Genomic DNA, 56651 nt, shown 5'->3' with positions numbered 1-56651 from the left:
GAGAGGCTCCTGTGAACGCTCACCGCACCCGGCTCGTCTCGCTCGCCCACCCCGTCTACTTCTCGCTCCTCGCTTCGGCCGCCTCCGGGGTCATCAACACCGTCTGGGTCTCCCGGCTCGGCGGCTCCGCCGTGGCCGCCGTGGCCGTGGCGACCAACACCGAGAACGTGCTGCTGGGCCTCGCGCTGGTCTTCGCGTCCGGTACGACCGTGCTGGTCGCGCACGCCCGGGGAGCCGGCGACCCCGGCGCCGTGCGGGCCGCGGTGCGCGCGGGCGGGGTGCTGTGCGGGCTGGTCACACCGGTGGTCGTGGCGGGCGGGCTGCTGCTGCGCGAGCCGCTGGCCCGGCTGGTCCTCGGCGGTGACGGGCAGGCCGCCCTGCACCTCGCGACCGCCTACTTCGCGATCTCCCTGCCGGGCATGACCGTCTTCTTCGCCCAGCAGCTCGTCGACGGCATCCTCAAGGGCACCGGCGACACCCGCACCCCCATGCGGCTCGCCCTGCTGGCCAACGGGCTGATCCTGCTCTGCGACCCCGTCCTGATCCACCGCTACGGCGTTCGGGGCGCCGCCGCCTCCACCGTGCTGTGCCGCTGCGCGGCCCTGGCCGTGGGCCTGCGCGCCCTCGGCCAGGGCGCCCTGCTGCGCTCGGCCGCGCGGGCCCGCCCCGCCGAGCCGATGCCCGCCGCGCTGCGCCGCACCCTGACCACCGGCCTGCCGATGTCCGCCGACTTCACCGTGCGCCAGGGCGGGGCGCTGGCGCTGGTGGCGATCGTGGCGCGGCTCGGTGTACCGGCGGTGGCCGGCTACGCGATCGCGTACAAGGTCCTGTACGTCGCCACGATGGCCTTCTACTCGGTACGGCAGGCCGCCGCGATCCACACCGCGCACACCCGGGGCACGGGGCAGGACGCGCGCCGGGCCATCGGGCGGCAAGCGGTGCTCGTCTCCGGTGCCCTCGGCCTGGGCGCCGCGGTCCTGTTCGCCGCCACCGCCCCCTGGACCATGGCCGCCTTCGGCGCCGGGCCCGAAGCCGCCCGCCAGGGCGTGCTGTTCCTGCGCTGCATCGGCCCCTACCTGCTGCTGACGGCCTGTTTCATCGCGCTCGGCGGGGTCTTCGAGGGCGGCGGCGGAGCACCGGCGCTGCTCCGGGTCACCTTGCTCGGCACCGCCGTCCAGCTCCCCCTGGCCCACGCCCTGTCCGGCCTCGGCCTGCCCGGTGTCTGCCTGGCGCTGGCGCTCGCGATGGCCCTGCAGTGCGCGGCCGTGGCGGTGCTGCTGCGGCGGGCGGCGCGTCAGGAGGCGAAGGGCTCCTTCGCGCGGGTCGCCTGAGGGGGCAGCGGGGACACGGTCGCCGCGGGGACCGTGGACCGCCACAGCCGCCGGGCCGCCAGGAGCGCGGCGGCGGCCAGCAGCCCGTTGCGGAGCAGCAGCAGCGTGACGCCGTACAGGTCGCTCGTGACCACGTGTACGAAGCCGATCGGGAACTCCATCACCGTCAGCAGGGTCGCGGCGAGCACCAGCACGGCGGGTGCACCCATCCGGCTCGCCCGGAAGCACAGGCAGACGGCGGCCGTGCCGACCAGCCACACCAGGTACTGGGGGCTGATCACCCGGCTGGTGACCGTGAACAGCAGCACCGCCGTGAAGGCCGCGTCGGCGAGCGTGTGCGGAGCGAACCGGACCGCCCGCACCCGCCACAGCACCAGCCAGCCGAAGGCCGCCCCGGTCAGCGCCATCGCGGCGCCGCTGACCAGCCCGACGTACGGGCCGAGGAACTCGATGGACCCGTAGTTCAGCAGTACCGCGCCGTGCCAGCCGAAGTGCCGGGCCACATGGAAGACCAGACCGCCCAGCGACTCCACCTCGGTGCCCCGGTCCCGCTGGAAGGTGAGGAAGGCGAACGCGCCGGGCATGGTCACCGCGAACAGCGCGGCGATCCCGCTCGCGGTCACCGCGGCCGCCGCCCACGCCCGCCGCCGCACGGCACCGACCAGGAGCAGCGCCGGCCACACCTTCAGCAGCGCCCCGAAGGCCGCCAGCGCACCCAGCACACGAGGGTGCCGCGTCCCGGCGAGCAGCGCCGCCACGGCCACGGCGGTCACCATCAGGTCGTAGCGGGCGTACGCCGTCGGGCCGAGCAGCGGTACGCCCGCGACCCAGGTCCAGGCCCCGCGCAGCGACCGGCCGGGCCGCACCCCCGTGTACAGCAGCAGGGACACCACGGCCAGGTCGGCGAGGCACGCCAGCACGAAGAAGGCGTGCGGATAGCTCAGGAACGGCAGGACGGCCGGGGAGAGGATCGCGAGGGCGGCGGCGGGCGGGTACTGCCAGGTCACGTCGCTCAGCGGAAACGTTCCGTGGCGCAGCACGTCGTACCAGCCCTGGTAGATCACCGACACGTCGCCGGTGACGTCCACACCGGGGAAGGCGAGCACCCTGAAGACGAGGAGGAGCAGCACCAGCCGGGTGGCACACCAGGAGGCCAGGAGCAGCGCCGGTTTCCCACTCGTCCTGTACACCCGCGCCCCTGTCCGTCCGGCTGCCCTGGCTCCGGGGGCCATGCTCCCCCACGGTCCTTCACCGATGCCATGGAACTGCCATGAAACACGGCCCCCGCCGCCCGCCGGAGTCGCCGGGCCGGGAAGTACCGCCGAGGCTACCGCTCCGCTGTTCGGCCGGCCCGGTCGGGTGGGAGGTGGACGAGGGTCCGGGCCGGTAGGGTCGGCGGCGATGCACAAGACGCTGATCGTGACCAACGACTTCCCGCCCCGGCCGGGCGGCATCCAGGCGTTCCTGCACAACATGGCCCTCCGGCTGGACCCCGGGCGGCTCGTCGTGTACGCGTCCACCTGGAAGCACAGCCGGGAAGGTATCGAGGCCACGGCCGCCTTCGACGCCGAGCAGCCCTTCACCGTCGTACGCGACCGTACGACCATGCTGCTGCCCACGCCGGCCGCGACCCGTCGCGCGGCCGGACTGCTGCGCGAGCACGGCTGCACCTCGGTCTGGTTCGGGGCGGCCGCGCCGCTCGGTCTGATGGCGCCCGCGCTGCGCCGGGCCGGCGCCCGGCGGCTGGTGGCGACCACCCACGGGCACGAGGCCGGCTGGGCCCAGCTGCCCGCGGCCCGGCAGCTGCTGCGCCGCATCGGGGAGTCCACGGACACGATCACCTATCTCGGCGAGTACACCCGCTCCCGGATCGCGACCGCGCTCACACCGGACGCGGCCGGGCGCATGGTGCAGCTGCCGCCGGGGGTGGACGAGAAGACCTTCCACCCCGGTTCGGGCGGCGACGAGGTGCGGGCGCGACTCGGGCTCACCGAGCGGCCGGTCGTCGTGTGCGTCTCGCGGCTGGTGCCGCGCAAGGGCCAGGACACGCTCATCCGGGCCATGCCCCGCATCCTGGCCGCCGAGCCGGACGCCGTCCTGCTCGTCGTCGGCGGCGGACCCTACGAGCAGGACCTGCGCCGGCTGGCCCGGGAGACCGGCGTCGAGGCCTCGGTCCGCTTCACCGGCGCCGTGCCCTGGTCCGAGCTGCCCGCGCACTACGGCGCCGGGGACGTCTTCGCCATGCCGTGCCGCACCCGCCGCGGCGGCCTCGACGTCGAGGGCCTCGGGATCGTCTACCTGGAGGCCTCCGCGACCGGGCTGCCGGTCGTCGCGGGGGACTCCGGCGGCGCCCCCGACGCGGTGCTCGACGGGGAGACCGGCTGGGTCGTCCGCGGCGGCGAGCCGGCGGAGGCGGCCGAGCGGATCGTGGCCCTGCTGGGCGATGCCGAGCTGCGCCGCCGCATGGGGGAGCGGGGACGGCAGTGGGTCGAGGAACGCTGGCGCTGGGACCTGCTCGCCGAACAACTCAAGAAGCTCCTCTAGCCCAGGCGTCCCAACGCGACCCACGGTGCCGGGTGCCGCTCAGGGGCAGGCGCTCCGACGCGCAGGGCGGGCGCTCCAGCGCGACCCACGGTGCCGCTCAGGGACAGGCGCCCCAGCGCGATTCACGGTGCCGCTCAGGGGCAGGCGCCGCAAAGGGGCGCGGGGAACTGCGCGACCGGTCGCGAACTACCCGCAGTCGCCCGACGACCGCACCCGTTCCCACAATTGGCGCCCTCCACCCGGCGCAGCCCCTTGGCGGAACCGCGGAATCCGCACATGCTGCGCACATGACAGCAAAACTGACGCAGCATCAGCTGACTAGACGTCACATCCTGGGCATGATCGCCCTCCAGACCGCCGCCACGGCCGGTCTCACCCGCATCGGCCTGCAGTCCGCCCAGGCAGCCGAACCGGCCCCCGTCGACAACTCCCCGGCCATCGTGGTCGGTTCCGGCTACGGCGGCGCCGTGGCCGCCCTCCGTCTCGGCCAGGCCGGCATCCGCACCCTCGTCGTGGAGATGGGCCGCCTGTGGAACACCGCAGGAAGCGACGGCAAGGTGTTCTGCTCCACCAGCGCCCCCGACCAGCGCTCCATGTGGTTCCGCACCCGCACGGAGGCCCCGCTCGCCACCTTCCTGTGGCTGGACCTCGTCAACAAGGACATCAGCCCCTACCCCGGAGTCCTCGACCGCGTCCACTACGACCACATGTCCGTGTACGTCGGCCGCGGCGTCGGCGGCGGCTCCCTGGTCAACGGCGGCATGGCGGTCACCCCGGTGAAGTCCTACTTCGCCGAGCAGTTCCCGACCGTGGACGCCGACGACATGTACGGCACCTACTTCCCGCGCGCCCGCGCCATGCTCGGCGTCAACTCCGTCGACCCGGCCTGGTTCGAGTCCACGGAGTGGTACCGGTTCGCCCGCACCTCCCGCAAGGCCGCCGCCAACGCCGGCCTGAAGACCACCTTCGTGCCGAACGTCTACGACTTCGGCTACATGCAGCGCGAGGCCGCCGGGACCGCCACCAGGTCCGCGCTCGCCGGCGAGGTCATCTACGGCAACAACTACGGCAAGCGCAGCCTCGACAAGACCTACCTGGCCGCCGCCCTCGGCACCGGCAACGTCACGATCCACACCCTGGAGAAGGTCAAGGCGGTCACCAGGGCGAGCGACGGGTCGTACATCCTGACCGCCGACCGCATCGACGCCACCGGCGCGGTCGTGGAGACCAAGCAGTACAGCTGCACATACCTCTTCCTCGGCGGCGGCAGCGTCGGCACCACCGAACTCCTCGTCCGCGCCCGGGACACCGGCACCCTGCCCGACCTGAACTCCGGTGTGGGCGCGGGCTGGGGCACCAACGGCAACACCATGCTCGGCCGCGCCAACCACGTCTGGGACACCGTCGGCGCCAACCAGGCGACCATGCCCGTCCTGGGCATCGACGACTGGGCCAACGCCGACAACCCGGTCTTCGCCGAGATCGCCCCGCTGCCCATGGGGTTCGAGCACTGGATCAGCCTCTACCTGGCGATCACCAAGAACCCCGAGCGGGCGTCGTTCTCGTACGACTCCTCCTCCGGCGCGGTGAAGCTCGACTGGAACCCCGCCCAGAGCGCCGTGTCGGTCGCCATGGCCAAGAAGCTCTTCGACCGGATCAACGCGGCCAACCTGACCATCTACCGGTACGACCTCTTCGGCTCGGCCAGCAAGGTCTTCGCGGACGACTTCACCTACCACCCCCTGGGCGGCTGCGTCCTGGGGAAGGCGACCGACGACTACGGCCGGGTGAAGGGCTATTCCAGGCTCTACATCACCGACGGCTCGCTGGTGCCCGGCTCGCTCGGCGTGAACCCGTTCGTCACCATCACCGCGCTCGCCGAACGCACGATGGCGCGGGTCCTCGCCGAGGACACCGCGCCATGACGCCCTGCCGGAACCATCGGCAGAAAGGTGACTACTTCGCGTAGATCGCCTCGATCTCGTCCGCGTAGTCCTTCGCCACCACGTTCCGCTTGAGCTTCAGCGACGGGGTGAGGTGGCCCGACTCCTCCGAGAACTGGGAGGACAGAATGCGGAACTTCCGCACCGATTCCGCCTTCGACACCGCGGCGTTGCCGTCGTCGACCGCCGCCTGGATCGCCGCCTGCAGATCCGGGTCCTCGCGCAGCGACGCCGCGGTGGAGCCCGCCGGCTTGCCGTGCTCCTCGGCCCAATGGCCCAGGAACTCCTCGTCGACGGTGACGAGCGCGCCCACGAACGGCCGCCCGTCGCCCACCACCATGCACTCCGCGACCAGCGCGTGCGCCCGGATCCGGTCCTCGATCACGGCCGGGGCCACGTTCTTGCCGCCCGCGGTGACGATGATCTCCTTCTTGCGGCCGGTGATCCTGAGGTAGCCGTCCTCGTCGAGGGTGCCGATGTCACCCGTGTGGAACCAGCCGTCGGCCAGCGCCTCCGCCGTCGCGCCCGGGTTGTTCCAGTACTCCTTGAACAGGTGCTCGCCGTGCAGCAGCACCTCGCCGTCGTCCGCTATCCGCACCACCGAACCCGGCAGCGGCTGCCCGACCGTGCCGATCTTCTGCCGGTCCCAGGGGTTGAACGCGGTCGCCGCGCAGGACTCGGTCAGGCCGTAGCCCTCCAGCACCGTGAAGCCGATGCCCCGGAAGAAGTGACCGAGCCGCTCGCCGAGGGGGGCACCGCCGGAGATCGCGTACTCGCCCCGGCCGCCGAGGACCGCGCGCAGCTTGCTGTAGACCAGCTTGTCGAACACCTTGTGCTTGATCTTCAGGCCCAGGGGCGCGCCCGACGGGGTGTCCAGTGCCCTGCTGTAGGCGATCGCGGTGTCCGCGGCCTTGTCGAAGATCGCGCCCTTGCCGTCCGCCTGCGCCTTGGCGCGCGCCGTGTTGTAGACCTTCTCGAAGACGCGCGGCACACCGAGGATCAGCGTCGGCCGGAAGGCGGCCAGCTCGTCCGTGAGGTTCTTGATGTCCGGGACGCAGCCGAGCTTGATCGGCGCCATCATCGGCGCGATCTGCACCAGCCGTCCGAAGACGTGCGCCAGCGGGAGGAAGAGGAGGACGGAGCACTCACCGGTGCGGAACAGCGGCCGCAGCCGCTCGACGATGTTCCCGCACTCCGCGAAGAAGCTGCGGTGCGTCAGGACGCAGCCCTTGGGGCGGCCGGTCGTACCGCTCGTGTAGACGATGGTCGCCGGGTCGTCGGCCCGGGCGAGCGAGGAGCGCTCCTCCACGGTCGCGTCCGCGACGTCCTGCCCGAGCCGGGCCAGTTCCTCCACGCCCCCGGCGTCGATCTGCCAGACGTGCTTCAGCGCGGGCAGCGTCTCGCGCACCGAGTCCACGGCGGCCGCGTGGGGAGCCTGCTCCACGATGCACGCCGTCGCGCCCGAGTCGGACAGGATCCACTGCACCTGCTCCGGCGAGCTGGTCTCGTACACCGGCACGGTGACCGCGCCCGCGCACCAGATCGCGAAGTCGAGGAGCGTCCACTCGTAGCGCGTCCGGGACATCAGGCCGACCCGGTCGCCCGGCTGCACCCCCGCGGCGATGAGGCCCTTGGCGGCGGTGTGCACCTCGGTCAGGAACGCCCTGGCCGTCACGTCCTGCCAGACGCCGGCCACCTTGCGGGCGATGACGGCGACGTCGGGATGCTGCGCGGCGTTTCTGCGGACGATGTCGGTCAGGTTGCCGTCCGCGGGGACCTCGTACAAAGCCGGAAGGCTGAACTCGCGCAAGACTGCTGCTCCTCATAGGGCGCCGGCGCCACGACACTGTGTGATGCGACGGTGCGGTCCAAGGCTCGGGCAAGTGCTCTGGAGGTTCACGCTTGGTTGAAACCCAGAGCACGACTGGACTGCCCGGACGTTACCCGCCGGTATGGCTTCTACGACAGGGGGTGCCGACGAGATGTTCGCTGCGTCACACGGGATGGCGTTCCTTCGCGCACAGTAGTCCACGGCCTAAGCGACCGGCGAGTAACCGCAGCCCGGGCTGCCACTGTTCACGCACACCCCACACGCCTACCCTTGATCACCATGGCACCCACACGCTCCGGTAACCGAAGGACACGTGTCCACGTGGTCAGCGACGTGCACGGCAACGCCCGTGACCTGGCCCGGGCCGGCGAAGGTGCGGACGCCCTGATCTGTCTGGGCGACCTCGTCCTCTTCCTCGACTACGCCGACCACTCGCGCGGGATCTTCCCCGACCTGTTCGGCGAGGAGAACGCCGACCGCATCGTCGAACTGCGCACCGCCCGCCGCTTCGAGGAGGCGCGTGCCTTCGGCGCCCGGCTGTGGGCCGGCATCGGCTCCGAGCGGGCCTCCGCGATCGAGAGGGCGGTGCGCAAACAGTACGCCGAGATGTTCGCCGCCTTCCCGACACCGACGTACGCCACCTACGGCAATGTCGACATGCCGCCCCTGTGGAGCGAGTACGCGGGACCCGGCACCACGGTGCTGGACGGGGAGCGGATCGAGATCGGCGGCTGGACCTTCGGCTTCGTGGGCGGCGGCCTGCGCACCCCGATGCGCACCCCGTACGAGATCGACGACGAGGAGTACGCCGCGAAGATCGAGGCGGTCGGCGAGGTCGACGTGCTGTGCACCCACATTCCGCCGGAGGTTCCGGAGCTGGTCTACGACACGGTCGCGCGCCGCTTCGAGCGGGGCAGCCGGGCGTTGCTGGACGCGATCCGCCGCACCAGACCGCGTTACTCCCTCTTCGGCCATGTCCACCAGCCGCTGGCGCGCCGGATGCGGATCGGGGCGACCGAGTGCGTGAACGTGGGGCACTTCGCCGGTACGGGCACGCCCTGGACGCTCGAATGGTGAGAACCCCGGGACGGGACGAGCGGAGGGACACAGCCATGCCGGGCCCGGAGGCCAGCGGTCCTCTTGCAGGACCGCGGAAAACATAACGGGGAAGGCCAGGGTGGGCGCGGTGAAGGCGCCAGGTCGGCGGCGCGGTAGCCTTCACGCTGCACAGACGTGCGCACCCGGCGCACGCAGACTCTCTTCGGTCCGTATCTGGAGGAGCCACGGCGATGGCGGAACACACCAGTTCGAGCATCACGATCGAGGCGGCTCCGGCCGATGTCATGGCGGTGATCGCCGACTTCGCCCGCTACCCGGACTGGACCGGCGAGGTCAAGGAGGCGGAGGTGCTGGCGACCGACCAGCGGGGCCGCGCCGAGCAGGTCCGGCTCGTCATGGACGCCGGCGCCATCAAGGACGACCAGACACTGGCGTACACCTGGGCCGGTGAGAACGAGGTCTCCTGGACCCTGGTGAAGTCCCAGATGCTGCGTTCCCTGGACGGCTCCTACCTCCTGAAGCCGGCCGGTGCGGGCGGCACCGAGGTCACCTACCAGCTGACCGTCGACGTGAAGATCCCCATGCTCGGCATGATCAAGCGCAAGGCGGAGAAGGTCATCATCGACCGGGCACTCGCGGGCCTGAAGAAGAGGGTGGAGTCGGGAAGCTGACCCCTTCCCCGCCCGCCCATCGGCTCCCCGCCCGACCGGCTGCCCGGCCCGACCGGTGGACCGACCGGCTCCCGCGGACTCGCGGCGGCGGGTGGTCGGTCCTGCGACCGTGGGCAGTGGGGGCGCCGTGATCCTCGCGTGGTCGGGTTCCGTGATCTGCGGGCCGTCGTTCTCGTGACGCACGGGCTGTCGTTCTCGTGACGCACGAGCAGTCCTTCTTGTGACGCACGGGCAATGGACCTCCCGACCCGCGGGCGGTCGTGCCGCCGGGGCGGCACGGGTGGGCGCGGGCGGCGACCTGACGGCACCGGGGTGCGCGGGCCGGCCCCCGGCCGGGCACCGGGTGCCACCCCGGCACTGCCGCACCCCGCGCCGCGGCGGACCCCCGGCCGGCTGCAGCGCCGCACCGCCGTACCCCGCCCTCCACTACCGTTCACCCTCATGCGCACCATCCTGATCACGGGCCCGGGCGGCAGCGGTCGTACGACCATCGCCGCCGCCACCGCACAGCGTGCCGCGGCCGAAGGCACCCGCACGCTCCTGCTCAGCGCCGATCACACCGACACCCTGGGCGTGGCACTGGGCACCGGAACAGGACCGACCCCGACCGAAGTCGCCCCGCGCCTCACCGCCTGGCGCCCCGACGCCACGGAACGCTTCCGGCAGGACCTCACCGCCTTCCAGACCCGCGCGGCCAACGTCCTGGACCTCCTCGGCGCCGCCCGCCTGGACGCCGAGGAAGTCACCCCGCTGCCCGGTGCCGAGGAACTGTCCTTCCTGCGCGCCCTGAGGGACGCCGCCCTCTCCGAGCGCTACGACCTCCTCGTCGCCGACCTCCCGCCGCTCCCGCAGGCCCTCGCCCTCCTCGCCCTCCCCGAGGAGATGCGCCGCTATCTGCGCCGCCTGCTCCCGCCCGAGCGGCAGGCGGCCCGCGCCCTGCGCCCGGTCCTCGGCCGCCTGGCCGGCATCCCCATGCCCGCCGACTGGCTCTACGAGACCGCGGGCCGCTGGGACGTCGAGCTGGCCGCCGTCGAGTCGGTCCTCACCGACCGGCACACCTCCGTGCGCCTGGTCGCCGAACCCGGCCCCGCCGGCGCCGACGCCGTCCGCACCGCGGCCCTCGGCCTCGCCCTGCGCGCCCTGCGCACCGAGGTTCTGATCGCCAACCGCGTCCTGCCCGAGACCGCCCCCGACGCCTGGCTCGCCGGACTCCTCGCCCAGCAGCGCAAGGCCCTGGCCGACTGGAGGGAGCAGTACGACGCCCGCCCCGTCCCGCACCTCGGCCATGACCCGCACGGCAGCGACGACCTCGCCGCGCTCGCCGTGCCCGCCGTCAACCCCGCGCCCGCCCCGGTCGAGTGGCCCGTGGCCGACCGGCTCGCCGAGGACGGCGTGCTGGTCTGGCACATCCCGCTGCCCGGCGCGATACGGGAGGACCTGGACCTGATCCGGCGCGGCGACGAACTCGTGATCACCGCGGGCCCGTTCCGTCGGATCGTTCCCCTGCCGTCCGCCCTGCGCCGCTGCACCGTCGCCGGCGCGGGGCTGCGGGAGGGCGAGCTGCGTGTCCGGTTCGCCCCCGACCCCGCCCTGTGGCCCGGTGGCGGACGATGAACGCCGTACGCCTATTCGGGTAACGTCGTAGGGGCGAACCGTAGTCAGGAGTCCGCCATGAGCGAAGAGCGCCCCGCATCCGACCCCGTCGAGGAGACCGAGCAGCGGGCGACCGACGCCGACGCCTGGGCCACGGCCTGTGCCGAGGACCTCGCCGCCGAGAAGGCCCGCCGCCGCGCCGAGCAGGGCCCGCCCCCGGGCTCCGCCGCCGAGGAACTGCGCAAATTCGTGGACACGGTGGCCGACAGACTGTCCGGCCTCCAGTCCCCGCTCCTCGGGGCCGTGGCCGGACCCGCCGCCCAGCAGGTGGTGCGCCAGGTCGTCCAGCAGGCGAAGGCCGCGGTCGAACCCGTCATGGAGCGCAACCCGGAGGTCTTCGACCACCTCGCCGCGGCCGGTACCGAGCTGCTGGCCGCCTACCGCTCCGCCGTCCAGGCCCAGGAGCGCCGCTGGACCACCGGCGCGACCGACCGGAAGGACGACTGGCCCGACCGTCCCGACCGGGACGAGGGCACCGGCCCGGGCGAACGCATCGACCTGGACTGAAGCCCTCGCCAGACGGGGCCTCGGGTACGGTTGGCCGTAGCGGGGCTCGACCGAAACTGAGGGATTCATGGGACTCACCATCGGCGTCGACATCGGCGGCACGAAGATCGCGGCCGGCGTGGTCGATGAGGAAGGCAACATCCTCTCGACCCACAAGGTGCCGACCCCGGGTACGCCCGAGGCGATCGTGGACGCCATCGCCTCCGCCGTCGAGGGCGCGCGCGCCGGGCACGAGATCGTCGGCGTGGGCATCGGTGCGGCCGGATACGTGAACCGGCAGCGCTCCACGGTGTACTTCGCGCCCAACATCGACTGGCGCCAGGAGCCGCTGAAGGAGAAGGTCCAGGCCCGCGTCGGCCTCCCGGTCGTGGTCGAGAACGACGCCAACGCCGCCGCCTGGGGCGAGTACAAATTCGGCGCGGGCAAGGGCCACCGCAACGTCATCTGCATCACCCTCGGCACCGGCCTCGGCGGCGGCATCATCATCGGCAACAAGCTGCGCCGCGGCCACTTCGGCGTGGCCGCCGAGTTCGGCCACATCCGGATGGTCCCGGACGGTCTGCTGTGCGGCTGCGGCTCGCAGGGCTGCTGGGAGCAGTACGCCTCAGGGCGCGCCCTGGTCCGCTACGCCAAGCAGCGCGCCAACGCCACCCCCGAGCACGCGGAGATCCTGCTCGGCCTGGGCGACGGCACCCCGGACGGCATCGAGGGCAAGCACATCTCCATGGCCGCCCGCCAGGGCGACCCGGTCGCCGTCGACTCCTACCGCGAGCTGGCCCGCTGGGCCGGCGCCGGCCTCGCCGACCTGGCCTCCCTCTTCGACCCCTCGGCCTTCATCGTCGGCGGCGGCCTCTCCGACGAGGGCGAACTGGTCCTGGACCCGATCCGCAAGTCCTACAAGCGCTGGCTGGTCGGCGGCAACTGGCGCCCGGTCGCCGATGTGATCGCAGCCCAGCTCGGCAACAAGGCGGGCCTGGTAGGGGCGGCGGACCTGGCGAGGGAGCCCGACCCGATCATGTGAGGGGCCACCTCGACCGCACAGGGGCGCGGGGTACTGGGCGACCGGCCACGATCGACCGGCTGTCGCGCACGTACCCCGCGCCCCGACGCATTGGGCGTACATTGATCCACATGGCGCCGCTCCCCAACTCCCGCACAGAGCCGGATGGTTCAGCTGTCATCCGCGTCCTGAGCTACAACATCCGCTCGATGCGCGACGACACCGACGCCCTGGCGCGGGTGATCACCGCCTGCGCTCCCGACCTGGTCCTGGTCCAGGAAGCCCCCCGTTTCTTCCGGTGGCGCAAGAAGCTCGCCCGGCTCGCGGCGGCCTCGGACCAGGTCATTCTCACCGGAGGCGCGACGGCAGCGGGCCCGGCGATCCTGTGCGGCCTGCGAGCCACCGTCGAGCGGACGGAAGACCTGCTCCTGCCGCTCACCCCCGGGCTGCACCGGCGCGGTCTCGCCACGGCCGTGGTCCGCTTCGGCGCGGCCCGTCTGGGCGTGGTCAGCTGCCACCTGAGCCTGCAGCAGAAGGAGCGCTACGAGCAGGCCGGCCTGCTCCTCGACCGGCTCGCCGCGATGGGGGTGGAGCACGCCGTCGCGGGCGGTGATCTCAACGAGCGCCCCGACGGCCCCGCCTTCCGGCGTCTCGCCGCCGCCCTCCAGGACGGCCGGGCCACCGCCGCCTGGGGCGGTGAGTTCACCTCGACCCCCGCCGGACCGCACCAGCGCATCGACGCCGTCTTCGCCACGGAGGGCATCGAGGTGCTCGGCTGCGGTGTGCCCCTGGACCAGCCGGGGATCACCGAGGCAGACCTCAGGGCGGCCACGGACCACCTCCCGGTCCTGGCCGCCCTCAGGATCCCGGCGTCCTAGCCCTGGTCGGACCGCCGGAACGAGTTCGCGTCCGGCCGTCGTGGCGCACGTCGCACCGCGGGAACGCGCGTCCGGCCGTCCTGGCGCACGTCAGAAAGCCGGAACGCGCATCCGGCCGTCGTGGCGCGTCAGGCCGCTGCAGCCCGCAGCCCGCAGCCCGCAGCCCGTCGTAGCTCGTAGCCTGCAGCCCGTCGTGGCTCGTGGCCCGTGGCGTCGCGACGTGCGTCGGGCCGTTGTGGCGCGCGTCAGACCACCGCCCCGCGTCCCGGATCGCCGTCGTCGTCGTCGGTCCGCATCCGGGTCACCAGCGTCGCGAACCCGCCGAGGAACCCGCCGACACCGAGCGTCGTCAGCCACCAGGTCATCTCCCAGCCCAGCAGCACGGCGAGCAGCAGCAGGATCGGGCCGCCGACGACCCCGAGCCAGGCGAACTTGGCGGTCGTGTCGGCCATCGGCAGCGGTGGCGGCTCGGGCGGCACGAAGTGGCCCTCGTCGTCCTCGTCGTAGTCGTCCTCGGACGGCTGCGGCGCGGTGTGGTCGCGCGGGCCGATGCCCGGCGCGAACGAGACCGAGCTGCCGAGCGGCCGCGCGGGCCGCGGTTCGCCGGAACCCTCGGCGCCCTCGGCGCCTTCACCCGGGGAGTCCTTCTCGAGCAGCGCGAGGTCCTCCACCGACTTGAAGGGCTTGGTGCCCGGCGGGTCCACCGGCTCGTCGCCGTACCCCGCGACGATGGCCCGCCAGGCGGCCTCCTCGTCGAAGGGCACTCCCCTCTCGTCCGGCTCGCGATCCTCGCGGTCGGAGTCGTGCTCAGCCAACTGCGGCCGTCCCTTCCTTGCCGACACTGGGTGCGAGCCGGCCGATGAAGGCGAGGCTCTCCTCGAAGATCCGGTCCGCATCGTGGTCCAACGTCGCCACGTGGTAACTCTGTTCCAGCACGATCTCCGTTACGTCCACGGAGGACACCCGGCTCAGCACCCGCGCCGGGTCGGCCGCCGGGACCACATGGTCCTGGGCGCTGCGCAGCAGCAGCAACGGCTGGGTGACCTGGGGCAGCTCGCCGTCCAGCCGGCGCAGGAACACCCGTAGGGAGTGCGCGGCGTGCAGTGGCACCCGGTCGTAACCCAGCTCCGCCGGACCACCCTTGGCGATGTCGCTGGCGATGCCCTTCGTCGTCCGCACGAGGTGCCGGGCCACCGGAAGGGCGTACGCCGACAGGCCGTGCACCCGGTTCGCCGGGTTGACGAGCACCGCGCCCGTGATCCGCTCGCCCTCCTTGGCGGCCAGCCGCAGCGCCAGCGCCCCGCCCATCGACAGGCCCGCGACGAACACCCGGGAGCAGCGGTCGCCCAGCCGCCGCAGCTCGCGGTCCACCTCCGCGTACCAGTCCTGCCAGCCCGTGAGCTGCATGTCCTCCCAGCGGGTGCCGTGACCGGGCAGCAGGGGCAGCGACACGGTCAGGCCGTGGGCCGCGTGGTGCTCCGCCCAGGGGCGCAGCGACTGGGGCGAGCCGGTGAAGCCGTGACAGAGGAGGACTCCCACCTCCCCGCCCTCATGGCGGTACGGCTCGGCTCCGGGAAGAACCGGCACCTTCGGGACTCCTGTTCCTGAGATGCGTGCAGAACGGGCGGATGTGGTTCACCGTACGCGACCGCACTGACACCGACCAGGGTCGTCGGGGTCATTGACGGCACTCCGGGTTAAGGTCTGACCGACGGAAACAGGAGGCACGCGGGTGATGTACGGCACGATGAAGGTTGCCATCGGGGGGCCGCTGAAGGTCGCCTTCAGGCCCTGGGTGGAGGGCATGGAGAACATCCCGGCCGAAGGTCCCGCCATCCTGGCGAGCAATCACCTGTCCTTCTCGGACTCGTTCTTTCTGCCCGCGGTGCTCGACCGCAAGGTCACCTTCATCGCGAAGGCCGAGTACTTCACCACCCCCGGCGTCAAGGGCCGCCTCACCGCGGCCTTCTTCAAGGGCGTCGGACAGCTCCCGGTGGACCGCTCCGGGGCGCGCGGCGCCGGCGAGGCGGCGATCAAGAGCGGCATAGAGGTGCTGGAGCGCGGCGAGCTGTTCGGGATCTACCCGGAGGGCACCCGCTCGCCCGACGGCCGCCTGTACCGGGGCAAGCCCGGCGGCCTCGCGCGTGTGGCGCTCGCCACCGGCGCGCCGGTCATCCCCGTCGCGATGATCGACACCGAGAAGATCCAGCCGCCCGGCAAGGTCATGCCGAAGCTGATGCGCCCCGGCATCCGCATCGGCAAGCCCCTGGACTTCAGCCGCTACCAGGGCATGGAGCACGACCGGTTCGTGCTGCGCGCGGTGACCGACGAGGTCATGTACGAGATCATGAAGCTCTCCGGCCAGGAGTACGTCGACATGTACGCGACCGCGGCCAAGCGGCAGATCGCGGACGCGGCGAAGGCGGTCAAGGAAGCGGAGAAGGCCGCCAAGGAGGCGGACAAGAAGGCCGAGGTCTAGCAGCGGGACCGGGGGATCGGGGGACGGGGGGCCATGCCCAAGCGCGAGCGCGTCATGAGGATGTCCGTCGAGCAGCCGATGTGGCGTGCGCTCGCCGGATACCGCGTGCTGACGATGCTGTACGCGATCGGCCTGTTCGTCTTCCGGTTCGGCAAGTACGCACACCCCTGGGTCGCGGTCGGCTACTACGCCGTCCTCTTCGTGTGGACCCTGGCCACGCTGCCCAAGGTCGCGAGCGCCGCGCACTGCACCCGGCGCTTCCTCGCCGTCGACCTGGCCATCGGGCTCACCGGCATCCTTCTCACGCCGGTCGCCGCCTCCCACGCGCACATCGTGGCGGGCACTCCGACGCTGCCGTCGATATGGACGGCCGGTGTGGTCCTCGGCTTCGCGCTCAAGGGCGGCTGGCGCTGGGCGGTGCTGGCCTCGACGCCGGTCGCCATCGCCAACGTCGTCCAGCGCGGCGCCCCGAGCCGGGCGACGATCCACGCCGTCCTGCTGGTCTGGATCGCCTCCGTGGCCATCGGCTACGTCGTGGAGGTCGCCCGCGCCTCCGAGCGGACCCTCGCCCGCGCCCTGGAGATCGAGGCCGCGACCCGGGAGCGGGAGCGGCTGGCCCGGGACATCCACGACAGCGTGCTCCAGGTGCTGGCGATGGTGCAGCGGCGCGGCGCGGTCATCGGCGGCGAGGCGGCCGAGCTGGGGCGCATGGCGGGGGAGCAGGAGGTGGCGCTGCGCACGCTGGTCTCCGGCGGTCTGCTGCCCGTCTCCCGGGTCTCGGAGGACACGGCCGACGGGGCCGTCGTCCGCGCGGTCGAGGAACCGGACGACAACGGCCCCGTCGACGTGCGCACCCTGCTCGCCCCCTATGCCGGCGCCCGGGTGAGCCTCGCCGAGCCCGGCGCCCCGGTGCCGCTGCCGCGGGCGGCTGCGCGGGAGCTGGCCGCGGCGGCCGGGGCCGCCCTGGACAATGTGCGCAGGCACGCCGGCCCGGACGCCCGGGCCTGGATCCTGGTCGAGGACGAGGCCGACGAGATCGTCGTCACCGTCCGGGACGACGGCCCCGGCATTCCCGAGGGCCGGCTCGCCCAGGCCGAGGGAGAGGGCCGGCTCGGCGTGGCCCTCTCGATCCGGGGGCGCCTGCGCGACCTGGGCGGCAGCGCCGAGCTGATCTCCGTCCCCGGGCAGGGCACGGAAGTCGAGTTGAAGGTACCGAAGGGCGCCGAGCGGGCGCGGGGGAAGGCGGAGCAGCGATGACACAGCAGCAGGACCCGATCAAGGTCATGGTGGTCGACGACCACCCCATGTGGCGCGACGCGGTCGCCCGGGACCTGGCCGAGTCCGGCTTCGCGGTGGTCGCCACCGCCGGCGACGGCGAGCAGGCGGTGCGCCGCGCCAAGGCCGCCGCACCGGACGTCATCGTCCTGGACCTCAATCTGCCCGCCAAGCCCGGCGTCCAGGTGTGCAAGGAGCTGGTCGGCCACAATCCCGCCCTGCGCGTCCTCGTCCTGTCCGCGAGCGGCGAGCACGCCGATGTCCTGGAGGCGGTGAAGTCCGGCGCGACCGGCTACCTGCTGAAGTCGGCGTCGACCGAGGAACTGCTCGACGCGGTGCGCCGTACCGCCGTGGGCGACCCGGTGTTCACACCGGGCCTGGCCGGGCTGGTCCTCGGCGAGTACCGGCGCCTGGCCTCCGAGCCCGCGCCCGCCCCGGACGCCGACGCACCGGGGGCGCCCCGGCTGACCGAACGGGAGACGGAGGTGCTGCGGCTGGTGGCCAAGGGCCTGAGCTACAAGCAGATCGCCGAACGTCTCGTCATCTCCCACCGCACCGTCCAGAACCACGTCCAGAACACCCTCGGCAAGCTGCAGCTGCACAACAGGGTGGAGCTGGTGCGCTACGCGATCGAGCGCGGGCTCGACGACGCGTGAAACCGCCTGGTCAAGCGGGCTCCTGACAATTCACCGGAATCACCCTTCCCGCCTCTCCCTGTGTGACGCGCATCACCATTACCGTGACTGGGCGTCAGGCAACCGCGGCGAAGGGACATTTCCATGCGGGTCGGAGTACTGACCGGAGGCGGCGACTGCCCCGGGCTCAACGCCGTCATCCGGGGCATCGTCCGCAAGGGCGTGCAGGAGTACGGGTACGCCTTCGTCGGCTACCGGGACGGCTGGCGCGGACCGCTCGAGGGCGACACCGTCCGCCTCGACATCCCCGCGGTGCGCGGCATCCTGCCCCGCGGCGGCACCATCCTCGGCTCCTCGCGCACCAACCCCCTCAAGCAGGAGAACGGCATCCGCCGCATCAAGGAGAACCTGTCCAAACTGGAGGTCGAGGCCCTCATCGCGATCGGCGGCGAGGACACCCTCGGTGTCGCGGCGCGGCTCTCCGACGAGTACGGCGTGCCCTGCGTCGGCGTGCCCAAGACCATCGACAACGACCTGTCCGCCACCGACTACACCTTCGGCTTCGACACCGCCGTGGGCATCGCCACCGAGGCCATCGACCGGCTGCACACCACCGCCGAGTCCCATATGCGGGTCCTGGTCTGCGAGGTGATGGGCCGCCACGCCGGCTGGATCGCCCTCCACTCCGGCCTGGCCGGCGGCGCCAACGTCATCCTCATCCCGGAACAGCGCTTCGACCTCGACCAGGTGTGCGCCTGGATCACCTCCCGCTTCAAGGCGTCGTACGCGCCCATCGTGGTCGTCGCCGAGGGTGCCATGCCGAAGGACGGCGAGATGGTCCTCAAGGACGGGTCGCTCGACTCCTTCGGGCACGTCCGGCTGTCCGGGGTCGGCGAGTGGCTGGCCAAGGAGATCGAGAGGCGCACCGGCAAGGAGGCCCGCACCACGGTCCTCGGGCACATCCAGCGCGGCGGGACCCCGAGCGCCTTCGACCGCTGGCTCGCCACCCGCTTCGGCCTGCACGCCATCGACTGCGTCCGGGACGGCGACTTCGGCAAGATGGTCGCCCTGCGCGGCACCGACATCGTCCGCGTCCCGATCGCGGAGGCCACGGCCAGGCTGAAGACCGTGGACCCGAAGCTGTACGAGGAGGTCGGGGTGTTCTTCGGCTGAGCCGGACCGGGGCCAGCAGGGGGCTCGCCCTCGGCGCCGGCCGGCGACCAGCCGGTCCGGCGCCGAGGGCGGAACCGTTCAGGCCGAAGCGGGAGCCTCGGGGCGGCGGCCCCCGGCCAGCCGGGCGACGAGTTCCCGTACGACGTCGGCCCCGTTCAGGCTCAGCACCGACTCCGGATGGAACTGCACCCCGCTGAACCCGGGGCCCCGGACCGCGTGCACCTCCCCGCTCTTTGCCCGGCTCACCTCGATGCCGTGCGCGGCCAGCTCCCGCGCCGCCTCCTCGTCGCAGCGGGCCACGAAGCTGTTGTAGAAACCGACCGTCTCCGGCCGCCCGAACAGGTCGATCGTGGTCTGCGCCCCCTGGTACGGGACCTGCTTGCGGACGATCTCCAGACCCAGCTCGGCGGCGATCAGCTCGTGTCCGAGGCAGACTCCGAGCACGCCGTACCGGTGCTCCCGGAGCACCTCGGCGGTCAGCGACCGCAGCAGCCGCATCTTCGGGTCGGCGAGATCCGAGGGGTCACCCGGCCCCGGCCCGAGCACCACCGGCCCCTCGTGCGCGAGCACGGCCTCCCGCAGCCCGGGCTCGTCGTACCGCCGGACGGCCACCTCCAGGCCGCCCGAGCGCAGCACGTGCGCCAGCATCGCCGTGAAGGTGTCCTCGGCGTCGACGACGAGGGCATGGCCTTCCAGGGACGCGGACCGCTCCTGCATCCGCAGCCAGAACGGCGCCAGCGAGGCGCGGCGCCCGTCCAGCGCGGCCCGCACCCGGGGGTCGTCGGCCAGCCGGGCCGGCGCCACCTCCTCGCGCGGCCGGGACGGCCCCACACCGAGGGCCGCCAGGACCCCCGCCGCCTTCGCGTGGGTCTCCGCCACCTCGCCCGCGGGGTCCGAACCGCGCACGAGGGTCGCACCGACCGGGACGCGCAGCCGGCCGTCGGCCAGGATGTCGGCGGTGCGGATCAGGATGGGGGAGTCGAGGGTCTGGGCGCCCGCTCCCTCCCGCCCGTCCCCGGCGTACCGGCCCAGCAGGGCCAGCGCGCCCGCGTAGTAGCCCCGGCCCGCGCCGTCCCGTCCGAGGGGCTCGTGCCGCTCGATCACCCGGCACGCGTTCTGCACCGGCGACCCGGTGACCGTCGCCGCGAACATGGTCTCCCGCAGCACCTCCCGCACATCCAGGGAGGACTTCCCGCGCAGCTCGTACTCGGTGTGGGCGAGATGCGCCATCTCCTTCAGACGCGGCCCGACGACCACCCCGCCCATGTCGCCGACGGTGCACATCATCTTCAGTTCCTCGTCGACGACCATGGACAGCTCCTCGATCTCCTTGCCGTCGGCGAGGAAGTCCAGCAGATGCTCCGGCGTCGGCCCGCCGGCCGGATAGCGGTACGTCCCGCTGATCGGGTTCATGACGACCGTGCCGCCGGACATCCGGACGTGCACCTCGGGACTGGCCCCCACCAGCGTCCGGTCCCCGGTGTGCACCACGAACGTCCAGTACGCGCCCCGCTCGCCCTCCAGCAGCCGCCGGAACAGCGCCAGCGCGTCCGCCCGGCCGAACCCGGGGATCCGGCCCTCGTACGTCCGCCGGATCACGAAGTTCGCGCCCTCGCCCCGGCCGATCTCCTCGCGCAGCACCCGCCCGACGATCTCGCCGTACTCCTCGTCGCCGATGTCGAAGCCCCCGCCCTCGACCCGCACCTCGTGGCCGGGCAGCGAGCGCAGGGCGTCGGCGAGCGGGATCTCGCAGGACTCCTCGGGCGTCAGCACGAGCAGCGGGGTGCCGTCGTCGCGGACGTCGAAGCCGCGCTCGCGGATCTGCCGGAACGGGACGAGCGCGAGGCCCTCCTCGGGCAGGTCGGCGAGGCGCTCACGGGGAGTGACGGGGCCGATCAGCACCTCCACCGTGTGCTCGTCGCGGCCCGGAGTGCGACGGCGGAGCAGGGCGAAGGGGCGGGGGTCGTGCAGCAGCTGTGCCAGGTCCATGGTTCCTCTTCCGGGTCCGTCGACGGTGTGATCGATGGTGTGATCGATCGATGCCGGTGAGGAACGACCCCGGAAACGCCGAAGGCCGCCCCTCGGGCGGCCTTCGCGAAGTCTTGCGTACGCGCTAGTCAGTGGGCCGCCGGATGAGCGGTCCACCACCAGTTCTGGGTCGAAAGCGCGAACATGGGAGGAACCCTACCGCACGGGCCCGATGTCCATGGAGCAAACACTTCGTCTCACCTTTCGAGCCAGACAAAAACCATGGGACACGACCCCGTAATGTTTACGAGGTGACCGTGAACGCTAAGACCAGCCCGAGCGCTGGCAACACCTGGCGAAACCTGCCCGCGGCGCAGCAGCCCGAGTACCCCGACGCCGAGGCTCTGCGCGCAGTGATCGCGGACCTCGAGTCGTATCCGCCGCTCGTCTTCGCGGGCGAGTGCGACCAGCTGCGCGCCCGGATGGCGGCCGTCGCCAAGGGAGAGGCGTTCCTCCTCCAGGGCGGCGACTGCGCCGAGGCCTTCGACGCGGTGTCCGCGGACCACATCCGCAACAAGCTCAAGACGCTGCTCCAGATGGGTGCCGTCCTCACCTACGCGGCCTCCGTGCCCGTGGTGAAGGTGGGCCGCATCGCGGGGCAGTACTCCAAGCCGCGCTCCAAGCCGACCGAGACCCGCGACGGCGTGACCCTGCCGACCTACCGCGGCGACTCGGTCAACGGCTTCGACTTCACCGAGGCCGCCCGCATCCCGGACCCCGAGCGCCTGAAGCGGATGTACCACGCCTCCGCGTCCACGCTGAACCTGGTGCGCGCCTTCACCACCGGCGGCTACGCCGACCTGCGCCAGGTGCACGCCTGGAACCAGGACTTCGTGAAGTCGTCCCCGTCCGGGCAGCGCTACGAGCAGCTCGCGCGGGAGATCGACAACGCGCTGAACTTCATGCGGGCCTGCGGCACCGACCCGGAGGAGTTCAAGACCGTCGAGTTCTTCTCCTCCCACGAGGGGCTGCTGCTCGACTACGAGTCGGCCCTGACCCGGGTCGACTCGCGCACCGGCAAGCTCTACGACGTCTCCGGGCACATGGTGTGGATCGGTGAGCGCACCCGGCAGCTGGACGGGGCGCACATCGAGTTCGCGTCCCGGATCAGCAACCCGATCGGGATCAAGCTCGGCCCGACCACCACGGCCGAGGAGGCGCTGCAGTACATCGACCGCCTCGACCCCGAGCGCGAGCCGGGCCGGCTGACCTTCATCGTCCGCATGGGCGCCGACAAGATCCGCGACAAGCTCCCCGAGCTGGTGGAGAAGGTCACGGCGTCCGGTGCGACGGTGGCCTGGGTGACCGACCCCATGCACGGCAACACCTTCGAGGCGGCCTCCGGGCACAAGACCCGCCGCTTCGACGACGTGCTGGACGAGGTCAAGGGCTTCTTCGAGGTCCACAAGGCGCTCGGCACCCACCCGGGCGGCATCCACGTGGAGCTGACCGGCGACGACGTCACCGAGTGCGTGGGCGGCGGCGACGAGATCTTCGTCGACGACCTGCACCAGCGCTACGAGACGGCCTGCGACCCGCGGCTGAACCGCAGCCAGTCGCTGGACCTGGCGTTCCTGGTCGCCGAGATGTACAGGGACCAGTGACCGGTTCGCCTATTACCGGACCATGAAGTGGGGCGCGGATCACATACGATCCGCGCCCCACTCCACTTTTGCGCTGCCCGAGCGATGGGTAAGGTTAGGTTTGCCTCACCGATCAACGGGATGGCAGTCGAGAGAGCAACCCCGTCGGGAGGTGAATCCGCGTGTACGTCTGCAGCTGCTTCGGCGTCACCGAGGCGCAGGTCGTGCAGCACGCGGAGGACGGCGCCTGCACTCCCCGCCAGATCGCCTCCGCCTGCAAGGCCGGCACCGACTGCGGCTCGTGCGTCCGCCGGATCCAGGCGATCCTCGGTCGTGGCGCCTGCCCGCGCCGTGAGCTGGCCGACCAGGGCAAGCCGGTGCTGACCGAGCTGTCCGGCCCCGTCGGTCTGGACGAGGCCGCCTAGCGGTCCGCCGGGCCGGTGCCCTAGCTCTCCGGCTGTTCGATGATCTGCGAGAGGTAGAGCGCCTCGCCGAGCTTCTCCACCAGCTCCAGCTGGGTGTCGAGGTAGTCGATGTGGTGCTCCTCGTCGGCGAGGATGTCCTCGAAGATGTTCGCGGACGTGATGTCGCCCTTCTCGCGCATCACCTTGATGCCCCGCTTGAGCCGGTCGATCGCCTCCACCTCGATCTGCCGGTCGGCCTCGAACATCTCCTTGACGCTCTGTCCCACCCGCACATGGAACAGCCGCTGGTAGTTGGGCAGCCCCTCCAGGAACAGGATCCGGTCGGTGAGCACCTCGGCGTGCTTCATCTCGTCGAACGACTCGTGCCGCGTGTACTTGGCGAGCTTCGTCCAGCCGAAGTTCTCCTGCATCTTGGCGTGCAGGAAGTACTGGTTGATCGCGGTCAGCTCGCCGGTGAGCTGCTCGTTGAGGAACTCGATGACCTCGGGGTCGCCCTGCATCGCAGCGGCTCCTTCCACACGGAGGGACGGGTGAGGTGTGCGGCGGCATGATTGCACCGGCGAGGAAGATCGTCCAGTAAGTGCGTACTTAGTAAGTGTGTCCTGACTTGACACTAGTTGTCCGGTTTGTAAATGGGTGGTCAAGGGCACGGCCCCAGGTCTGTCAGGATGGATACATGGGTCATCCGGTGGAGCGCGAGTCTGGGGCAGTGGCAGGGTTCGAGCTTCCGCCGGGACAGCGACTCCAGCGCGGCTGGCCGGTCACGCACTACGGGCCCGTACCGAAGTTCCGGCCCGAACGCTGGGAGTTCCGGGTCTTCGGCACCACCGCCGACGGTGACAAGCACACCTGGAGCCACGAGGAGTTCACGGCGCTGCCGTACACCACCGTGGTGGCCGATCTGCACTGTGTGACGAAGTTCAGCATGGTCGGCGCCGAGTGGGGCGGCGTGCCCGCCCGGACGATCCTCGACCTGGCCCCGCCGGCACCCGACGTCACTCATGTGATGGTGTGGGCGGAGTACGGATTCAGCTCGAATCTGCGCCTCGCGGACTTCGCCTCCGACCGTGCCGTCTTCGCCACCCACAAGGACGGCGAACTCCTCACCGCCGAGCACGGCTTTCCGGCGCGCCTGATCGTCCCCCACCTGTACGCCTGGAAGGGGCCCAAGTGGGTCCGTGGCGTGGAGTACATGACGGCCGACCGCCGTGGCTTCTGGGAGGAGCGCGGCTACCACAACATCGGCGACCCCTGGAAGGAGCAGCGCTACTCCTACCAGGAGGAGCTGGGAGACGGCCCCGAGCTCTGACCGCTCAGCGGTGGCACCGGTGCACCACCGCATGCCCCCAAGGGGTATTCCCCGAGGGCTATCCGTCGCGCAGTTTCTTCAGCCGCTCCACGTCCGCCGTGTGGCCCTCCTTGCCGCCGGGCGTCTCGATGACCAGCGGGACGCCCTCCGTCGCAGGGTGGGTCATGAGCGCCCGGAAGGGGTCCTCGCCGATGTGGCCGGCGCCGATGTTCTCGTGCCGGTCCTTGTGCGCGCCGGCCACGTCCTTGGAGTCGTTGGCGTGGATCAGCTTCAGCCGCCCCTCGCCGACGGTGCCGACCAGCAGGTCCAGGGTCTGGTGCATGCCGTGGGGGCCGCTCAGGTCGTGCCCCGCGGCGAAGATGTGGCAGGTGTCCAGGCACACACCCAGCTTCGGGTGGGCGTCCAGCGCCTCGAAGTACGGTCCGAAGTCCCAGGTGCGCGAACACAGCGAGGCCCCCTGCCCGGCGGTCGACTCCAGCAGCAGGAACGGGTCGTCGTCGTGGGTCAGCTCGTCCAGCAGCGGCAACAGGCGCTCCCGCACCTGCCGCAGCGCCACGGACCGCTCCCGCCCGCCCGTCGCGCTGCCCGTGTGCACGACGACACCCAGCGCGCCGATCTCCCGCCCGCGGCGCAGCGAGTGCCGCAGCGACTCCACCGACTTCTCCACGGTCGCCTCGGTGTGCGAGCCGAAGTTGATCAGATAGGGGGCGTGCACATACGCCGGGATCGACTCCGCCGCGCAGGCCGCCCGGAACTCCTCGTCCTGCCGTGGATTGCCGGCCGGGGTCGCCCAGCCCCGCGGGTTGGCCACGAAGACCTGCACGGTCTCGGCCTTGAGATCACGGGCGTAGGACAGGCCCACGGAGTGCAGACCGCCGGCCACGGGGACGTGACCGCCGACGGGGTTGCGGGAAGGCCCGGCTCCGGGGCGGGCGGGGGCCGATCCGTGGCCGGCAGCGCCCGATGCGGGGCTGCCGGGGCCCGATCCGGGGTTCGCGGGGCCCGCTCCGGGGCCGCCGGAGGCCGGTCCGGGGCTGCCGGAGAGGGCGGGGGACTGCTCGATGCTCACCCGTTCAGGGTGTCACGCTGCGCACCGCCCCCGGTCACCGGATGGTGATCGTTATCGTCGACCCCTTGGGCGCCATCTCGCCGCCCTCCACCGACTGCCGCTTCACGGTGTCACCGAAGAGCCCGAGCAGCCCCCGGTCCTCCTTCACCTCGAAGCCGGAGGCCTTCAGCAGCTTCTTCGCATCGTCCACGCCCGCCCCGACCACGTCCGGCACCTCGGCCATCTCCGGGCCCTTGGACAGCGTCAGGGTCACCGTGTCGCCCTCGGCGGCCTGGCCGTCGCCCGCGGGGCTCTGGCGGGCCACCTGACCCTTGTCGTACTCGGAGTTGATCTGCTCCGTGGAGATGGTCACCTTCAGGCCGGCGTCCTCCAGCTCCTGCTTGGCGTCGTCCAGGTCGTCCCCGGTGACGTCCGGGACGTCGATCGGATTGCCCTTGCTGACCAGGAACGCGATCGCCGAGCCCGCGTGCCGCTTGATGCCGGCCTCCGGGTCGGTGCTGATCACCGAGCCCTTGTCGACACTGTCGCTGAACGCCCGGTTGACCATGCCCGGCTCGAGGCCGGCCGCCTTCAGCTTCTTCTGCGCCTGCCCCAGCGGGACGCCGGACAGGTCCGGCACCTTCACCGTCTCGGGGCCCCGGGAGACGACGAGCGTCACGGAGTCGTTGCTCCGGATCCGGGCCCCGGCCGCCGGGTCGGTGCTGATGACCGCGCCGCGCTCGACCGTGTCGCTGTATTCGAGCCTGACCCGCTTGACGTCGAGCCCCGCCGCCGTCAGCCGCGCCCTCGCCTGGTCCTCGGTCCTGGCCAGCACCTGTGGGACCTTGGTGAACTGCCCGGAGCTGATGTACCAGACGCCGGCGCCCACGCCGAAGACCACCAGGATCGCGGCGACGACCGTGACGAGTCCGCGCCGGGGCCGCGACAGCCGCCGCCGCGCGGGCGCCGGGGGGCTCTCCAGCCGGCTGGTGTGCCGGACGTCCGCCGCGGGAACCTCGTCGTCCTCGTTCACGGGCAGCGGCCGGGGCACGGTGAGCGAGCGCGGTATGACGCTCGTACGGTCCCCGGCGTTGTCGTGCTCCGCGGACAGCGCCTGCGGCGGCAGGGCGTCCAGCTGCCCTGCGCTCAGCTCGGCACGCGCCCGCAGCACCTGGCCGAGCAGCGCCGCCGCGTCGTGCGGCCGTACGTCCGGGGTGCGCGCGGTGGCCGCGGCGACCAGCTCGTCCAGTTCGCAGGGCAGCCCCGGCACCAGGGCCGAGGGCGGCGGCACGTCCTCGTGGATGTGCTTGTAGAGCACCTGGGCGGGGGAGTCACCGGAGTGCGGCTTGCCGCCGGTCAGCATCTCGTAGAGCACGACACCGCAGGCGTAGACGTCGACGCGCGGGTCGGCGGTGCCCTGCTCGATCTGCTCGGGCGCGAGATAGGACACGGTCCCGAGCACGGTGCCGGTCGTGCTGGTCACGGTGTCCACGGACCGCACCAGGCCGAAGTCGGCGACCTTGACCCGCCCGTCGTCCCCTATCAGCACGTTCTCGGGCTTCATGTCCCGGTGCACGAACCCGGCCCGGTGCGCGGCGCCGAGCGCGGCCAGCACGGGCTCCAGGATGTCCAGCGCGGCCCGCGGCTGCAGGGCGCCCCGCTCGCGCAGCACGTCCCGCAGGGTGCACCCGGCGACGTACTCCATCGCCAGGTACACGTACGACCCGTCGGTGCCCTGGTCGAAGACCTGCACCACGTTGGGGTGGGCGAGCCGGGCGACCGACTTGGCCTCCCGGATGAAGCGCTCCACGAACGACCCGTCGGCCGCCAGCGCCGGATGCATCACCTTGAGCGCGAGAATCCGGTCCAGGCGGGTGTCCAGGGCCCGGTAGACCGTGGCCATCCCGCCGACCGCGATCCGCGCCTCGACGCGATACCTGCCGTCGAGCACCTGCCCGACGAGGGGGTCCTGAAGGGTCGTATCCACGCAGGCGAGTGTACGAGGGGCGACCGACAGTCCCGCCCGTCGGGCCGTTCCGGGGACGGAATGCAGCAGAGCTGTGACCCTCGTGGTACGCCCCCGGAGACTCGCGGTACGCCCGCTAGAAAGCGGGGCGCTCCGGATCCAGGTGCGCGCGTCCCTCCGTGGGGGAGGAGGCCTCCGCGAAGTGCCGGCGCGGGATCCGCCCGGCCAGCCGGGCCAGCCGTCCGGCCTCCACCGCGTGCTTCATGGCGGCGGCCATCGTCTCGGGCTCCTGCGCCCGGGTGACGGCGGAGGCGAGCATGACGCCCGCACACCCCAGCTCCATCGCCAGCGCCACGTCCGAGGCCGTACCGGCACCGGCGTCCAGAATCACCGGCACGCGCGCGTGCTCCACGATCAACTGGAAGTTGTGCGGATTGCGGATCCCGAGCCCGGAGCCGATCGGCGAGCCCAGCGGCATCACCGCCGCACAGCCCACGTCCTCCAGCTTCCGGGCGAGCACGGGGTCGTCGTTGGTGTACGGAAGCACCGTGAACCCGTCGTCGACCAGCGTCTCCGCCGCGTCCAGCAGCTCCACCGGATCCGGCAGCAGGGTCCGCTCGTCGGCGATGACCTCCAGCTTGATCAGGTCCGTGCCGAGCGCCTCCCGGGCCAGCCGGGCGGTCAGCACGGCCTCCCCGGCGGTGAAGCAGCCCGCCGTGTTCGGCAGCACCCGGATGCCCAGCTTCTCCAGTACCGACAGCACCGAGCCGTGCACCTCGGGATTGACCCGCCGCATCGCCACCGTGGTCAGCTCGGTACCGGAGGCGACCAGCGCCCGCTCCAGGACGTCCAGGCTCGGCGCACCGCCGGTACCCATGATCAGCCGGGAGCCGAAGGGCACACCGCCCAGGACGAAGGGATCGTCGGCCATGGTCAGCCTCCTTGCACTGCGGTGAGGATCTCCACGCGGTCTCCCTCGGAGAGGGACGTCAGCGGCCACTGCGCGCGCGGGACGACGGTTTCGTTGAGGGCGGCCGCCACTCCGGAGGGCGCCACGGTGAGGGTCCTGACCAGGACGTCCAGCGCGGTGTCCGGGGCGATCCGCCGGTGCTCCCCGTTGACGGAGACGGTGATGTTCATACGGGCTGCTCCATGAGTGCGGTCTGCTGCAGGGGTGCGGCGCGAAAGCGCCCCGGCGCGAACGGACGGGCTTCCTGCGGCAGCGCGCCGCCGGCCAGCAGCTCCGCCATGACGTCCCCGGTGACCGGGGTGAGCAGCACGCCGTTGCGGTAGTGCCCGGTGGCCAGCAGCAGCCCGTCCAGGCCGGACGGGCCGAGCAGCGGCGCGTTGTCGGGGGAGCCCGGGCGCAGGCCCGCCCGGGTCTCGGTCAGGGGCAGCTCGGTGATGCCCGGCACCAGCTCATGGGCGTCGCGCAGCAGCTCGTACACGCCCCCCGCGGTCACCGTGGTGTCCCAGCCCAGCTCCTCGCTGGTCGCGCCGACGACCAGTTCGCCGTTCTCCCGGGGCACCAGGTAGACATGGCTGCCGCGCACCACGGCCCGCACGGTACGGCTCAGGAACGGCGCGTACTGCCGGGGCACGGTCAGCCGCAGCACCTGCCCCTTCACCGGCCGCACCGGCGGAAGTACGGCGTCCGGGACGCCCGCGAGGCGGCCGCTGAGGCTCCCGCCCGCGAGCACGACCTGCCCCGCGCCCAGGCGGGCGCCGTCCGCCGTGGTGACGCCCACGGCGCGGTCGCCCACCACGTCGAGCCGCTCGGCCCACGACCGGTGGAACACCACCCCGGCCCGCTCGCACGCGGCCAGCAGGGCCGACGCCAGCCGCCGCGGATCGATCTGGTGGTCGCCGTCGACCCGCAGCCCGCCGCGCACCCCGGGCGCGAGCATCGGCTCCAGGCGCCGGCACTCCCGCCCGGACAGCCACTCCGCCTCCAGGCCCGAGCGCCGCTGCAGGTCGTGCAGGTCGCGCAGATGGGCGCGGTCGTCGGCGTCCAGCGCGACGGCGAGCGTGCCGCAGCGGCGGTACCCGAGGTCGTGGCCGGTCAGCTCGGTCAGCTCGGCCGCGAAGTCCGGATAGCGGCGGGCCGACTCCAGATTGAGGGCGAGCAGTGTCTCCTCGCCGTAGTGCAGTTCGGTGACCGCGGCCAGCATCCCCGCCGCGACCTGTGCGGCCCCGCCGCCGGGCTCGGGGTCCGCCACGGCCGTGGCGAGTCCCCGCTGAGCGGCCCGCCAGGCCGTGACCAGGCCGATGATCCCGCCCCCGATGACGAGGACGTCGGACGTAGGTGAAGACATGGGCGTCCAGCCCCTCCCTTCGCCGGCATGACCCGGATCAGGTTCGTACGGTCGGAGGCCGCCAGCCTCCCTCTCAGCCCGGTGCGTCCGGGCTCCCGCGAGTGCTTGTACGGTGGCCACCCTAGCCCGCGGCGCTCGTCACCCGTAAGGGAGCCCTTGCCCATGACCCGCTCGCTCGACGGACTGATCCTGGCCCCCGTGGCGGACCAGGCCCCAGGTCAGGTGGGTGCGCGCACCCGGTTCGCGTACCACGAGAAGGACGGCGCGATCTGGGCCGACTACGCGGGCGGCGACGTCGTACGCGGCCATCTGGTCGGCACCCGGGAGGGCGACCGGCTGGACTTCCGGTACGTGCAGCTCACGCACGACGGGACCACGTCCTCGGGGCACTGCGTGTCGACGGTCGTGGAACTGCCCGACGGCCGGGTGCGGCTGGCGGAGACCTGGGAGTGGGAGTCGCGGCCCGGCAGCGGTACGAGTGTTGTGGAACAGGTCACGGAGCACGCCCGCTGACTGACGTTTTGTCAGTTGTCTATGGTGATCGGGTGAGCGAGCAGACACCACAGCAGGGCACGGCACAGGGACGGCGCGTGGTCGTCGTCGGCGCGGGCATGGCGGGCGTGCAGACCGCGGTGGCCCTGCGGGAACAGGGCTGCACGGACACCGTGACCCTGATCGGCGCCGAGCCGCACCAGCCCTACGACCGGCCACCGCTGTCCAAGGCCGTGCTGCTCGGCACCTCCGAGGGCTCCGCCTTCGACATCGACTTCGAGTCGCTCGGCATCGAACTGCGGCTCGGCTGCGCGGCGCTGGGCGTGCGCCCCGGCGACCACGAGCTGGACACCGAGGCCGGGCCCGTGCCGTACGACGTCCTCGTCCTCGCCACCGGCGCAGAACCGATCCGGCTGCCGGGCACCGAGGGCGTGCCCGGCGTGCACCTGCTGCGCACCCTGGACGACGCCGAGCGGCTGCGGCCGGTGCTCACCCGGCAGCACGACATCGTGGTGGTCGGCGCCGGCTGGATCGGCGCCGAGTTCGCCACGGCCGCCCGGGAGGCGGGCTGCGCGGTGACCGTCGTCGAGGCCGCCGACCGGCCGCTGGCCGGCGCGCTGCCCGCCGAGGTCGCCGCCCCCATGACCGCCTGGTACGCCGACAGCGGCGCCGAGCTGCGCACCCACGCGCGCGTGGAGCGCATCGAACCCGGCACCGTGGTGCTCGCCGACGGCACGCGGCTGCCAGCGGGCGCCGTCGTGGTCGGCATCGGCGCGCGTCCGGCCACCGCCTGGCTGGCCGGCTCCGGCATCGAGCTGGGCGCGCACGGCGAAGTGGTGGCCGACGACCGTCTGCGCACCTCCGCCGAGGACGTGTACGCGGTCGGTGACTGCGCCTCCTTCCCCTCGGCCCGCTACGGCGCCCGGCTGCTGGTCCACCACTGGGACAACGCGCTGCAGGGGCCGCGGACGGTGGCCGCGAACATCCTGGGCGAGACCCCCGCGGTCTACGACCCGGTGCCGTACTTCTGGTCCGAGCAGTTCGGCCGGTTCGTCCAGTACGCCGGACACCACCCCGCGGCCGACCGGCTGGTGTGGCGCGGCGACCCGGCCGGCCCGGCCTGGAGCGTGTGCTGGCTGCGCGAGGACCGGCTGGTGGCCCTGCTGGCCGTGGGCAGGCCGCGCGATCTGGCCCAGGGGCGGCGGCTGATCGAGGCGGCCCGCCGCCTGGATCCCGAGGCGCTGACCGACCCGTCACGGCCCCTGAAGGACGCCGCCGTCGGTTAGGCACGTCCTCCCAGGTGGACCGGCCTGACTTCCGACTGTCGGTGGTGGATGGCAGGCTAGATTCCGTGACCGAGATTGACGCAAAGATCGATGCTCTCGTGCCCGCCTGGCTCACCGTCCCCGACATCGCCGAACAGCTCGGCGTCGAGGTGACGCGTGTACGGCAGCTGGTCAAGGACGGCCAGCTCATCGCCGTACGCCGTGGTGAGAACCGGGCGCTGCACGTCCCCGCCGCCTTCATCGACGGGGACAAGGTGGTCAAGGGCCTGTCCGGGACCCTGACGCTCCTGCGGGACGACGGCTTCTCGGACGAAGAGATGCTCGAGTGGCTCTTCACCCCCGACCCGACCCTGCCCGGCACCCCCGCGCAGGCCCTGAGCGAGAATCGCGGCACGGAGGTGAAGCGCCGCGCCCAGGCGCTCGCCGTCTGAACCGACCCGCACCAAGGGTGGCGTACCGGCCAGGACCCGTACGCGCCCCGCACCACGGGTGGCGTACAGGCGACGGTCCGTACGCCACCCTCCTCGCACGCCCAGAAACACCGACCACGGGGGGATCCGCCCATGTCCGACACCGCCCGCAGCAGGCTCGCCGGCGCCCGCCTCTACCTCTGCACGGACGCCCGCAGACGGCAGGGCGACCTCGCCGAGTTCCTGGACGCGGTCCTGGCCGGCGGTGTCGACATCGTCCAGCTGCGCGACAAGGGCATGGAGGCCGCCGAGGAACTGGAGCACCTGACGGTGTTCGCCGACGCCTGCGCCCGGCACGGCAAGCTGCTCGCGGTCAACGACCGGGCCGATGTCGCCCACGCCGCCCGCGCCGACGTCCTCCATCTGGGCCAGGGCGACCTCCCGGTCCCCGCGGCCCGGGCCGTCCTCGGTGACGACGTCCTGATCGGCCGTTCGACCCACGCCGACTCCGAGGCCGCCGCGGCCGCCTCCCAGGAGGGTGTGGACTACTTCTGCACCGGACCCTGCTGGCCCACCCCCACCAAGCCCGGCCGCCACGCGCCCGGCCTCGACCTGGTGCGGTACACCGCCGCCCTGGGCACCGACCGCCCGTGGTTCGCCATCGGCGGCATCGACCTCGGCAACCTGGACGAGGTGCTGGACGCCGGTGCCCGCCGGGTGGTCGTGGTCCGCGCGATCACCGAGGCGGAGGACCCCGGAGCCGCCGCGGCGGAGTTCGCGAAGCGCCTGCGGCAGCTGTAGGGCTGTCCAGGCCATAGGGGCTGTCCAGGGGGTTCCGTTCCGGCCGGTGTCCGGATTTCTGTCCAAGGGATGGACAGGAGAGCGACAATTCGGGCAAATATCCGGCATCCGGTTGGGGGACCGCCCACCCCTGGCTAACCTGCCGGTATGGCCCTCGGAACCGCATCCACCAGGACTGATCGCGCGCGCACCGTGCGTGACATGCTCGGCACCGGCAAGACGACGTACTCGTTCGAGTTCTATGCGCCGAAGACCCCCAAGGGTGAGCGGAACCTGTGGAACGCGCTGCGCAGGGTCGAGGCGATGGCCCCCGACTTCGTCTCCGTCACCTACGGTGCCGGCGGCTCCACGCGCACGACGACGGTCAAGGAGACCCAGCAGATCGTCGTCGACACGACGCTCACACCGGTCGCCCACCTCACCGCGGTCGACCACTCCATCGCCGAACTGCGCAACATCATCGGCCAGTACGCCGACGCGGGGATCCGCAACATGCTCGCCGTGCGCGGCGATCCGCCCGGCGATCCGATGGGCGAGTGGGTGGCGCATCCGAGCGGGCTCACCTACGCGGCCGAACTGGTCCGGCTCATCAAGGAGTCGGGCGACTTCTGCGTGGGCGTGGCCGCCTTCCCGGAGATGCACCCGCGCTCGGCCGACTGGGACACCGACGTCGCGCACTTCGTGGCCAAGTGCCGTGCGGGCGCCGACTACGCCATCACTCAGATGTTCTTCCAGCCGGATTCGTATCTGCGGCTGCGCGACCGCGTCGAGGCCGCGGGCTGCGACACTCCCGTCATCCCCGAGATCCTGCCCGTCACCAGCGTGAAGATGCTGGAGCGGCTGCCCAGGCTCAGCACCGCGCTGTTCCCTGACGCCCTGAAAGAGCGGATCCTCACAGCGAAGGACGATCCGGCGGCGGTACGCTCCATTGGCATCGAGTTCGCCACGGAGTTCTGCGCGCGGCTGCTGGCAGAGGGAGTGCCAGGACTGCACTTCATCACGCTCAACAACTCCACGGCGACCCTGGAAATCTACGAGAACCTGGGCCTGCACCATCCCCCGCAGGCCTAGACCGGCCGCACCGCCGTACGACACACTGCGTAGCGGTTACTGGGAGAGGGGCGTACATGGGCTGGACGGTCCTCTACATCGCGTTCGGCGTCGTCGCACTGTGGCTGCTCGGCGAGGTGCTGCTGCAGTACAAGGCGCGGCTGCGCTGGCGCCTGCTCGCGTTCGCGGGCTTCCTCGGCGTCGTGGTGGGCGTGCTGATGCCGTCCGTCGTCGTCATCGGTCTGGGCGCGATCGCCTTCGCGATCGGCCAGACCTACGTCACGCTCTCCTTCCGCCGCGGCTTCGCCGCCGGCTGGGCGGTCAAGCGGCCCGAGCCCGGGGCCGGGGGCGGCTCCAGCAAGCGCCGCCGCGGCCGGGCCGACCGCCAGGACCCGACCCTGGAGGTCTCCGACCTGGAGGCCGCCGAGGGCACCGGCGACCGGGACGCCGGCTACGGCGGTGAGCAGCCCGCCTACGGTGACGACGAGTACGACCGCGACGACGTCTTCACCCCCGCCCGCTCGCCCGAGCCCACCGCTGCCGAGAGCACCGCCGTCTACGAGCCCCAGCCCCTGCCCGACGACACGGGCTCCTACGGCGTCTACGGCGACCCCGCCCACGCGTCCGCCGCCCAGCCCCAGAACCCGACCTACGCGTCCGCCGCCCCGGGCCCCGACCAGACCTACGCCTACGACTACTCGGGCTACGGCCAGCAGGGCTACGGCTACGAGACCGGCGGCCAGCAGCAGTACGCGAACTACTCCGACCCGTACATCGGCTCCCAGTCCTACGGCGGCGCCTCCTACGGCACCGGCTACGACCAGCAGTACGGCCAGCAGGGCTACGGCCAGGACCCCTACGCCACCGGCGGCTACGGCGAGACGCCGTCCGGCGGGGTGTGGGTCCCGCAGCAGCGCACCGACGAGACCTACGGCGGCGAACTCCCCCAGGAGCAGCCGTACCCGTACCAGGGCAACGGGCAGCAGCCGCAGCCGGGCGCCGGGTACGACGAGCAGTACCGTTTCTGAAACTCCGCCGCGCTCACCGCGAGCCGCGGGCTCACTGCGAGCCGCGGAAGTCCGGGCCCTCCACGATCAGCCCGGCCACCAGCGCACCCGACATGCCGGCATGGGAGAGTCCGCCGCCGGGGTGCGACCAGCCGCCCACTCGGTACAGACCGGGCAGCCGGGTGCTGTTCGCCGGGTGCAGATAGCGGCCCCGGCCGGCGGCGACAGCGGGAGCGGGCACGGCCCCGGAGCGGGCGCCCGTGGCGCCCTCCGTGTCGCCGGGTGTGCGCACCTCGTGCCACAGCAGGCGCTCCCGCAGTCCGGGTACGGCGGATCCGGCGGCCTCCAGGAGGAAGTCCGTGTAGCGCCGGACCGTGTCCGCGTCCTCCCAGCCGGCCTCGGTCGACACCACGGCGGACAGCACCACGGACTCGTGTGCGCCGTCCGGTCTGAGCGCCGGGTCGTCGGGGCGCAGGACGGTCACCGTGGGACACACGGGCCTGTCGCCGCCGGGTGAGACCAGGAGGTCCAGCTCCGTGTCGGGATCGGGGGCGTGGACCACCGTGCGATGGACGGCCCGGTCCTCGCGCCCGCCCCGCAGGGCCAGCAGAACACTGAACCGCCCGGGCGGGGGTGAGACGGGGTCGTGCCGCGCATCACCCTCCTCGTCCAGCGGGTGCTCCGTCAGGGCCCGCAGCCGCGCCGGGTCCACGTCCGCCACGACATGGTCCGCCTCGGCCACCGTCCCCGCCCCGGAGCCGGCAGCGGTGCCCCCGGCAAGCTCCACCCCCGCCGCCCGGCCGTCCTTCTCCACGATCCGGGTGACCTCGGCGCCGAAGACGAACTCGACCCTGCGCTGCACACACCGCTCGTACACCGCGCGCGCCAACTCCCGGATGCCGCCGCGCACATACCAGGTGCCGAAGGCGTGCTCCATGTACGGCAGCACGGCGGCGCTCGCCGGAGCGGTCCGGGGATCCAGGCCGTGGGCGAGCACATGGCTCTCCAGGAGGGCCGTCAGACGCTCGTCCCGCAGCTCCCACGCACCGATCTCGGCCGGCGTGCCCGCCCGGCGCGTGCGCAGCAGGCGCTTGTGCGGGACGGCCGGATAGGGCTCCCGCTCGGCCAGCACCTGCCAGTTCGGCCACAGGGGTTCCTCCAGCAGGGGCCGGCGCGTGCGGTCCCATGCCTCGCGGGCCCGCACCAGGAAGTCGCCCCAGCGCTGCCCGGCCCCCGCACCCAGCGCCTCGTCCAGGGCCGCGACGACACCCGCACGCGAGGCGTTGGGCAGGGACACCTCCGTGCCGTCCGCGAAGACGTGCCGTGCGGCCGGGTCCACCTGGACCAGCTCGACGCGGTCCTCCAGCGGCTCCTTGCCGGTCTTGATGAACAGGTCGCGATAGACCGCGGGCAGCGTCAGCAGCCCGGGGCCGGTGTCGAAGGCGAACCCGTCCCGCTCGAAGCGGCGCACCGCACCGCCATATGTCTCCGTACGCTCGTACACCGTCACCCGGTGGCCCGCGACGGCCAGCCGGGCAGCGGCCGCCATCGCGCCCATGCCGGCGCCGATCACCGCAATCCGTGCCATGTCTGCGACTTTATCGACCGCCACCGACAGCCCGGTCCACGGGCGGCCCGTGGACGCTCAGCCCGGCGGCCCGGACATCCGCGAGGCCAGCCGCCGCTCCTCCCGGCGCTGGGCCCGGCGACGCAGGAAGCGCCGGATGCGGGAGACGAGGAACACCAGCACCACGAGCCCCGAGACGAGCAGCACCGCCGCGACGGCCGCCGCCGCCTCCGGATGGAACATCGCGAACGCGACGATGCCGCCCACCCCGAGATCCTCGGCGAAGCTCAGGGCGATGTTGCTGAACGGTTCGGGCGAGGTGTTGACCGCCATCCGCGTCCCGGCCTTCACGGTGTGACTGGCCAGCGCGGTCGAACCGCCGACCAGCCCGGCGGCCACGTCCGACAGCGAGCCGCTGTGCCCTGCCAGCAGCGCCCCGACCCAGGCGCCCGCGAGCGGCCGCACGACGGTGTGCACGGTGTCCCACGCCGAGTCGACGTACGGGATCTTGTCGGCGACCGCCTCGCACAGGAAGAGCACGCCCGCCACGATCAGCACCTCCGGGCGCTGCAGGGTCTGCGGGACCTCGTCGCTCACCCCCGTCAGGCCGAACAGGCCGAGCAGCAGCACCACCGCGTAGGCGTTGATGCCGCTGGCCCAGCCGCTGGTGAAGACCAGGGGGAGTACTGACACGGACGCGATCGTAGCCACGCGGCGAGCCCGCGTCGCGGGCACGCGCGCACCCACCTGAGTATCCGTACTCAGACGGCGAGATGAGTACGCGCGCGGATGGGCCGCACTCCGTGTCCACGAGAGAGTGGGGACACGGCAAGGGGCGCGGACCGGTACCGCCGGCACGGGGCGGCGGAACGGTGCCCGTGCCCTGGCCGCTCCTTCCGCCGATCCGTCGGCGGAGGCGAGGCACGGGGGACCCGGGGCAGACCACCACGGGGGACCATCGGGGGAAGAACCGTACGGGGAAGTACGGGAGGACGGGGGAGCAGGAAGGCGCCGGTCCGGCAGCGGACCGGCGCCTTCCTCGTGTTCCCCGGGTGCTCAGACCCGTCCGCTCACGCGTCCCTGGAGCAGCCGGGACAGGGCCGCGTGGACGTCGTCCAGCGAGCGCTCCGGCTGGAATGACTTCCAGTCCAGCGCGGCCACCAGGACCATGCCCACCAGCGCCGCCGCGGTCAGCTGGACGTCGATCTCCTCGCTGAACTCGCCGGCCGCCACGCCCTCGCGCAGCACCCCCTCGACCACGGCCACGGCCTCCTGCCGGACCACCATCAGCGTCGACTGCCAGGCGCGGTTGGTGCGCCACAGCTCGGCCACGTACAGCTGGGTGAACGCCGGATAGCGGTCGATGAAGACCAGCCCCGCGCGGACCATCGCGTCCAGGGCGTCCACCTTGCTGCCGCCCTCGGCCGCGGTCCGCTCGGCCGCCTCGCGCAGGGAGGCGGTGAGGAGGCCCACGCCGTGCCGCAGCAGCTCCTCGAAGAGGACCGACTTGCTCGCGAAGTTGTAGTAGACCGTGCCCTTCGCGACCCCGGCCCGCTCGGCGATCTCGTCCACCGTGGTGGCCGAGAAGCCCTGTTCGGCGATGAGTGTGACGGCCGCTTCGTAGAGCTTCTGCCGGGTTGCCTCGCGGCGCGTGCTGCCGCCGGACGTGGCGCTGCTGCTTTCCATGGCCCTGATTGTCACAGGTACGCGCGTGTGCAGGGCCTTCTTGGGGATCACAGGGTCAGCTCGGGGTGCAGCCGGTCCAGCGTCCACACCTGGCGGCGCCGGGCCGCGAGCGCGGTGAGCGCGAGGGCGCCCGCGGTGAACGCGGCCAGCACGGCGCACGCCTGCCACACCGGGCCGAGCCCGCCGCCCGTGATCAGCCGGCGCAGGGCGGCCACGACGTAGCTCATCGGCAGGAACGGATGGATGGCGTTGAAGAAGCCCGGGCTGGTCTGCACGGGGTACGTGCCGCCCGCCGAGGTCAGCTGGAGCATCAGCAGCGCCAGGACCAGGATCCGGCCGGCCGCACCGAAGCGGGCGTTCAGCCACTGCACGATCGCCGCGAAGCACGCCGCCACCAGGAACAGGAAGCCGACCGTGCCGGCCGCCCGCGTCATCTGCAGGCCGATCGCCCAGTGCAGCACGGACATCAGCGCGGCCGTCTGCAGCACGCCCACGGCGGCCACCGGCAGCCAGCCGGCCAGCGCGATCCGCCAGGCCGGCGAACCGGCCGCGAGAGCACGCCGGTTGAGCGGCGCGATCAGCATGTACGCCACCATTGCGCCCACCCACAGCGACAGCGGGATGAAGTACGGGGCGAATCCGGTGCCGTAGTTCGGCGCCTTGTGCAGGTCGTGGGAGGCGAGCTGGACCGGGTCGGCCATCACGCCGGTGCGCCGGTCGCGGTCCTGCTTGTCGTAGTCCGGGATCTTCTTCGCACCGTCGTGCAGACCGCCGGCGAGCTTCCCGGAGCCGTCGACCAGCTTGTACATGCCGCCGTTGAGGGTCTCGGCGCCCGACGCGGCGGTGCCGATGCCCTTGTCCAGCGTGGCCGAGCCCGTCAGAGCGGTGCCCAGCCCCGAGTGCAGCCTCTTCGCGCCCGCGGCGACCCGGGCCGCGCCGTCGTTCAGCTTGTTGATCTTCTTGACGGCGTCGTCCACGTCCTCGTAGAGGTGCGGTGCGCGGTCGGAGAGGGCCTGGGCCTGCTTCCGGAGCGTGCCGAGGTTGTCCCGCATCGTCTTCAGGTCGCCGTTCTGGTCGGCGATCAGGGTGTTCAGGTCGTCGGCGACGGTGGCCACGTCGACGGCCGCCTGCCTGGCCTTCTTCAGGTCCGGGCAGACCGGGTCCGGGATGGTCGCGCTCTCGCAGCGGGTCCGGTAGACCTCGTCCAGGACGGCCGAGGACGCATGGGCCGTGCGGGCGGCCCCCGGCGCGAGCTTCACCAGGACGTCGAGGTTGTGCCCGACCGTCTTGGCCGAGTCGGCGACCAGCCGGGCCGTGTCCCCGATGGTCTTCTCGTTGTCCTTGAGGAACGGACCGGCCTTGCCGTAGGCGCCGTTGACGTTGGCCGCGAGCGTCCGGGTGCCGTCCGCGACCCGCTGGGAGCCGTCCTCCAGGTCACCCGCGCCCGTGTCGAGCTTCTTCAGCCCCTTGGCCAGCCTGCCGCTGCCGCTCTTGGCGTCCTGCAGGCCGTCCGCGAGGTCCTTGGAGCCCTTCTTCGCCTTCCCGATGCCGCCCTTGAGCCGGTCGGCGCCCTTGGCCGCCGTCACGGTCTTGTCGTGGATGCCGGAGAAGGAGATGAAGATCTTGTCCAGGAAGGTCCGGGACGCCTTGCCGGACGCGGCCGTACGGACCTCGTTGAAGACCGTCCGCGAGATCTGGCCGACGATGTAGTTGTTCGCGTCGTTCGTGCGCACCCGCAGGGCGCTCGTCTCGGGGGAGCCGCCCGAGCTGGAGGCGATCCGCTCGCTGAAGTCGGACGGCATGGACAGCGACAGGTAGTAGGTGCCGTCCTCGACGCCCCGGCGGGCCTCGGCGTCGCTGACCTCGTGCCACTCGAAGGTCCGGCTGTCGCGCAGCCCGTCGACGAGGTCGTCCCCCGCCGTGATCCTCTTCCCGTCGGCCGTGGCGCCCTTGTCGTCGTTCACCAGGGCCACCGGAATGCGGTCCAGCCGCCCGTACGGGTCCCAGAACGACCACAGGTACAGGGCGCCGTAGAGCAGGGGCAGCACGAGGAGCGCGACCAGGGCAGCACGCGGCAGCCTGCCCCGCCCGAAGCGCCTCAGCTCAAGCACGGCCAGGCTCGGCGAGCGCATCGGCCTCCTCCTTCTGGTCGTTCCTGGCGTCGTTCTCGCCGTCGGTCCTGCTGCCGGCGTCGTCGTCGGTTCCGGCTACGTTCCCGCCGCCGGATGTACCGCCGGATGTACCGCCGGATGTACCGCCGGATGTACCGCCGGATGTACCGCCGGATGTACCGCCGGATGTACCGCTCGATGCACCGCCGGAATTGCCGTCGGTCTCGGTGCCGTTCTCGGCGTCGGTCTTCTCGGCGCTCCGCCGGGCGGGGCGGGCGGAGCGGGTGGTGACGCGGACGCAGTCTTCGGGCGCGGTGCGGCACACGGCCACGACCGTCGTCCCCGCGCGCGTGAGGGACCGCAGCAGGTCCCAGACCTCCGCGCGCTCGGCGTCCGAGAGCTTCAGGTCGACGTCGTCGACCCCGAGCAGCCCGGGCCGGCCGAGCAGGGCCAGCGCGATGGACAGGCGCAGCTCCTCCAGCCGCTCCAGGTCGCGTACGGCCGTCCGGGAGCCCTTGGGGAGCGTCTCCGGGTCGAGTCCGGCGGCGGCCAGGGCCGCGTCGACGCGCAGCCGTGCCTCATGGGTGCGCTGCGGGCGGGGCCGCAGCAGCTCGCGCAGGGAGCCGCCGAACCTGTGCTGCAGCAGCGCCCGTTCGCGCAGGTGCTCCCCGACGGTGAGGGCCGGTTCCAGGTCGGTGACCCCGGCCACGTTGGCCACGGCGCCGATGCGGCGCACGGCCGCCATGTGCCGGGGGAGCGCGAAGCCGCCCACGGTGGCCGCTCCCGCGGTGGGCTTCATCCGTCCCGTGAGCGCGAGCAGCAGACTCGTGCGGCCGGATCCGGACGGTCCCTCGATCGCGATCAGCGAACCGGGCTCCGCGTCGAAGCTGGTCTCGCTGAAGGCCCACCCCCGTGGCCCCTTGAGCCCGAGACCCTCGGCCGTGACGTGCGCGCCGTCCACAAGCTCCCCTGCCTGCTTGCCATTATTTGAACTGACTGGTCAGTGCAAAAATACGCCCGAACCTACGAGCGAAGCAAAGTCCCAGGTCAGAACGGATTGTCAGTGCCATACCGCACGATGGGCACATACGGCACCCGTGCCGTCACCCAGACGACAGGAGGTTCGTCATGGCCAGTTCTTCCGCAGCCGCCGCCCACCGGCGCCGCGCCACCGGCCCTGCCCCCTCACTGACCGGCCCCGCGAGCGATGTGCACCCCGTGCTCCGCCGGGCCACGGCCCCGCCCGCCGCCCTCCACCTGCTCGCCCAGGCCCGGGCCGGCCTCGAAGAGGCCGCCGTCCTGGAAACACCCAACGAGCGCTACGCGACCGCCCACCTCGCCGCCCTGCGCACCGCCGCCGCCGTCCTCGCCGCCCGGGGCCGCCCCGATCCCTCCCCCCGCCGCCGGGCCCGCATCCGCAGCGCCTGGGAGGTCCTCCCCGAGATCGCCCCCGAACTGACCGAGTGGAGCGCCCTCTTCGCCTCCGGCGCCGCCCGCCGCGCCCGTGCCGAGGCCGGCATCGACGGCGCCGCCGGACAGCGGGACGCCGACGACCTGATACGCGACGTGGCGATGTTCCTCCGGATCGTCGAGCGGATGCTGGTGCTCCAGCCCGTCCTGCCCCAGCCCCGCCAGGACGCCGACGAGCAGGATCCCCCGGGCACCCGCGGCGACCTGCCGGACGCGGGCTGACCTCGGACGGTCCGCCGTGCGAGACGCACGAGGCCGTAGCCCGCCGCGGTGACCGGGTACGGCACCGGAGGCAATAGGGTGGAAGGCGCCTGAAGCCTTCCTTCCTCCCGTACCCGGGCCGGGGAGGCACCCCGTTCGCGCCGCCGGGCAGAGGCGGTGCCGCGCCGAGGAGTCAACTGCCGTGTCGGACCCGATGCGCCCGCCCGTCGACCACCACCGCCCGCAACCGACGTCGCTGCGCTCCGATCCCTCCCGGCCCCGCGCCTCCCTCCGTACCGCCGTGGTCTGGGAGGTCCTCCAGGATGCCCTCGACCGCCGGATCAAGGCGACGGGGCGTGAGTCGCTGGACGTGCTCGACACCGGAGGCGGCAGCGGCAACTTCGCCGTGCCCGTCGCCCGCCTCGGCCACCGTGTCACCGTCGTCGACCCCAGCCCGAACGCCCTGTTCGCGCTGGAGCGCCGCGCCGCCGAGGCCGGCGTCGCCGACCGGGTCAAGGGCGTCCAGGGCGACGCCCACGGCCTGTTCGACGTGGTCGAGCGCGGCGGCTACGACGCGGTGCTGTGCCACGGTGTCCTGGAATACGTCGACGAGCCCGCCGAGGGCGTCCGCAACGCGGTGGCCGCGCTGCGTGCCGAGGGCGTCCTCAGCCTGCTCGCCGCGGGGCTCGGCGGTGCCGTCGTCGCCCGCGCCCTGGCCGGTCACTTCAAGGAGGCCAAGCAGGCCCTGGAGGATCCGCAGGGCCGCTGGGGCGCCGGGGACCCGATGCCGCGCCGGTTCACCGCCGAGCAGCTCACCGAGCTGGTCGAGGGCGCGGGTCTGACGATCGGCGCGGTGCACGGCGTACGGGTCTTCGCCGACCTCGTGCCCGGCGTCCTGGTGGACACCGAGCCCGGCGCCCTCGACGCCCTGCTGAAGCTGGAGGCCGCCGCCGCCGAGTTGCCGGCGTTCCATTCCGTCGCCACCCAGCTCCATGTGCTCGGTGAGACGCCGGGGGCCGCGGAGGCCTGAGCGCCTCTGCGGCACCCGCCGCTGATCAGGCGCTCGGCGGCAGATGGAGTACGCCACAAGACGCCCGATCGAGCGGTTTGCGCCGTATGATCGAGGTATACCGTCCGGCATGACGGGTCGGCCGCCGGGGAATGGAAGCCTCAGCGAGCCGGGACGTCATGGCGGATTCCGGTTGGCCAATTGGCGTAGAGGGGCGGGTTTCACGGGGGCGATTCCCTGCCTATCCTGAAGGGACCCCCCGGGTCGCCCCGGCGACTGCACGATGAGGAGGACTCCGTGCCGCTCTCGGAGCACGAGCAGCGCATGCTCGAGCAAATGGAGCGAGCGCTGTACGCCGAAGATCCCAAGTTCGCGTCGGCGCTTGAGGGAAACGGGCTGCGGACGTACACCCGTCGGCGGGTCTACCAGGCGGCCGCGGGCTTCCTCGTGGGTATCGCGCTCCTCATGGCCGGTATGGTCGCGCAGCAGATCTGGGTCAGCGTGGTGGGTTTCCTCGTCATGCTCGGCTGTGCCGTGCTCGCCGTCACGGGCTGGCGGAAGGCCCCCAAGCCGGGTGAGCAGCCCGCCGCGGGCGCCCCGCGCCGCCAGGCACGGCCCAAGCGCTCCGTGATGGACCGGATCGAGCAGCGCTGGCAGCGCCGCCGGGACGAGCAGGGCCACTGACCGCACGAAGGTCGGACCGGACGGCAGCCCGACCGTACGACGGTCCGGCGTGACGCGGTCCGAGCGGACAACAGCAGACATGCGTGAGGGGTGACCACCGACGGGTGGTCACCCCTCACACATGTCCTGTCCCGGCCGAGGCCTCAGCCCCGCTGTCCCGAAGGCCGGCGCAGCGTCGGCCGCGCCGCCACCGCACGGGCCCTGAGCTCCGCCCACCGGGCCGACCCCGCCCACAGCACCCGGGCGGCCGAGCGCGGCGCGAACCGCGCCCGCAGCCGGGTCCGTCCGCTCACCGAGCCGTTCAGCGCGGCGATCACCTGCCGCACGTCCTCGGCCAGGCCCGCCACCGGACGCGGCCGGGGCGCGTACAGGACCTGTTCCACCGCGTCCGCCACCCGGTGCACCGCGGCACCGGCCGTCGCGTCGAGATGGCCCATCACGACGATCCGGGCCGCCGCCCTGCGCGGGGTCTGCGACTCGTCCGGCAGGATGCCGACGTCCCAGGCGCTGTCGGTCAGTTCCTGCCAGGCCGACAGCGTGTGCGCCGCCGCGCCCTCCTCGGTCCGCGCGTGCGCGCCGAGCCGCAGGGACCGCATGCGCTCCCGCCACAGCAGGGGCGACAGCGGAACCGCCAGGAGGGCCAGGGCCCCGAGCCCGATCAGCACGTACCACAGCCCGCGCCAGGTGTCCCCGCCACCGCCGTGCACGGCCACCGCCGCGGACGGGCTGTCGCACGCGTCGAGCTTGTGCAGCTGGGCCGTGCAGCTGTCGCTCGGCGAGGGGACCGCCGAGGGCGCCGTGGACGATCCGTGCGAGGGCAGGGCGTCGTCCGGCTGCGAACTGCCGGGCGTGACCGACTGGGTGTACGACGGTGTGGTGCCCCGGGTCGGTGTCGGCTCGAAGCGGGTCCAGCCCACGCCCTCGAAGTACAGCTCGGGCCAGGCGTGCGCGTCCTTCAGGGTCACCGAGACCGTGCCGTCCGCCTGCGGGGTACCGGGTGCGAAGCCCACCGCCACCCGGGCGGGGATGCCGAGGGTGCGGGCCATCGCGGCCATCGCGAAGGAGAAGTGGACACAGAAACCCTGCTTCTTCTTCAGGAAGTTCGCGATCGCGTCCGGGCCGTGGCCGATCTCCACCCGGGTGTCGTACTGGAACCCACCGTTCACGGCGAAGTAGTCCTGGAGCTTGACCGCCTCGTCGTAGTGGCTGGCCGAACCCGCGGTGATCTCCTTGGCGGTCCGGGCCACCACCTCCGGCAGCTGGGACGGCACCTTGGTGTACTCGCGCTTCAGGGCCGCCGGCGGCTGCGGCGCGTCGGCCAGTTGCCCGGCGGTCGGCTGCACGTCCAGGCTGGTCACCCGGTAGGTCTCGCCGCGTGTGTTCTGGCCGTGGTCGCCGACGAGCGTCATGCCGACCGGCTCGTAGCGCCAGTTGCCGCTGATCCTCACCTTGCTCGGCGGGTACGGCATCGGCAGCCAGTCCTGCGCGTACCAGTCCGCCGCCGTGATCGTCGACGTCACGGTGGTCCTCTTGACGCGCGTGCTCAGTCCGGTCGGCGTCGGGAACCGGTCCGGCACGCCGACGATGTGCCGCTGGGCCGGCTTCCAGGTCGTGCCGTCGAAGTCGTCCAGGGACACGATCCGCAGGTACATGTCCGAGAGGTCGCCGGCACCGGTCTTCAGGGACAGCACCTGGTGGTCGTTGTCCACGTTCAGGCTGTCGCGCAGCGACACCAGGGGATTGACCGCGGAGATCGTGCCGCCGCTCCCCTTGCCCGCGCCGACCCCCGTCCCTGCGGCGTCCAGCAGGCCGCCCTGCATCGCCGGCAGGGCGAGCGGCACCACCAGGGCGACACCGAGGGCGACCGCGCCGATCCGGCGTCCGGTGCGCACCGGGGCCACCGCGCCGCCCTCCGGGTCGCCCGGGACGCGGGACACGCCGCCGAAGACACGGCCCCACTGCGCAAGCCGGTCCCGGCCCTCGGCGAGCAGCAGCATCAGATAGCCGGCCGCCGCGGCCAGGAACCACAGCCAGTCGGCGCCGCCGTTGGCCAGCCCGGCCGCCACCGAGTACAGCGCGAGCAGCGGCAGACCGGCCGGGGCCGCGCTGCGGAACGTCACCGCGAGGGCGTCCACCAGCAGGCCGATCACCAGGACCCCGCCGATCAGCATCAGTTTGATGCCGTCGGTGAGGGGTGCCGGTATCGCGTACTGGCTGACGTCGTTCGAACCCTGCTGGAGCAGGTCGGCGAAGTGCCGGAAGGCGTCCGGGCCGGGGACGAGCCCGGCGAGCGCCTGCTGCCGGGCGAAGGCCAGGGTCAGCAGCATCAGTGAGACGAGGGCCTGCGCCGCCACGGTCAGCGGCCGCGCCAGCGGCACCCGCCGGGCAGCCGCGCCCACTCCGGTCTGCACGGCGACCAGCAGGAAGGTCTGCAGCAGCCACGTGGGCTGGTCGACCAGGGGCAGCAGTGCGCACGCGGCCATCAGCGTGGCCGCGGCGGCACACAGGGCCAGTCGTGCCCGCCCGCTCATCCCAGCGCCTCCCCGCTCACGGCGGCCAGCCCCGAGCGTTCCCGGTCCGCCCGCCGCCACAGATCGTTCAGCGCGGCGCCGCGCGGCACGCTCAGCGCCGTCCAGCCCGCTTCGCGCAGCATGCGCAGCCGTTCCTCGTGCCGGTCGCCCGGGCCGGGGGCACCGGCCGGCTCGCGCACCCAGGTGTCGGGGTCCAGCACGAACGCGACCGCGCCGCCGCTGCGCTGGCGCATCCTGGCCACCACCGCGGCCTGTTCCTCGTCGAGATCGCCCAGGAAGGCGACCAGTAGCCCCTCGCTCCCGCCGCGCAGCATGTCGTACGCCCGGGACAGGCCGGTGCCGTCGGAGTGGTCGATCACCGCGAGGGTGTCCATCATCAGCCCGGCCGCGTCCGCCGTCGCCTGCCCGGCGCCCGCGAAGCCGTCAGCGCCCTCGCCGGGCACCGAGCTGCCGTTGTCCGTCAGCAGGCGCACCGAGAAGCCCCGTTCGAGCATGTGCACCAGGACCGACGCGGTGCCGGAGACGGCCCACTCGAAGGCCGAGTCCGGTCCCGCGCCCTCGTAGCCGATGCCCCGGGTGTCCAGCAGGACCGTGCAGCGGGAGCGCCGCGGCTGCTCCTCGCGCCGCACCATCAGCTCGCCGTAGCGCGCGGTGGAACGCCAGTGGACCCGGCGCAGGTCGTCGCCGTAGCGGTACCCGCGCGGGATCACGTCGTCCTCGCCAGCCAGGGCCAGCGAGCGCTGCCGTCCGTCGCCGTAGCCCTTGGCCTCGCCGCTGAAGCGGACCGGCGCCAGCGGGTCCACGCGCGGGATGACCGTCAGGGTGTCGAACGTGGAGAAGGACCGGGTCAGTTCGCACATCCCGAACGGGTCGGTCAGCCGCAGCTGCAGCGGGCCCAGCGGGTAGCGGCCCCGCAGGTCCGAGCGGACCCGGTAGGACACCTCGCGGCGGCCGCCCGGCTCCACCCGGTCCAGCACGAAGCGGGGCCGCGGCCCGAGGACGTAGGGCACCCGGTCCTGGAGCATCAGCAGGCCGGTGGGCAGCCGGGAGACGTTGTCCATGCGCAGGTGCACCCGGGCCTCGCTGCCGGCGGGCACGCGGGCGGGGGAGAGCCGGCGGTTGCCCGCCACCCGGTAGCGCGTGCGGTACAGCACTGTCGCGCAGAGCAGGGGCAGCACGGCCAGCAGCAGGCCGACCCGCAGCAGATCGCTCTGGCCCAGCACATAGGCGCAGACCGCGGCCGCGATCCCGGCGGCCAGGAAGGAACGCCCGCGGGTGGTGAGCCCCTCCAGGGCCGTACGGATCCCGCCCGCCTCCCCGCTCTCGGCATCCGCCCGGCCCGTCCCCCCGGCGCTCATCACAGACTCCGCGGGGGCTGCTGGGGATAGGCCGGAATGGCCCGGCCCAGGCCGCCGAAGCCGCTCTGCTGCTGCGGAGCGGCGGGCACCGGGGTGTGGTGCAGGATCTCCAGCACCACCTGCTCGGCCGTACGGCGGTTGAGCTGGGCCTGGGCGGTGGGCAGCAGCCGGTGGGCGAGGACGGCGACGGCGAGTGCCTGGACGTCGTCCGGCAGCGCGTAGTCCCGGCCGGCGAGGGCGGCGGCCGCCTTGGACGCGCGCAGCAGATGCAGCGTCGCGCGCGGGGAGGCGCCGAGTCTGAGCTCGGAGTGGTTGCGGGTGGCCGCGACCAGCTCGACCGCGTACCGCCGCACCGCCTCCGAGACGTGCACACCGCGCACCGCCTCGATCAGCTTCACGATCTCGTGCGCGTGCGCCACCGGCTGGAGGTCCTCCAGCGGGGAGACCCCGCCGTGCACGTCCAGCATCTGCAACTCGGCCTCGACACTCGGATAGCCGACGGAGACACGGGCCATGAAGCGGTCGCGCTGGGCCTCGGGCAGCGGGTAGGTGCCCTCCATCTCGACCGGGTTCTGCGTGGCCACCACCATGAAGGGACTGGGCAGTTCGTAGGTCTGCCCGTCGATGGTGACCTGGCGCTCCTCCATGGACTCCAGCAGCGCGGACTGGGTCTTGGGCGAGGCGCGGTTGATCTCGTCGCCGATCACGATCTGCGCGAAGATGGCGCCCGGCTTGAACTCGAAGTCGCGGCGCTGCTGGTCCCAGATGGACACCCCGGTGATGTCCGAGGGCAGCAGGTCCGGCGTGAACTGGATGCGCCGCACCGAGCAGTCGATGGACCGCGCCAGCGCCTTGGCGAGCATCGTCTTGCCCACCCCGGGGACGTCCTCGATCAACAGGTGTCCCTCGGCGAGCAGTACGGTCAGCGAAAGCCGTACGACCTCGGGCTTGCCCTCGATCACACCCTCCACCGAACTGCGGACACGCTCCACAGTGGCGGTCAGATCAGTGAGGCTCGCTCGATCGTCATAGGTCGTCACCCGGCCCTCCTCGGCCCGTTCTTACTCGGGCCGACGCTCTGCGATGCGAAACCGGCCCACCCCGAAACACGGGCACCGCGCGGAAAAGGTTCCGCGCGACGCCACACCCCGCATTCTTGCTGCCGTTACCGATTCGTGTCACTCGACTGTGGACAACTGCCCGCACGATGTCGGTCTTACGGCCATTTCGACCACCGTTTTCGATCCCGGGTGGCGGATTGCGTGCGGACGGCGGGGGTGTCCGGGGCAGGCCGGTGCGCCCGGGCGGGCCGGGCTCAGGCCGGATCCACCTCGCGCAGCAGGCCGGTGCGCACATCGAAGACGAAGCCGCGCACGTCGTCGGTGTGCAGCAGGAACGGCGAGGTGCGCACCCGCTGCATGGACTGGCGCACGTCCTGGTCGACGTCCCGGAAGGACTCCACCGCCCACGCGGGGCGCTGGCCGACCTCCATCTCCAGTTCGGTGCGGAAGTCCTCGGTGAGGGACTCCAGGCCGCAGCCGGTGTGGTGGATGAGGACGATGCTGCGGGTGCCGAGCTTGTGCTGGCTGATGGTCAGGGAGCGGATGACGTCGTCGGTGACCACACCGCCCGCGTTGCGGATGGTGTGGCAGTCGCCGAGCTCCAGGCCGAGCGCGGCGTGCAGGTCGAGCCGGGCGTCCATGCAGGCCACCACGGCCACGTGCAGGACGGGACGGGCGTCCATGCCGGGATCGGTGAAGGCAGTGGCGTACTGCCGGTTGGCCTCCACCAGGCGGTCCGTCACGGTGCCGTCGCTGGTTATGGCGCCTTCGGATCCAGTGGGAACTGCTGCGGAAGTCGTCATACTCATGACGTTACTGGTCACCTCCGGCCCCGGCCTGCTGTGAGAGGGGACAAAGAACGTCATCGCGGCTTGTTGTGAGCTAACCCACAGGGAGGGCAAACAGGGGCCGTGCGGGTGAATCCGCTCCATTTGCGGCCCCGGCCGGGATGCGGTACGCGACGCGCAGGCCGGTTGATTGACCGCGCGACACGGTGGACTAAAGTGACGCGAAGCGGGAGACGTGGCTCTCCCTGCTGGTGAAACCCCTGGAGATCCCGGCACCCGCCCGGACCGTCTCCCCACGTGCGCGGCGCGTACGTACGGCTCGGCCTCCTCCCGCTCCCGGTCGGCTGACGCTTCCGGCGCCGGCAGGCCTCCCCTTCACAGAGCGGGCGGGGACCCGGCGGTGCGTACGGCCCGCCGGACCTGAGAGGCCCCCTTGAGCCAGAGTCGACACGTCCCGGTGATGCTCCAGCGGTGCCTGGATCTGCTGGCACCCGCCCTGGAGCGGCCGGGAGCGGTGGTCGTCGACTGCACCCTCGGCCTCGGCGGCCACAGCGAGGCGCTGCTGACCCGCTTCCCCGAGGCGCGGCTGATCGGCCTCGACCGGGACAAGGAGGCGCTGCGGCTGTCCGGCGAGCGGCTCGCTCCCTTCGGCGAGCGCGCCACCCTCGTGCACGCCGTGTACGACGAACTGCCCGACGTGCTGCACCGTCTCGGCCTCCCGCGCGTGCAGGGCGTCCTGTTCGACCTCGGGGTCTCCTCCATGCAGCTCGACGAGGCCGACCGCGGCTTCGCCTACGCCCAGGACGCCCCCCTGGACATGCGCATGGACCAGACGGCCGGCATCAGTGCGGCCGAGGTCCTCAACACCTATCCGCCGGGAGAGCTGGTGCGCATCCTGCGCGCGTACGGCGAGGAGAAGCAGGCCAAGCGGATCGTCTCCGCGATCGTCCGCGAGCGTGAGAAGGAGCCGTTCAGCAACAGCGCGCGGCTCGTCGAGCTGATCAGGGACGCGCTGCCGCAGGCCGCCAAGCGCACCGGCGGCAACCCGGCCAAGCGCACCTTCCAGGCGCTGCGCATCGAGGTCAACGGCGAGCTGTCGGTCCTGGAGCGGGCGATCCCGGCCGCCGTGAAGGCCCTCGACGTCGGCGGCCGCGTCGCCGTGCTGTCGTACCACTCGCTGGAGGACCGGCTGGTCAAGCAGGTGTTCGCGGCCGGCGCCGCGTCCACCGCCCCGCCCGGGCTGCCGGTCGTGCCCGAGCGCTACCAGCCGCGACTCAAGCTGCTCACGCGCGGTGCCGAACTTCCCACCGAGGAAGAGGTCGCCGAGAACCGCAGGGCCGCCCCGGCCCGGCTGCGCGGCGCCGAGCGCATCAGGGAGGACGCCGAGTGAGCGAATCGGGGTCGGTTGGGTTTCCGGACCCGCTGGAGGGCCGGTGGCACCGGATCGTCCGTGGCGGCGGCTGGTCCGACCCGGCGGAGGGCCAGTGAGTAGGAAACCCGCACTGAGGGGGAGGGCCGCCCGGCTCGTCCGGCTCATCCCGGTCGGCCGCGCCCGCGCGGGCCGCACCCCGTTCGTCCTCCTGGTCGTCCTGCTGCTCGGCGGCGGCCTCATCGGGCTGCTGGTGCTGAACTCCGCGCTCAGCGAAGGCTCGTTCAAACTCGACGCCCTGCAGAAGCGGACGAAGAGCCTCACCGACGAGGAACAGGCCCTCCAGCGGGACATCGACGCCTACTCGTCTCCCGACGCCCTCCAGCGCCGTGCCCGCGAACTGGGCATGGTTCCCGGCGGCGACCCGGCCTTCCTCGGCCCCGGCGGCTCCGTCAAGGGGGTGCCCGGCGCCGCGAGCCCCGAGCCCGCCGCCCTCACCGCCCCGGTCGCCCCCGAGACGATCGCCCCGGCCGCCGGCGCTTCGGCGACCCCCTCGGCCACGCCCAGCCGGCCCGTGCCCACGCCCACCCCCGCGGCCCCGGCTCCGGAGACCGCCCCGGCAGACACGGTGGCGCCGCTCTCCACCCTCCAGCCCGCGTCCACCCCGACCCCCGGCAGGTGACGGAAGTGTCCGACAGGGAACCGCCGCGCCGCCGTGTGCCCGGCCCCGCGAAGCCTCCCCGGCCGCGGGGAGCCGACCGGCGGCAGCCCGGGCCCGGCGCCCGTCCGGTCCGCCGGCCGAGCGGGGCCCGGCCCATGCCCCCGCCGCCCCTCCGGCTCGGCCGCCCACGCCCCCGGCTGCGCCTGGTCGGCCTCGCGCTCACCCTGGTGATGCTCGCCTTCGTCGTACGGCTGCTCCAGGTCCAGGCCGTCGACGCCAGCGCATACGCCGCCAAGGCCCAGCAGAACCGGTACGTGGTGCACACCATTGCCGCCGAGCGCGGCGGGATCACCGACCGCAACGGCGTGGCCCTCGCGATCAGCGAGAACGCGTACGACATCACGGCCGACCCGACGATGTTCACCGCCAAGCAGCTGAAGATCGGCGACGGCCCCGAGCAGGCCGCCGCGCTGCTCGCGCCGATCCTCGGCCAGGACCAGGCCACGATCGTCAAGAAGCTCAGGCCCGAGAACAAGCTGTCGCGCTACACCAGGCTCGCCACCCGTCAGACCCCGCAGGTCTGGAAGCAGATCAAGGACCTGAGGGCCGCGCTCGCCAAGAAGGCCGAGACCGACAAGAGCACGGCCAACGTGCTCGCCGGCGTCTTCGCCGACCCCAGCAGCCAGCGCGTGTACCCCAACGGGGACCTCGCCGCCGGAATACTGGGCTGGGTCAACGCCGACGGCCGGGGCGGCGGCGGCATCGAGCAGGAGCTGGACAAGCAGCTGTCCGGCAAGGACGGCAAGATCCGCTACGCCCAGTCCGGCGGCCGCGAGGTGCCCACGGTGGGGTCGACGCAGACCCCCGCCGTACCCGGCTCCGACGTCGAGCTGACCCTCGACCGCGACATCCAGTGGGCCGCCCAGAACGCCATCTCCGAGCAGGTGAAGAAGTCCCGGGCGGACCGCGGCTACGTCATCGTCCAGGACACCCGCACCGGCGAGATCCTGGCCATGGCCAACTCGCCCGGCTTCGACCCGAACGACCTGGCGAAGGCCGACGGGGAGGCCATGGGCAACGCGGCCGTCCAGGACGCCTACGAGCCCGGCTCCACCGCCAAGGTGATGTCGATGGCGGCCGTGCTGGAGCGGAACGCGGCCACCCCGCTCACCCATGTCGTCGTACCGAACCGGCTGCACCGCGGCGACCGGCTCTTCCAGGACGACGTCGACCACGACACCTGGTACCTCACGCTCAACGGCGTGCTCGCCAAGTCCAGCAACATCGGCACCATCCTCGCCACCGGCCAGCTCGGCAGGACCCAGTCGCAGGCCAACAACGTCCTCTACTCGTACCTGCAGAAGTTCGGCATCGGCAGCCCCACCGGCCTCGGCTTCCCCGGCGAGACCAGGGGCATCCTCGCGCCCGCCGGCAAGTGGTCGACGTCGCAGCAGTACACGATCCCGTTCGGCCAGGGCTTCTCCGTCAGCGCCATGCAGGCCGCGTCCGTGTACTCCACGATCGCCAACGGCGGGGTCCGCGTCGAGCCGACCCTGGTGCGCGGCACCGAGGGTGCCGACCGGCGCTTCACCCCTGCCCCGCAGCCGAAGAAGAGCCGTGTGGTCAGCGAGAAGACCGCCAGGACGCTCGCCCAGATGCTGGAGTCCGTCGTGGACGACGAACAGGGGACCGGCATCAAGGCCCGCATCCCCGGGTACCGGGTCGCGGGAAAGACCGGCACCGCCAACCGCGTGGATCCGGCCACCGGAAGGTACCGGGGCTACACCTCGTCGTTCGCCGGATTCGCACCCGCGGACAACCCGCGGATCACGGTCTACTGCGCGATCCAGAACGCCACCTCCGGCAGCTACTACGGCGGCCAGATCTGTGGACCCATCTACAAGCAGGTGATGGAGTTCGCCCTGAAGACCCTCCAGGTCCCGCCGACCGGGGCGAAGCCCGCGAACCTGCCCGTCACCTACAAGCCCTGATCAGCCCCCGCACCTCGAAAAGAGCACCAGGAACCGACTCGTGACAACGATCACCCCCTCCCCCGGGAACCAGGGCGGCCCGAACCCCTCTTTTAGCTCCGGAGCGGCTGCGCCCGGTACGCTCACCGCCGTGCCACACGCTGATCAGTCCCAAACCACCCAGAAGGGCGCTTCCGTGACATATCCGGGGCCGCCGCGACCGGTCCACACCTCCGCCACACCCCTCGCGGAACTGGCCGATCAGCTGGGTGCCGCCGCACCGGACAGCACCGCCGGGATCACGGGGATCACCCACGACTCGCGCGCCGTCCGTCCCGGTGACCTGTACGCCGCCCTCCCGGGGGCCCGCCTGCACGGCGCCGACTTCGTCACCCAGGCCGCGGGCCTCGGCGCGGTCGCCGTGCTGACCGACCCGGCCGGCGCGGAGCGCGCCGCCGCGACCGGACTGCCGGTCCTGGTCGTGGACGACCCGCGCGCGCGGATGGGCGAACTGGCGGCGACGATCTACGGTCGCCCCGGCAGCGACCTGCTCCAGATCGGCATCACCGGCACCTCCGGCAAGACCACCACCGCGTATCTGGTCGAGGGCGGTCTGAAGACCGCCCGCGCCACCGGACTCATCGGCACCGTCGAGATGCGCATCGGCGAGGAGCGGATCAAGTCCGAGCGCACCACCCCCGAGGCCACCGACCTGCAGGCGCTGTTCGCCGTCATGCGCGAACGCGGCGTCGAGGCGGTCGCCATGGAGGTCTCCAGCCACGCCCTGGTCCTCGGCCGGGTCGACGGCTGCGTCTTCGACATCGCCGTGTTCACCAACCTCAGCCCGGAACACATGGAGTTCCACTCCGACATGGAGGACTACTTCCGGGCCAAGGCGCAGCTCTTCACGCCGCAACGCAGCAAACTCGGTGTGGTCAACGCCGACGACGAGTACGGCCGCCGGCTCGCCGAGGAGGCCACCGTCCCGGTCGTCACCTTCTCCGCCGAGGGCCACCCCGACGCCGACTGGCGCGCCGAGGACGTCCAGGTCGGCTCCATGGACTCGACGTTCACCGTCGTCGGCCCCCAGGGCGAGCGCATCCACGCCAGGGCGCCGCTGCCGGGCCCCTTCAACGTGGCGAACACCCTCGCCGCCGTCGTCGCCCTCGCCGCGGCCGGGCTCGACCCGCAGGCCGCCGCCGACGGCATCGCCGCCGTACCGGGCGTCCCCGGCCGTCTGGAGCGCGTGGACGCCGGGCAGCCGTATCTCGCGGTCGTCGACTACGCCCACAAGACCGACGCGGTCGAATCGGTGCTCAAGGCGCTGCGCAAGGTCACCAAGGGCCGGGTGCACGTCGTCCTCGGCTGCGGCGGCGACCGCGACCGGAGCAAGCGCGCCCCGATGGGCGCCGCCGTGGCCCGGCTCTCCGACACGGCCGTACTGACCTCCGACAACCCCCGCTCCGAGGACCCCCTCGCGATTCTCGCGACCATGCTCCAGGGCGCGGCCTCGGTGCCCGCGCACGAGCGCGGCGAGGTGCTGCTCTTCGAGGACCGGGCCGCCGCGATCGCCGCCGCCGTGGGCCGCGCCGCCCCCGGCGACACCGTGCTGGTCGCGGGCAAGGGCCACGAGCAGGGCCAGGACATCGCCGGTGTGGTCCGTCCCTTCGACGACCGCCAAGTGCTTCGCGAAGCTATCCAGAAGACCCAGGGATGAACTTGTGATCGCCCTCTCCCTCGCCGAGATCGCAGCAGTCGTCGGCGGGCAGACGCACGACATACCGGATCCGTCCGTCCAGGTCACCGGACCGGTCGTCCGGGACTCCCGCGAGGTCCGGCAAGGCAGCCTCTTCGCCGCGTTCGTCGGCGAGCGCGTCGACGGCCACGACTACGCCCAGGCGGTCGTCGAGGCCGGTGCGGTGGCCGTGCTGGCCTCCCGGCCCGTCGGCGTGCCCGCGATCGTCGTCGAGGACGTCCAGAGCGCCCTCGGCGCCCTCGCCCGGCACGTCGTACGCCGGCTCGGCGCGACCCTCGTCGCCCTGACCGGCTCGGCCGGCAAGACCAGCACCAAGGACCTGATCGCCCAGGTGCTCCGGCACAAGGCGCCCACGGTGTTCACGCCGGGCTCGTTCAACAACGAGATCGGCCTGCCGCTGACGGCCCTGTCCGCCACCGAGGAGACCAAGTTCCTCGTGCTGGAGATGGGCGCCCGCGGCATCGGCCACATCAGCTACCTCACCGACCTGACGCCGCCGAAGATCGGCCTCGTCCTCAACGTCGGCACCGCCCACATCGGCGAGTTCGGCGGCCGGGAGCAGATCGCCCAGGCCAAGGGCGAGATCATCGAAGGTCTTCCGGAGGACGGCGCCGCCGTCCTCAACGCCGACGACCCGCTGGTCCGCGCCATGGCCCCCCGTACCAAGGCGAAGGTGGTCCTTTTCGGAGAGTCGGCCGAAGCGGACGTACGGGCCGAGAACGTGCGACTCACGGACAGTGGACAGCCCGTCTTCAGACTTCGCACACCCTCCGGTGCAAGCGATGTGACCATGCGCCTGTACGGTGAGCACCACGTGTCGAACGCGCTCGCCGCGGCCGCCGTCGCCCATGAGCTGGGCATGTCCGCAGACGAGATCGCCCTCGCGCTCTCCGAGGCGGGCTCCCTCTCCCGCTGGCGCATGGAGGTCACGGAGCGCCCGGACGGCGTGACCATCGTCAACGACGCCTACAACGCCAACCCCGAGTCCATGCGGGCCGCCCTCAAGGCGCTCGCGGCCATGGGCAAGGGGCGCCGCACGTGGGCGGTGCTCGGCAAGATGGCCGAGCTGGGGGACGAGGCGCTCGCCGAGCACGACGCCGTCGGGCGGCTCGCCGTCCGGCTCAACGTCAGCAAGCTCGTCGCGGTCGGGGGGACTGAGGCCTCCTGGCTGCAACTGGGCGCATATAACGAGGGTTCGTGGGGTGAGGAGTCGGTGCACGTGTCCGACGCACAGGCGGCGGTCGACCTGTTGCGCAGCGAGTTGCGCCCGGGTGACGTCGTACTCGTGAAGGCGTCCCGTTCGGTGGGGCTCGAAAGCGTCGCGCAGGCGCTGGTCGAGACCGGCGCCGAGGGTGAGGTTGCCGCCCGATGATGAACCAGATCCTGTTCTCGGGAGTCATCGGCCTCTTTCTGACGCTGGTCGGCACCCCGCTGCTGATCAAGCTGCTCGCCCGCAAGGGCTACGGCCAGTACATCCGTGACGACGGACCGCGCGAGCACGCGAGCAAGCGCGGTACGCCGACCATGGGCGGCATCGCCTTCATCCTGGCGACGGTCGCCGCCTACTTCCTGAGCAAGGTGATCACCGGCAAGCCGCCGACGTTCTCCGGGCTGCTGGTGCTCGGCCTGATGGTCGGCATGGGTCTGGTCGGCTTCCTGGACGACTACATCAAGATCGTCAAGCGGCGTTCGCTGGGCCTGCGGGCCAAGGCGAAGATGGCCGGCCAGCT

52 protein-coding genes and 1 riboswitch (1 of these 53 only partly in view) are annotated in these 56651 nt (G+C 72.3%); of the genes, 31 read left to right on the top strand and 21 right to left on the bottom strand.

Going from position 1 to position 56651, the window contains the following annotated elements:
* Positions 1–11: 11 nt before the first annotated feature.
* Positions 12–1331, top strand: a complete 1320-nt coding sequence (locus ACZ7P3_RS18220; protein ID WP_472082747.1) for an MATE family efflux transporter — start codon at positions 12–14, stop codon at positions 1329–1331.
* Here ACZ7P3_RS18220 and ACZ7P3_RS18215 read toward each other — a convergent pair.
* Entirely contained in the window at positions 1295–2521 is a 1227-nt protein-coding gene (locus tag ACZ7P3_RS18215; protein WP_472082746.1) for a glycosyltransferase 87 family protein, read from the bottom strand. The genes ACZ7P3_RS18220 and ACZ7P3_RS18215 overlap by 37 nt on opposite strands.
* A gap of 211 nt (positions 2522–2732) precedes the next feature.
* Between ACZ7P3_RS18215 and ACZ7P3_RS18210 the strand changes: the two genes are divergently transcribed.
* Together ACZ7P3_RS18210 and ACZ7P3_RS18205 are read left to right on the top strand one after the other, a co-directional pair.
* Positions 2733–3875 carry a glycosyltransferase family 4 protein gene (locus tag ACZ7P3_RS18210; RefSeq protein ID WP_472082745.1) on the top strand — a complete coding sequence of 381 codons (1143 nt, stop codon included), beginning with the start codon at positions 2733–2735 and terminating at the stop codon, positions 3873–3875.
* Positions 3876–4162: 287 nt separating this feature from the next.
* Positions 4163–5800: a GMC oxidoreductase gene (locus ACZ7P3_RS18205; RefSeq protein ID WP_472082743.1), complete on the top strand. Its 1638-nt coding sequence runs from the start codon at positions 4163–4165 to the stop codon at positions 5798–5800.
* A gap of 31 nt (positions 5801–5831) precedes the next feature.
* On the opposite strand, the gene ACZ7P3_RS18200 is transcribed toward ACZ7P3_RS18205, so the two are convergent.
* Entirely contained in the window at positions 5832–7628 is a 1797-nt protein-coding gene (locus tag ACZ7P3_RS18200) for an AMP-dependent synthetase/ligase (RefSeq protein ID WP_472082741.1), read from the bottom strand.
* Positions 7629–7928: 300 nt separating this feature from the next.
* Here ACZ7P3_RS18200 and ACZ7P3_RS18195 point away from each other — a divergent pair, with 300 nt between their 5' ends.
* From ACZ7P3_RS18195 to ACZ7P3_RS18170, 6 genes are all read left to right on the top strand, one after another.
* Entirely contained in the window at positions 7929–8726 is a 798-nt protein-coding gene (locus ACZ7P3_RS18195; RefSeq protein ID WP_472082739.1) for a metallophosphoesterase family protein, read from the top strand.
* 212 nt (positions 8727–8938) lie between these two features.
* Positions 8939–9379 (top strand): SRPBCC family protein, encoded by a 441-nt coding sequence (locus ACZ7P3_RS18190; protein ID WP_472082737.1) that lies wholly within the window; start codon positions 8939–8941, stop codon positions 9377–9379.
* Between the two features lie 441 nt (positions 9380–9820).
* Entirely contained in the window at positions 9821–10993 is a 1173-nt protein-coding gene (locus ACZ7P3_RS18185; RefSeq protein WP_472082735.1) for an ArsA family ATPase, read from the top strand.
* Positions 10994–11050: 57 nt separating this feature from the next.
* The gene (locus tag ACZ7P3_RS18180) at positions 11051–11539 is read left to right on the top strand and encodes a DUF5304 domain-containing protein (RefSeq protein WP_472082733.1); all 489 of its coding nucleotides are present in this window, start codon (positions 11051–11053) and stop codon (positions 11537–11539) included.
* A 67-nt stretch (positions 11540–11606) separates the two neighbouring features.
* Complete coding sequence (locus ACZ7P3_RS18175) at positions 11607–12560, top strand: ROK family glucokinase (protein ID WP_472082731.1); 954 nt, start codon at positions 11607–11609, stop codon at positions 12558–12560.
* A gap of 110 nt (positions 12561–12670) precedes the next feature.
* A complete protein-coding gene (locus ACZ7P3_RS18170; protein WP_472082729.1) occupies positions 12671–13417 on the top strand; it encodes an endonuclease/exonuclease/phosphatase family protein in 747 nt (248 codons plus the stop codon).
* A gap of 245 nt (positions 13418–13662) precedes the next feature.
* On the opposite strand, the gene ACZ7P3_RS18165 is transcribed toward ACZ7P3_RS18170, so the two are convergent.
* On the bottom strand, positions 13663–14232 hold the full coding sequence (locus ACZ7P3_RS18165; protein ID WP_472082727.1) for a hypothetical protein: 570 nt from the start codon (positions 14230–14232) through the stop codon (positions 13663–13665).
* The gene (locus tag ACZ7P3_RS18160) at positions 14225–15004 is read right to left on the bottom strand and encodes an alpha/beta hydrolase (protein ID WP_472082725.1); all 780 of its coding nucleotides are present in this window, start codon (positions 15002–15004) and stop codon (positions 14225–14227) included. The genes ACZ7P3_RS18165 and ACZ7P3_RS18160 overlap by 8 nt, the downstream gene beginning before the upstream one ends.
* A gap of 148 nt (positions 15005–15152) precedes the next feature.
* Between ACZ7P3_RS18160 and ACZ7P3_RS18155 the strand changes: the two genes are divergently transcribed.
* The 4 genes from ACZ7P3_RS18155 to ACZ7P3_RS18140 all read left to right on the top strand — a co-directional run bounded on the left by ACZ7P3_RS18155 (position 15153) and on the right by ACZ7P3_RS18140 (position 18979).
* Entirely contained in the window at positions 15153–15896 is a 744-nt protein-coding gene (locus ACZ7P3_RS18155; protein WP_472082723.1) for a lysophospholipid acyltransferase family protein, read from the top strand.
* Between the two features lie 33 nt (positions 15897–15929).
* On the top strand, positions 15930–17153 hold the full coding sequence (macS, locus tag ACZ7P3_RS18150; protein ID WP_472082721.1) for a MacS family sensor histidine kinase: 1224 nt from the start codon (positions 15930–15932) through the stop codon (positions 17151–17153).
* Positions 17150–17827, top strand: a complete 678-nt coding sequence (locus ACZ7P3_RS18145) for a response regulator (protein ID WP_472082719.1) — start codon at positions 17150–17152, stop codon at positions 17825–17827. Before macS ends, ACZ7P3_RS18145 begins: the two co-directional genes overlap by 4 nt.
* 123 nt (positions 17828–17950) lie before the next feature.
* Entirely contained in the window at positions 17951–18979 is a 1029-nt protein-coding gene (locus tag ACZ7P3_RS18140; RefSeq protein ID WP_472082717.1) for a 6-phosphofructokinase, read from the top strand.
* A 78-nt stretch (positions 18980–19057) separates the two neighbouring features.
* On the opposite strand, the gene ACZ7P3_RS18135 is transcribed toward ACZ7P3_RS18140, so the two are convergent.
* Together ACZ7P3_RS18135 and ACZ7P3_RS18130 are read right to left on the bottom strand one after the other, a co-directional pair.
* Positions 19058–20968, bottom strand: coding sequence for an anthranilate synthase family protein (locus tag ACZ7P3_RS18135; RefSeq protein ID WP_472082715.1), 1911 nt, complete (start codon positions 20966–20968; stop codon positions 19058–19060).
* A gap of 128 nt (positions 20969–21096) precedes the next feature.
* Positions 21097–21153 (bottom strand): trp operon leader peptide, encoded by a 57-nt coding sequence (locus ACZ7P3_RS18130; RefSeq protein WP_078912442.1) that lies wholly within the window; start codon positions 21151–21153, stop codon positions 21097–21099.
* A gap of 105 nt (positions 21154–21258) precedes the next feature.
* On the opposite strand from ACZ7P3_RS18130, the gene ACZ7P3_RS18125 reads away from it, so the two are divergent.
* Together ACZ7P3_RS18125 and ACZ7P3_RS18120 are read left to right on the top strand one after the other, a co-directional pair.
* Positions 21259–22611 (top strand): class II 3-deoxy-7-phosphoheptulonate synthase, encoded by a 1353-nt coding sequence (locus ACZ7P3_RS18125; protein WP_472082713.1) that lies wholly within the window; start codon positions 21259–21261, stop codon positions 22609–22611.
* A 161-nt stretch (positions 22612–22772) separates the two neighbouring features.
* Complete coding sequence (locus ACZ7P3_RS18120) at positions 22773–23015, top strand: (2Fe-2S)-binding protein (RefSeq protein WP_472082711.1); 243 nt, start codon at positions 22773–22775, stop codon at positions 23013–23015.
* 20 nt (positions 23016–23035) lie between these two features.
* On the opposite strand, the gene bfr is transcribed toward ACZ7P3_RS18120, so the two are convergent.
* The gene (gene bfr / locus ACZ7P3_RS18115; protein ID WP_472082709.1) at positions 23036–23515 is read right to left on the bottom strand and encodes a bacterioferritin; all 480 of its coding nucleotides are present in this window, start codon (positions 23513–23515) and stop codon (positions 23036–23038) included.
* A 176-nt stretch (positions 23516–23691) separates the two neighbouring features.
* Here bfr and ACZ7P3_RS18110 point away from each other — a divergent pair, with 176 nt between their 5' ends.
* Entirely contained in the window at positions 23692–24324 is a 633-nt protein-coding gene (locus tag ACZ7P3_RS18110) for a sulfite oxidase-like oxidoreductase (protein ID WP_472082707.1), read from the top strand.
* 58 nt (positions 24325–24382) lie between these two features.
* Here the strand turns inward: ACZ7P3_RS18110 and ACZ7P3_RS18105 are convergent, their stop codons facing one another.
* The 5 genes from ACZ7P3_RS18105 to thiO form a co-directional block, all read right to left on the bottom strand.
* Entirely contained in the window at positions 24383–25393 is a 1011-nt protein-coding gene (locus tag ACZ7P3_RS18105; RefSeq protein ID WP_472082705.1) for a deoxyribonuclease IV, read from the bottom strand.
* 34 nt (positions 25394–25427) lie between these two features.
* Positions 25428–27359: a Stk1 family PASTA domain-containing Ser/Thr kinase gene (gene pknB / locus ACZ7P3_RS18100; RefSeq protein ID WP_472082703.1), complete on the bottom strand. Its 1932-nt coding sequence runs from the start codon at positions 27357–27359 to the stop codon at positions 25428–25430.
* A gap of 115 nt (positions 27360–27474) precedes the next feature.
* Positions 27475–28269: a thiazole synthase gene (locus ACZ7P3_RS18095; RefSeq protein ID WP_472082701.1), complete on the bottom strand. Its 795-nt coding sequence runs from the start codon at positions 28267–28269 to the stop codon at positions 27475–27477.
* Between the two features lie 2 nt (positions 28270–28271).
* Positions 28272–28472 carry a sulfur carrier protein ThiS gene (gene thiS, locus ACZ7P3_RS18090; protein ID WP_472082991.1) on the bottom strand — a complete coding sequence of 67 codons (201 nt, stop codon included), beginning with the start codon at positions 28470–28472 and terminating at the stop codon, positions 28272–28274.
* A gap of 2 nt (positions 28473–28474) precedes the next feature.
* Positions 28475–29653: a glycine oxidase ThiO gene (thiO, locus tag ACZ7P3_RS18085; RefSeq protein WP_472082699.1), complete on the bottom strand. Its 1179-nt coding sequence runs from the start codon at positions 29651–29653 to the stop codon at positions 28475–28477.
* A riboswitch (TPP riboswitch) is annotated at positions 29651–29762 on the bottom strand. It overlaps the preceding gene by 3 nt.
* 53 nt (positions 29763–29815) lie before the next feature.
* On the opposite strand from thiO, the gene ACZ7P3_RS18080 reads away from it, so the two are divergent.
* From ACZ7P3_RS18080 to ACZ7P3_RS18055, 6 genes are all read left to right on the top strand, one after another.
* On the top strand, positions 29816–30166 hold the full coding sequence (locus ACZ7P3_RS18080; protein WP_472082697.1) for an avidin-fold protein: 351 nt from the start codon (positions 29816–29818) through the stop codon (positions 30164–30166).
* Between the two features lie 32 nt (positions 30167–30198).
* Entirely contained in the window at positions 30199–31431 is a 1233-nt protein-coding gene (locus tag ACZ7P3_RS18075; protein WP_472082695.1) for an NAD(P)/FAD-dependent oxidoreductase, read from the top strand.
* 65 nt (positions 31432–31496) lie between these two features.
* Positions 31497–31862, top strand: coding sequence for an Rv2175c family DNA-binding protein (locus tag ACZ7P3_RS18070; RefSeq protein WP_472082693.1), 366 nt, complete (start codon positions 31497–31499; stop codon positions 31860–31862).
* Between the two features lie 132 nt (positions 31863–31994).
* Positions 31995–32642: a thiamine phosphate synthase gene (thiE, locus tag ACZ7P3_RS18065; RefSeq protein ID WP_472082691.1), complete on the top strand. Its 648-nt coding sequence runs from the start codon at positions 31995–31997 to the stop codon at positions 32640–32642.
* Positions 32643–32789: 147 nt separating this feature from the next.
* Positions 32790–33713: a methylenetetrahydrofolate reductase [NAD(P)H] gene (gene metF, locus ACZ7P3_RS18060; RefSeq protein WP_472082689.1), complete on the top strand. Its 924-nt coding sequence runs from the start codon at positions 32790–32792 to the stop codon at positions 33711–33713.
* A 56-nt stretch (positions 33714–33769) separates the two neighbouring features.
* The gene (locus ACZ7P3_RS18055) at positions 33770–34720 is read left to right on the top strand and encodes an SCO2102 family sporulation regulator (RefSeq protein ID WP_472082687.1); all 951 of its coding nucleotides are present in this window, start codon (positions 33770–33772) and stop codon (positions 34718–34720) included.
* Between the two features lie 31 nt (positions 34721–34751).
* Here the strand turns inward: ACZ7P3_RS18055 and ACZ7P3_RS18050 are convergent, their stop codons facing one another.
* From ACZ7P3_RS18050 to ACZ7P3_RS18030, 5 genes are all read right to left on the bottom strand, one after another.
* Positions 34752–36287 carry a phytoene desaturase family protein gene (locus ACZ7P3_RS18050; RefSeq protein WP_472082685.1) on the bottom strand — a complete coding sequence of 512 codons (1536 nt, stop codon included), beginning with the start codon at positions 36285–36287 and terminating at the stop codon, positions 34752–34754.
* Between the two features lie 57 nt (positions 36288–36344).
* The gene (locus ACZ7P3_RS18045; RefSeq protein ID WP_472082683.1) at positions 36345–36959 is read right to left on the bottom strand and encodes a DUF4126 domain-containing protein; all 615 of its coding nucleotides are present in this window, start codon (positions 36957–36959) and stop codon (positions 36345–36347) included.
* Positions 36960–37322: 363 nt separating this feature from the next.
* Positions 37323–37952, bottom strand: a complete 630-nt coding sequence (locus tag ACZ7P3_RS18040; RefSeq protein WP_472082681.1) for a TetR/AcrR family transcriptional regulator — start codon at positions 37950–37952, stop codon at positions 37323–37325.
* A gap of 47 nt (positions 37953–37999) precedes the next feature.
* Positions 38000–40084, bottom strand: coding sequence for a YhgE/Pip family protein (locus tag ACZ7P3_RS18035; RefSeq protein WP_472082679.1), 2085 nt, complete (start codon positions 40082–40084; stop codon positions 38000–38002).
* Positions 40056–41024, bottom strand: coding sequence for an ATP-binding cassette domain-containing protein (locus ACZ7P3_RS18030; protein WP_472082677.1), 969 nt, complete (start codon positions 41022–41024; stop codon positions 40056–40058). Before ACZ7P3_RS18030 ends, ACZ7P3_RS18035 begins: the two co-directional genes overlap by 29 nt.
* 167 nt (positions 41025–41191) lie before the next feature.
* Here ACZ7P3_RS18030 and ACZ7P3_RS18025 point away from each other — a divergent pair, with 167 nt between their 5' ends.
* The 3 genes from ACZ7P3_RS18025 (at position 41192) to ACZ7P3_RS18015 (ending at position 43427) form a co-directional block, all read left to right on the top strand.
* Positions 41192–41755, top strand: a complete 564-nt coding sequence (locus ACZ7P3_RS18025; RefSeq protein WP_472082675.1) for an SAV_6107 family HEPN domain-containing protein — start codon at positions 41192–41194, stop codon at positions 41753–41755.
* A gap of 181 nt (positions 41756–41936) precedes the next feature.
* Positions 41937–42764: a methyltransferase gene (locus ACZ7P3_RS18020; RefSeq protein ID WP_472082673.1), complete on the top strand. Its 828-nt coding sequence runs from the start codon at positions 41937–41939 to the stop codon at positions 42762–42764.
* A gap of 276 nt (positions 42765–43040) precedes the next feature.
* Positions 43041–43427, top strand: coding sequence for a DUF3040 domain-containing protein (locus ACZ7P3_RS18015; protein WP_472082671.1), 387 nt, complete (start codon positions 43041–43043; stop codon positions 43425–43427).
* 143 nt (positions 43428–43570) lie between these two features.
* Here the strand turns inward: ACZ7P3_RS18015 and ACZ7P3_RS18010 are convergent, their stop codons facing one another.
* The 4 genes from ACZ7P3_RS18010 to ACZ7P3_RS17995 form a co-directional block, all read right to left on the bottom strand.
* Positions 43571–45958 (bottom strand): transglutaminase TgpA family protein, encoded by a 2388-nt coding sequence (locus ACZ7P3_RS18010; protein ID WP_472082669.1) that lies wholly within the window; start codon positions 45956–45958, stop codon positions 43571–43573.
* The gene (locus ACZ7P3_RS18005) at positions 45955–47316 is read right to left on the bottom strand and encodes a DUF58 domain-containing protein (RefSeq protein ID WP_472082667.1); all 1362 of its coding nucleotides are present in this window, start codon (positions 47314–47316) and stop codon (positions 45955–45957) included. Before ACZ7P3_RS18005 ends, ACZ7P3_RS18010 begins: the two co-directional genes overlap by 4 nt.
* Complete coding sequence (locus ACZ7P3_RS18000; protein WP_472082665.1) at positions 47316–48356, bottom strand: AAA family ATPase; 1041 nt, start codon at positions 48354–48356, stop codon at positions 47316–47318. The genes ACZ7P3_RS18005 and ACZ7P3_RS18000 overlap by 1 nt, the downstream gene beginning before the upstream one ends.
* A 275-nt stretch (positions 48357–48631) precedes the next feature.
* Positions 48632–49243, bottom strand: coding sequence for a beta-class carbonic anhydrase (locus tag ACZ7P3_RS17995; RefSeq protein ID WP_472082663.1), 612 nt, complete (start codon positions 49241–49243; stop codon positions 48632–48634).
* A 355-nt stretch (positions 49244–49598) separates the two neighbouring features.
* On the opposite strand from ACZ7P3_RS17995, the gene rsmH reads away from it, so the two are divergent.
* The 6 genes from rsmH to mraY all read left to right on the top strand — a co-directional run.
* Complete coding sequence (gene rsmH / locus ACZ7P3_RS17990) at positions 49599–50555, top strand: 16S rRNA (cytosine(1402)-N(4))-methyltransferase RsmH (RefSeq protein ID WP_472082661.1); 957 nt, start codon at positions 49599–49601, stop codon at positions 50553–50555.
* Between the two features lie 94 nt (positions 50556–50649).
* Complete coding sequence (gene ftsL, locus ACZ7P3_RS17985; protein WP_472082659.1) at positions 50650–51216, top strand: cell division protein FtsL; 567 nt, start codon at positions 50650–50652, stop codon at positions 51214–51216.
* A gap of 5 nt (positions 51217–51221) precedes the next feature.
* On the top strand, positions 51222–53186 hold the full coding sequence (locus tag ACZ7P3_RS17980) for a peptidoglycan D,D-transpeptidase FtsI family protein (RefSeq protein ID WP_472082657.1): 1965 nt from the start codon (positions 51222–51224) through the stop codon (positions 53184–53186).
* 40 nt (positions 53187–53226) lie between these two features.
* Positions 53227–54882 (top strand): UDP-N-acetylmuramoyl-L-alanyl-D-glutamate--2,6-diaminopimelate ligase, encoded by a 1656-nt coding sequence (locus ACZ7P3_RS17975; protein WP_472082655.1) that lies wholly within the window; start codon positions 53227–53229, stop codon positions 54880–54882.
* 4 nt (positions 54883–54886) lie between these two features.
* The gene (locus ACZ7P3_RS17970) at positions 54887–56293 is read left to right on the top strand and encodes a UDP-N-acetylmuramoyl-tripeptide--D-alanyl-D-alanine ligase (RefSeq protein ID WP_472082653.1); all 1407 of its coding nucleotides are present in this window, start codon (positions 54887–54889) and stop codon (positions 56291–56293) included.
* A protein-coding gene (gene mraY, locus ACZ7P3_RS17965) for a phospho-N-acetylmuramoyl-pentapeptide-transferase (protein ID WP_153534922.1) crosses the window boundary here: on the top strand, positions 56290–56651 show its 5' end (the start). Its footprint extends 712 nt past the window's final position; 362 of the gene's 1074 nt are visible here — the first part of the coding sequence; it begins with the start codon at positions 56290–56292; its stop codon lies beyond the right edge, outside the window. The genes ACZ7P3_RS17970 and mraY overlap by 4 nt, the downstream gene beginning before the upstream one ends.

The organism is Streptomyces sp. NPDC107581 (genome assembly GCF_055657175.1).
Note: the sequence above shows the minus strand (reverse complement) of the source record. Positions and strands in the feature narration are given on the sequence as shown.

What these genes read in the sequence shown, in the direction of transcription:
- ACZ7P3_RS18210 (WP_472082745.1), top strand. Translation starts at nt 2,733, where the DNA reads ATGCACAAGACGCTGATCGTGACCAACGACTTCCCGCCCCGGCCGGGC.
- ACZ7P3_RS18205 (WP_472082743.1), top strand. Translation starts at nt 4,163, where the DNA reads ATGACAGCAAAACTGACGCAGCATCAGCTGACTAGACGTCACATCCTG.
- ACZ7P3_RS18195 (WP_472082739.1), top strand. Translation starts at nt 7,929, where the DNA reads ATGGCACCCACACGCTCCGGTAACCGAAGGACACGTGTCCACGTGGTC.
- ACZ7P3_RS18190 (WP_472082737.1), top strand. Translation starts at nt 8,939, where the DNA reads ATGGCGGAACACACCAGTTCGAGCATCACGATCGAGGCGGCTCCGGCC.
- ACZ7P3_RS18185 (WP_472082735.1), top strand. Translation starts at nt 9,821, where the DNA reads ATGCGCACCATCCTGATCACGGGCCCGGGCGGCAGCGGTCGTACGACC.
- ACZ7P3_RS18180 (WP_472082733.1), top strand. Translation starts at nt 11,051, where the DNA reads ATGAGCGAAGAGCGCCCCGCATCCGACCCCGTCGAGGAGACCGAGCAG.
- ACZ7P3_RS18175 (WP_472082731.1), top strand. Translation starts at nt 11,607, where the DNA reads ATGGGACTCACCATCGGCGTCGACATCGGCGGCACGAAGATCGCGGCC.
- ACZ7P3_RS18170 (WP_472082729.1), top strand. Translation starts at nt 12,671, where the DNA reads ATGGCGCCGCTCCCCAACTCCCGCACAGAGCCGGATGGTTCAGCTGTC.
- ACZ7P3_RS18155 (WP_472082723.1), top strand. Translation starts at nt 15,153, where the DNA reads ATGTACGGCACGATGAAGGTTGCCATCGGGGGGCCGCTGAAGGTCGCC.
- macS (WP_472082721.1), top strand. Translation starts at nt 15,930, where the DNA reads ATGCCCAAGCGCGAGCGCGTCATGAGGATGTCCGTCGAGCAGCCGATG.
- ACZ7P3_RS18145 (WP_472082719.1), top strand. Translation starts at nt 17,150, where the DNA reads ATGACACAGCAGCAGGACCCGATCAAGGTCATGGTGGTCGACGACCAC.
- ACZ7P3_RS18140 (WP_472082717.1), top strand. Translation starts at nt 17,951, where the DNA reads ATGCGGGTCGGAGTACTGACCGGAGGCGGCGACTGCCCCGGGCTCAAC.
- ACZ7P3_RS18135 (WP_472082715.1), bottom strand. Translation starts at nt 20,968, where the DNA reads ATGGACCTGGCACAGCTGCTGCACGACCCCCGCCCCTTCGCCCTGCTC.
- bfr (WP_472082709.1), bottom strand. Translation starts at nt 23,515, where the DNA reads ATGCAGGGCGACCCCGAGGTCATCGAGTTCCTCAACGAGCAGCTCACC.
- ACZ7P3_RS18110 (WP_472082707.1), top strand. Translation starts at nt 23,692, where the DNA reads ATGGGTCATCCGGTGGAGCGCGAGTCTGGGGCAGTGGCAGGGTTCGAG.
- ACZ7P3_RS18095 (WP_472082701.1), bottom strand. Translation starts at nt 28,269, where the DNA reads ATGGCCGACGATCCCTTCGTCCTGGGCGGTGTGCCCTTCGGCTCCCGG.
- thiO (WP_472082699.1), bottom strand. Translation starts at nt 29,653, where the DNA reads ATGTCTTCACCTACGTCCGACGTCCTCGTCATCGGGGGCGGGATCATC.
- ACZ7P3_RS18080 (WP_472082697.1), top strand. Translation starts at nt 29,816, where the DNA reads ATGACCCGCTCGCTCGACGGACTGATCCTGGCCCCCGTGGCGGACCAG.
- thiE (WP_472082691.1), top strand. Translation starts at nt 31,995, where the DNA reads ATGTCCGACACCGCCCGCAGCAGGCTCGCCGGCGCCCGCCTCTACCTC.
- metF (WP_472082689.1), top strand. Translation starts at nt 32,790, where the DNA reads ATGGCCCTCGGAACCGCATCCACCAGGACTGATCGCGCGCGCACCGTG.
- ACZ7P3_RS18055 (WP_472082687.1), top strand. Translation starts at nt 33,770, where the DNA reads ATGGGCTGGACGGTCCTCTACATCGCGTTCGGCGTCGTCGCACTGTGG.
- ACZ7P3_RS18050 (WP_472082685.1), bottom strand. Translation starts at nt 36,287, where the DNA reads ATGGCACGGATTGCGGTGATCGGCGCCGGCATGGGCGCGATGGCGGCC.
- ACZ7P3_RS18040 (WP_472082681.1), bottom strand. Translation starts at nt 37,952, where the DNA reads ATGGAAAGCAGCAGCGCCACGTCCGGCGGCAGCACGCGCCGCGAGGCA.
- ACZ7P3_RS18035 (WP_472082679.1), bottom strand. Translation starts at nt 40,084, where the DNA reads ATGCGCTCGCCGAGCCTGGCCGTGCTTGAGCTGAGGCGCTTCGGGCGG.
- ACZ7P3_RS18025 (WP_472082675.1), top strand. Translation starts at nt 41,192, where the DNA reads ATGGCCAGTTCTTCCGCAGCCGCCGCCCACCGGCGCCGCGCCACCGGC.
- ACZ7P3_RS18010 (WP_472082669.1), bottom strand. Translation starts at nt 45,958, where the DNA reads ATGAGCGGGCGGGCACGACTGGCCCTGTGTGCCGCCGCGGCCACGCTG.
- ACZ7P3_RS18005 (WP_472082667.1), bottom strand. Translation starts at nt 47,316, where the DNA reads ATGAGCGCCGGGGGGACGGGCCGGGCGGATGCCGAGAGCGGGGAGGCG.
- ACZ7P3_RS17995 (WP_472082663.1), bottom strand. Translation starts at nt 49,243, where the DNA reads ATGACGTTCTTTGTCCCCTCTCACAGCAGGCCGGGGCCGGAGGTGACC.